57 protein-coding genes, 1 pseudogene and 1 riboswitch (2 of these 59 running past the window's edge) are annotated in these 57,671 nt (G+C 28.4%); of the genes and pseudogenes, 15 read left to right on the top strand and 43 right to left on the bottom strand.

The annotated features are described in order from the left end of the window. The 5 genes in view from D3Z33_RS10200 to trpA are tightly spaced (at most 21 nt apart) and all read left to right on the top strand, a layout consistent with a single transcriptional unit that may run on beyond the window. Positions 1-1,351: the 3' portion of a BglG family transcription antiterminator gene (locus D3Z33_RS10200; RefSeq protein ID WP_160197656.1), read on the top strand. The gene continues 779 nt to the left of window position 1, outside the view; the window shows 1,351 of its 2,130 coding nt (coding positions 780-2,130); its start codon lies beyond the left edge, outside the window; its stop codon occupies positions 1,349-1,351. Next, the gene (locus D3Z33_RS10195; RefSeq protein ID WP_160197655.1) at positions 1,348-1,791 is read left to right on the top strand and encodes a PTS sugar transporter subunit IIA; all 444 of its coding nucleotides are present in this window, start codon (positions 1,348-1,350) and stop codon (positions 1,789-1,791) included. Before D3Z33_RS10200 ends, D3Z33_RS10195 begins: the two co-directional genes overlap by 4 nt. Before the next feature lie 13 nt (positions 1,792-1,804). Continuing rightward, complete coding sequence (locus D3Z33_RS10190; RefSeq protein WP_160197654.1) at positions 1,805-2,086, top strand: PTS sugar transporter subunit IIB; 282 nt, start codon at positions 1,805-1,807, stop codon at positions 2,084-2,086. Positions 2,087-2,107: 21 nt separating this feature from the next. Beyond that, positions 2,108-3,382 (top strand): PTS ascorbate transporter subunit IIC, encoded by a 1,275-nt coding sequence (locus tag D3Z33_RS10185; RefSeq protein WP_160197653.1) that lies wholly within the window; start codon positions 2,108-2,110, stop codon positions 3,380-3,382. Continuing rightward, positions 3,372-4,076 carry a tryptophan synthase subunit alpha gene (trpA, locus tag D3Z33_RS10180; RefSeq protein WP_160197652.1) on the top strand — a complete coding sequence of 235 codons (705 nt, stop codon included), beginning with the start codon at positions 3,372-3,374 and terminating at the stop codon, positions 4,074-4,076. The genes D3Z33_RS10185 and trpA overlap by 11 nt, the downstream gene beginning before the upstream one ends. Positions 4,077-4,171: 95 nt before the next feature. Here trpA and D3Z33_RS10175 read toward each other — a convergent pair whose 3' ends face one another. Both D3Z33_RS10175 and D3Z33_RS17175 read right to left on the bottom strand, forming a co-directional pair. After that, on the bottom strand, positions 4,172-4,738 hold the full coding sequence (locus D3Z33_RS10175; protein ID WP_243153476.1) for a hypothetical protein: 567 nt from the start codon (positions 4,736-4,738) through the stop codon (positions 4,172-4,174). 27 nt (positions 4,739-4,765) lie between these two features. After that, a pseudogene (locus D3Z33_RS17175) lies at positions 4,766-4,981 on the bottom strand (MerR family transcriptional regulator); the annotation flags it as partial. 85 nt (positions 4,982-5,066) lie between these two features. Between D3Z33_RS17175 and D3Z33_RS10170 the strand changes: the two are divergent. Further along, positions 5,067-5,669 carry a flavodoxin family protein gene (locus D3Z33_RS10170; RefSeq protein WP_160197650.1) on the top strand — a complete coding sequence of 201 codons (603 nt, stop codon included), beginning with the start codon at positions 5,067-5,069 and terminating at the stop codon, positions 5,667-5,669. Between the two features lie 150 nt (positions 5,670-5,819). On the opposite strand, the gene D3Z33_RS10165 is transcribed toward D3Z33_RS10170, so the two are convergent. From D3Z33_RS10165 to D3Z33_RS10130, 8 genes are all read right to left on the bottom strand, one after another. Continuing rightward, on the bottom strand, positions 5,820-6,845 hold the full coding sequence (locus D3Z33_RS10165) for a sugar kinase (protein ID WP_160197649.1): 1,026 nt from the start codon (positions 6,843-6,845) through the stop codon (positions 5,820-5,822). 11 nt (positions 6,846-6,856) lie between these two features. After that, positions 6,857-7,501 carry a bifunctional 4-hydroxy-2-oxoglutarate aldolase/2-dehydro-3-deoxy-phosphogluconate aldolase gene (locus tag D3Z33_RS10160; protein WP_160197648.1) on the bottom strand — a complete coding sequence of 215 codons (645 nt, stop codon included), beginning with the start codon at positions 7,499-7,501 and terminating at the stop codon, positions 6,857-6,859. Positions 7,502-7,717: 216 nt separating this feature from the next. Beyond that, positions 7,718-8,479, bottom strand: coding sequence for an IclR family transcriptional regulator (locus tag D3Z33_RS10155; RefSeq protein WP_160197647.1), 762 nt, complete (start codon positions 8,477-8,479; stop codon positions 7,718-7,720). A 77-nt stretch (positions 8,480-8,556) separates the two neighbouring features. Beyond that, positions 8,557-11,271: a bifunctional diguanylate cyclase/phosphodiesterase gene (locus D3Z33_RS10150; RefSeq protein WP_160197646.1), complete on the bottom strand. Its 2,715-nt coding sequence runs from the start codon at positions 11,269-11,271 to the stop codon at positions 8,557-8,559. A 125-nt stretch (positions 11,272-11,396) separates the two neighbouring features. Further along, positions 11,397-11,825 carry a 3-hydroxyacyl-ACP dehydratase FabZ gene (gene fabZ / locus D3Z33_RS10145; RefSeq protein ID WP_160197645.1) on the bottom strand — a complete coding sequence of 143 codons (429 nt, stop codon included), beginning with the start codon at positions 11,823-11,825 and terminating at the stop codon, positions 11,397-11,399. 99 nt (positions 11,826-11,924) lie between these two features. After that, entirely contained in the window at positions 11,925-12,713 is a 789-nt protein-coding gene (locus D3Z33_RS10140; RefSeq protein WP_160197644.1) for a tyrosine-protein phosphatase, read from the bottom strand. Next, entirely contained in the window at positions 12,710-13,396 is a 687-nt protein-coding gene (locus D3Z33_RS10135) for a CpsD/CapB family tyrosine-protein kinase (protein WP_160197643.1), read from the bottom strand. Before D3Z33_RS10135 ends, D3Z33_RS10140 begins: the two co-directional genes overlap by 4 nt. Positions 13,397-13,405: 9 nt before the next feature. Beyond that, positions 13,406-14,086, bottom strand: coding sequence for a YveK family protein (locus D3Z33_RS10130; RefSeq protein WP_201750497.1), 681 nt, complete (start codon positions 14,084-14,086; stop codon positions 13,406-13,408). 151 nt (positions 14,087-14,237) lie between these two features. On the opposite strand from D3Z33_RS10130, the gene D3Z33_RS10125 reads away from it, so the two are divergent. Next, entirely contained in the window at positions 14,238-14,414 is a 177-nt protein-coding gene (locus tag D3Z33_RS10125) for a hypothetical protein (RefSeq protein WP_160197642.1), read from the top strand. Here D3Z33_RS10125 and D3Z33_RS10120 read toward each other — a convergent pair. From D3Z33_RS10120 to D3Z33_RS10020, 21 genes are all read right to left on the bottom strand, one after another. Beyond that, positions 14,411-16,300: a nucleoside-diphosphate sugar epimerase/dehydratase gene (locus tag D3Z33_RS10120; protein WP_160197641.1), complete on the bottom strand. Its 1,890-nt coding sequence runs from the start codon at positions 16,298-16,300 to the stop codon at positions 14,411-14,413. The two genes, D3Z33_RS10125 and D3Z33_RS10120, sit on opposite strands and share 4 nt — an antisense overlap. A 206-nt stretch (positions 16,301-16,506) precedes the next feature. Continuing rightward, positions 16,507-17,517, bottom strand: a complete 1,011-nt coding sequence (locus D3Z33_RS10115) for an SIS domain-containing protein (RefSeq protein ID WP_160197640.1) — start codon at positions 17,515-17,517, stop codon at positions 16,507-16,509. A 28-nt stretch (positions 17,518-17,545) separates the two neighbouring features. Continuing rightward, positions 17,546-18,619: an SIS domain-containing protein gene (locus D3Z33_RS10110; protein ID WP_160197639.1), complete on the bottom strand. Its 1,074-nt coding sequence runs from the start codon at positions 18,617-18,619 to the stop codon at positions 17,546-17,548. A gap of 23 nt (positions 18,620-18,642) precedes the next feature. Further along, on the bottom strand, positions 18,643-19,470 hold the full coding sequence (locus D3Z33_RS10105; protein WP_160197638.1) for a PTS system mannose/fructose/sorbose family transporter subunit IID: 828 nt from the start codon (positions 19,468-19,470) through the stop codon (positions 18,643-18,645). Beyond that, positions 19,457-20,221, bottom strand: coding sequence for a PTS mannose/fructose/sorbose/N-acetylgalactosamine transporter subunit IIC (locus D3Z33_RS10100; protein ID WP_160197637.1), 765 nt, complete (start codon positions 20,219-20,221; stop codon positions 19,457-19,459). Before D3Z33_RS10100 ends, D3Z33_RS10105 begins: the two co-directional genes overlap by 14 nt. Positions 20,222-20,244: 23 nt before the next feature. Then, a complete protein-coding gene (locus D3Z33_RS10095) occupies positions 20,245-20,721 on the bottom strand; it encodes a PTS sugar transporter subunit IIB (RefSeq protein WP_160197636.1) in 477 nt (158 codons plus the stop codon). Between the two features lie 18 nt (positions 20,722-20,739). After that, the gene (locus D3Z33_RS10090) at positions 20,740-21,159 is read right to left on the bottom strand and encodes a PTS sugar transporter subunit IIA (protein WP_160197635.1); all 420 of its coding nucleotides are present in this window, start codon (positions 21,157-21,159) and stop codon (positions 20,740-20,742) included. A 118-nt stretch (positions 21,160-21,277) separates the two neighbouring features. After that, entirely contained in the window at positions 21,278-24,028 is a 2,751-nt protein-coding gene (locus D3Z33_RS10085; RefSeq protein WP_160197634.1) for a sigma 54-interacting transcriptional regulator, read from the bottom strand. A gap of 27 nt (positions 24,029-24,055) precedes the next feature. After that, positions 24,056-24,934, bottom strand: a complete 879-nt coding sequence (locus D3Z33_RS10080) for a LiaF transmembrane domain-containing protein (protein ID WP_160197633.1) — start codon at positions 24,932-24,934, stop codon at positions 24,056-24,058. Between the two features lies 1 nt (position 24,935). Next, entirely contained in the window at positions 24,936-25,343 is a 408-nt protein-coding gene (locus D3Z33_RS10075; RefSeq protein WP_160197632.1) for a PspC domain-containing protein, read from the bottom strand. Positions 25,344-25,563: 220 nt separating this feature from the next. Further along, positions 25,564-26,118, bottom strand: coding sequence for a helix-turn-helix domain-containing protein (locus tag D3Z33_RS10070; RefSeq protein ID WP_160197631.1), 555 nt, complete (start codon positions 26,116-26,118; stop codon positions 25,564-25,566). A gap of 155 nt (positions 26,119-26,273) precedes the next feature. Continuing rightward, positions 26,274-27,239, bottom strand: coding sequence for a sulfite exporter TauE/SafE family protein (locus D3Z33_RS10065; RefSeq protein WP_160197630.1), 966 nt, complete (start codon positions 27,237-27,239; stop codon positions 26,274-26,276). A gap of 54 nt (positions 27,240-27,293) precedes the next feature. Beyond that, complete coding sequence (locus tag D3Z33_RS10060) at positions 27,294-28,298, bottom strand: proline racemase (RefSeq protein WP_160197629.1); 1,005 nt, start codon at positions 28,296-28,298, stop codon at positions 27,294-27,296. Next, complete coding sequence (locus D3Z33_RS10055) at positions 28,298-28,774, bottom strand: glycine/sarcosine/betaine reductase component B subunit (RefSeq protein WP_160197628.1); 477 nt, start codon at positions 28,772-28,774, stop codon at positions 28,298-28,300. The genes D3Z33_RS10060 and D3Z33_RS10055 overlap by 1 nt, the downstream gene beginning before the upstream one ends. Positions 28,775-28,792: 18 nt before the next feature. After that, positions 28,793-29,551 carry a proline reductase cluster protein PrdD gene (gene prdD / locus D3Z33_RS10050; RefSeq protein WP_160197627.1) on the bottom strand — a complete coding sequence of 253 codons (759 nt, stop codon included), beginning with the start codon at positions 29,549-29,551 and terminating at the stop codon, positions 28,793-28,795. A 78-nt stretch (positions 29,552-29,629) separates the two neighbouring features. After that, positions 29,630-30,355 carry a D-proline reductase (dithiol) protein PrdB gene (gene prdB, locus D3Z33_RS10045; RefSeq protein ID WP_160197626.1) on the bottom strand — a complete coding sequence of 242 codons (726 nt, stop codon included), beginning with the start codon at positions 30,353-30,355 and terminating at the stop codon, positions 29,630-29,632. A 27-nt stretch (positions 30,356-30,382) separates the two neighbouring features. Then, a complete protein-coding gene (locus D3Z33_RS10040; protein WP_160197625.1) occupies positions 30,383-30,670 on the bottom strand; it encodes a CBO2463/CBO2479 domain-containing protein in 288 nt (95 codons plus the stop codon). Beyond that, positions 30,663-32,564, bottom strand: coding sequence for a D-proline reductase (dithiol) proprotein PrdA (gene prdA, locus D3Z33_RS10035; protein ID WP_160197624.1), 1,902 nt, complete (start codon positions 32,562-32,564; stop codon positions 30,663-30,665). Before prdA ends, D3Z33_RS10040 begins: the two co-directional genes overlap by 8 nt. A gap of 44 nt (positions 32,565-32,608) precedes the next feature. Then, positions 32,609-33,895, bottom strand: coding sequence for a proline reductase-associated electron transfer protein PrdC (gene prdC / locus D3Z33_RS10030; RefSeq protein WP_201750496.1), 1,287 nt, complete (start codon positions 33,893-33,895; stop codon positions 32,609-32,611). Positions 33,896-34,182: 287 nt separating this feature from the next. Continuing rightward, the gene (gene prdR, locus D3Z33_RS10025) at positions 34,183-35,937 is read right to left on the bottom strand and encodes a sigma-54 dependent transcriptional regulator PrdR (protein WP_160197622.1); all 1,755 of its coding nucleotides are present in this window, start codon (positions 35,935-35,937) and stop codon (positions 34,183-34,185) included. 100 nt (positions 35,938-36,037) lie between these two features. Continuing rightward, the gene (locus D3Z33_RS10020; RefSeq protein ID WP_160197621.1) at positions 36,038-37,432 is read right to left on the bottom strand and encodes a peptide MFS transporter; all 1,395 of its coding nucleotides are present in this window, start codon (positions 37,430-37,432) and stop codon (positions 36,038-36,040) included. A 293-nt stretch (positions 37,433-37,725) separates the two neighbouring features. Here D3Z33_RS10020 and D3Z33_RS10015 point away from each other — a divergent pair, with 293 nt between their 5' ends. Together D3Z33_RS10015 and pepI are read left to right on the top strand one after the other, a co-directional pair. Then, positions 37,726-38,814 carry a M24 family metallopeptidase gene (locus tag D3Z33_RS10015; RefSeq protein ID WP_160197620.1) on the top strand — a complete coding sequence of 363 codons (1,089 nt, stop codon included), beginning with the start codon at positions 37,726-37,728 and terminating at the stop codon, positions 38,812-38,814. Positions 38,815-38,827: 13 nt separating this feature from the next. After that, a complete protein-coding gene (pepI, locus tag D3Z33_RS10010) occupies positions 38,828-39,709 on the top strand; it encodes a proline iminopeptidase (protein ID WP_160197619.1) in 882 nt (293 codons plus the stop codon). A gap of 46 nt (positions 39,710-39,755) precedes the next feature. Here the strand turns inward: pepI and proC are convergent, their stop codons facing one another. The 5 genes from proC to D3Z33_RS09985 all read right to left on the bottom strand — a co-directional run bounded on the left by proC (position 39,756) and on the right by D3Z33_RS09985 (position 46,513). Then, the gene (proC, locus tag D3Z33_RS10005; RefSeq protein ID WP_160197618.1) at positions 39,756-40,559 is read right to left on the bottom strand and encodes a pyrroline-5-carboxylate reductase; all 804 of its coding nucleotides are present in this window, start codon (positions 40,557-40,559) and stop codon (positions 39,756-39,758) included. Positions 40,560-40,587: 28 nt separating this feature from the next. Continuing rightward, positions 40,588-42,948: a trans-4-hydroxy-L-proline dehydratase gene (gene hypD / locus D3Z33_RS10000; protein ID WP_160197617.1), complete on the bottom strand. Its 2,361-nt coding sequence runs from the start codon at positions 42,946-42,948 to the stop codon at positions 40,588-40,590. A 4-nt stretch (positions 42,949-42,952) separates the two neighbouring features. Next, positions 42,953-43,855: a trans-4-hydroxy-L-proline dehydratase activase gene (locus D3Z33_RS09995; protein WP_160197616.1), complete on the bottom strand. Its 903-nt coding sequence runs from the start codon at positions 43,853-43,855 to the stop codon at positions 42,953-42,955. After that, complete coding sequence (locus tag D3Z33_RS09990) at positions 43,848-44,429, bottom strand: helix-turn-helix domain-containing protein (RefSeq protein ID WP_160197615.1); 582 nt, start codon at positions 44,427-44,429, stop codon at positions 43,848-43,850. Before D3Z33_RS09990 ends, D3Z33_RS09995 begins: the two co-directional genes overlap by 8 nt. Before the next feature lie 296 nt (positions 44,430-44,725). Beyond that, entirely contained in the window at positions 44,726-46,513 is a 1,788-nt protein-coding gene (locus D3Z33_RS09985) for an aminopeptidase P family N-terminal domain-containing protein (protein WP_160197683.1), read from the bottom strand. Positions 46,514-46,822: 309 nt separating this feature from the next. Continuing rightward, a riboswitch (TPP riboswitch) is annotated at positions 46,823-46,933 on the top strand. 44 nt (positions 46,934-46,977) lie between these two features. Between D3Z33_RS09985 and D3Z33_RS09980 the strand changes: the two genes are divergently transcribed. From D3Z33_RS09980 to thiD, 6 genes are read left to right on the top strand one after another with little or no spacing between them, the layout of a single operon-like run. Then, positions 46,978-47,583 carry an energy-coupled thiamine transporter ThiT gene (locus tag D3Z33_RS09980; RefSeq protein ID WP_160197614.1) on the top strand — a complete coding sequence of 202 codons (606 nt, stop codon included), beginning with the start codon at positions 46,978-46,980 and terminating at the stop codon, positions 47,581-47,583. Between the two features lie 9 nt (positions 47,584-47,592). Further along, positions 47,593-48,252 carry a thiaminase II gene (gene tenA / locus D3Z33_RS09975; protein ID WP_160197613.1) on the top strand — a complete coding sequence of 220 codons (660 nt, stop codon included), beginning with the start codon at positions 47,593-47,595 and terminating at the stop codon, positions 48,250-48,252. A gap of 30 nt (positions 48,253-48,282) precedes the next feature. Beyond that, a complete protein-coding gene (thiM, locus tag D3Z33_RS09970; RefSeq protein ID WP_160197612.1) occupies positions 48,283-49,107 on the top strand; it encodes a hydroxyethylthiazole kinase in 825 nt (274 codons plus the stop codon). After that, a complete protein-coding gene (gene thiE / locus D3Z33_RS09965; RefSeq protein ID WP_160197611.1) occupies positions 49,094-49,741 on the top strand; it encodes a thiamine phosphate synthase in 648 nt (215 codons plus the stop codon). Before thiM ends, thiE begins: the two co-directional genes overlap by 14 nt. After that, entirely contained in the window at positions 49,731-50,378 is a 648-nt protein-coding gene (locus D3Z33_RS09960) for an HAD family hydrolase (protein ID WP_160197610.1), read from the top strand. The genes thiE and D3Z33_RS09960 overlap by 11 nt, the downstream gene beginning before the upstream one ends. Then, positions 50,375-51,148 (top strand): bifunctional hydroxymethylpyrimidine kinase/phosphomethylpyrimidine kinase, encoded by a 774-nt coding sequence (gene thiD / locus D3Z33_RS09955; RefSeq protein ID WP_160197609.1) that lies wholly within the window; start codon positions 50,375-50,377, stop codon positions 51,146-51,148. Before D3Z33_RS09960 ends, thiD begins: the two co-directional genes overlap by 4 nt. A 113-nt stretch (positions 51,149-51,261) precedes the next feature. Here thiD and D3Z33_RS09950 read toward each other — a convergent pair whose 3' ends face one another. The 7 genes from D3Z33_RS09950 to D3Z33_RS09920 all read right to left on the bottom strand — a co-directional run. Continuing rightward, positions 51,262-52,089 carry a phosphoenolpyruvate hydrolase family protein gene (locus D3Z33_RS09950; RefSeq protein ID WP_201750494.1) on the bottom strand — a complete coding sequence of 276 codons (828 nt, stop codon included), beginning with the start codon at positions 52,087-52,089 and terminating at the stop codon, positions 51,262-51,264. A gap of 28 nt (positions 52,090-52,117) precedes the next feature. After that, positions 52,118-53,338: a Tm-1-like ATP-binding domain-containing protein gene (locus tag D3Z33_RS09945; RefSeq protein WP_160197608.1), complete on the bottom strand. Its 1,221-nt coding sequence runs from the start codon at positions 53,336-53,338 to the stop codon at positions 52,118-52,120. Positions 53,339-53,426: 88 nt separating this feature from the next. Further along, positions 53,427-54,620 carry a phosphoenolpyruvate hydrolase family protein gene (locus D3Z33_RS09940; RefSeq protein WP_243153475.1) on the bottom strand — a complete coding sequence of 398 codons (1,194 nt, stop codon included), beginning with the start codon at positions 54,618-54,620 and terminating at the stop codon, positions 53,427-53,429. Positions 54,621-54,626: 6 nt separating this feature from the next. Further along, a complete protein-coding gene (locus D3Z33_RS09935; RefSeq protein WP_160197607.1) occupies positions 54,627-55,319 on the bottom strand; it encodes a cytidylyltransferase domain-containing protein in 693 nt (230 codons plus the stop codon). Further along, positions 55,320-56,489 carry a UDP-N-acetylglucosamine 2-epimerase gene (neuC, locus tag D3Z33_RS09930; protein WP_160197606.1) on the bottom strand — a complete coding sequence of 390 codons (1,170 nt, stop codon included), beginning with the start codon at positions 56,487-56,489 and terminating at the stop codon, positions 55,320-55,322. Further along, positions 56,486-57,487: an N-acetylneuraminate synthase gene (gene neuB / locus D3Z33_RS09925; RefSeq protein ID WP_160197605.1), complete on the bottom strand. Its 1,002-nt coding sequence runs from the start codon at positions 57,485-57,487 to the stop codon at positions 56,486-56,488. The genes neuC and neuB overlap by 4 nt, the downstream gene beginning before the upstream one ends. 12 nt (positions 57,488-57,499) lie before the next feature. Beyond that, on the bottom strand, positions 57,500-57,671 hold the end of the coding sequence (locus tag D3Z33_RS09920) for an acetyltransferase (RefSeq protein ID WP_160197604.1). The gene runs 500 nt beyond the window's last position; 172 of the gene's 672 nt are visible here — the last part of the coding sequence; the start codon falls outside the window, past its right edge; it ends in the stop codon at positions 57,500-57,502.

Below are 57,671 nucleotides of genomic sequence, written 5' to 3'. Positions count from 1 at the left end.
TATTGTAGCAAGTAAACTATCTCAAAAGCTATCTCAATATTATAATATTGAAATTCCAAAAGAAGAAATAGCATATATTACGCTTCATATTATTGCATCAAAATTAAGTGATGTAGAAGATAATGAAAAATATTTTGAGAAAAATAGTTTATTATCATTAGTAATAGATCAAATGATAGAAAGTGTTGAAACTGAGCTAAATATAGAAATAGAAAATACTAATAGGCTAAAAAGAGATTTATATATACATTTAAATCCAACTATTAATAGACTGATGTTTAATAAACCTCTACAAAATCCATTACTAACAGAAATAAAAAATAAATATAATGATATATTTTTAGCATCTAGCAAAGCTTCAGAATTTTTAGAACAAAATTTTGATATAAAAGTTACTGAGCATGAAATTGCTTATATAACAATGCATTTTGGAGCAGCTATAGAATCACAATCTATACATCCTAAAGAATATACAAAGGTATTATTAGTTTGTGCAAGTGGAATAGGAACTTCAAGATTATTATCTATAAAATTAAAATCTCATTTCAAAAATTTTAAAATAGTAAATATTCTTTCACATGAAAATATCAACAAGTACAAGGATAATATAGATTTTGATTTAATAATATCTACAATCCCAATTGAAAATGTAGATAAACCAGTAGCTCTAGTCAGCCCTTTACTTGATTCAAAAGATATAGATTTACTTTCATCTTATTTGAATTATAAAAGAAGCCATAAATATTTAAGTTATACAAGTAGTTCAATTGTTATTGACCTTATTAATATAATCTCTGAACATTGTGAAATAAAAAATATTCAAGGACTTCAATGGGATATATCAACTTTATTAAATAATGTAAATAGATTTATGGATTCACAAAATTCAAATAGTGAATCACAATTTGAATTACTTCCAAAAAAATTAATCCAAGTAAATATAGAAGCTAAGGATTGGATTAATGCTATAAAAAAAGCATCAATACCATTAATCCATTTCAAATATATAAAAGAAGAATACGTAGATAGTATTATAAAAAGGATAGAAAAATATGGACCATATATGGTAATTGCACCTGGTATTGCAATGCCACATTCAGCACCTGAAGATGGTGCACTAAAAACTGGTTTATCTATAACTAAGTTAAAAACACCAGTTAAGTTTAACCACAAGGTAAATGATCCTATTCATACAATAATTATGCTCAGTGCAACAGATAACTATAATCATATAGAAACTTTAACTAAAATATTAGAAATATTATCTGATAAAGTAAATTCCAATATTTTAGAGAACAGTCAAAGCACTGATATCATATATAAATTATTCAGTAGGGAGGTGAAACAATGATAAAAGATCTTTTTAGCAAAAATACAATTGCAACAAATTTAAATGTAGACACTTGGCAAGATGCAGTAAAAGCTGCTGGAAGTTTGATGCTAGAAGAAGGACTTATTGAAGAACAGTATATAGATTCAATGATAAATAAAGTTAAAGAACTAGGCCCTTATATAGTTATAGCTCCAGGAATTGCAATGCCTCATTCAAGACCTGAAGATGGTGTGAATAAAACAGGTATGTCACTTATAACTTTAGAAAAAGGAATAAATTTTGGACATGAAAAAAATGATCCCGTAACTCTTGTTATAGCTCTAGCAGCTAAAGATAATAAATCTCATATATCATCTTTAGCAGAGTTAATGGATGTATTAGGCAATCAAGAATTGTTAAATAAAATTCTTTCTAGTGATTCATCAGAAGAAATTTATGAACTTTTAAATAAAAATTAAAGGAGAGATAATTATGTTGAAAATATTAACAGTATGTGGAGCAGGTGTAGGAAGTAGTATGATGTTAAAAGTTTATACACAACAAATAATTAAAAATGAAAAATTAGATGCAAAAGTAGATGCAACAGATATAGGATCTATTGACCCTAATTCAGCAGACATTATAGTTACAACATCAGATTTTGCAGATGTATTAAGAAATACTAATGCACAAGTAGTAAAAATAGACAATCTAACAGATAAAGAATATCTAAAAACAGAATTACTAGCAGCAGTTGAAAAAATAAATAACTAAATATAAAAGGAGGAAATAAAAATGAAAGATATGTTTTTATACCTTGTTTCTAATGTATTAAGTGAACCTGCTTTTTTAATAGGGTTAGTTGCATTAATTGGACTATTAGTTCAAAAGAAAAGTTTTAGTGAAATAGTTGCAGGAACAGTAAAAACCATGGTAGGCTTTTTACTTATAACTACTGGAGCTCAAAGTATGGGTATGACTCTACTTCCAATACAACCTATGTTACAAAATATTTTTGGTATGGAAGCAAGTATTGCAGATATAAATAACGCAGTAGGAGCTAGTATGGCAGCATTTGGTGCTTCTGCAACACTTATATTTGCATTTGGATTTTTATTTAATGTACTATTAGCAAGATTTACTCGATTTAAATTTATACATTTATCAGCTCACGTTTCCTTTTTCTATGCGGGACTTATTGCTGCATTGTTATCAGTAGGAACTAATTTATCTACATTATGGGTTGTAATTATAGGTTCAATATTATTAGGATTATATTTGACACTTACATGTGCTTATATTTATCCATTAATGAAAAATATTCCTGGAGCAGAAGGATTCACTATAGGACATTCTAGTTCAATAGGCTGCTTTATATCTGCAAAAGTTGGTAAATTAGTAGGTAATAAAGATAAGAATTTAGAAGATATAAAATTACCTAAGTATTTATCCTTCTTAAGAGAAACTACAATAGCTTTAAGTGTAATAATGACTCTTATATTCCTTATAATATCACTTATAGCTGGTCCAAGCTTTGTAACTGAAAATGTAAGTGAAGGAAAAGATATAGTTGTATTCTCTATATTAAATGGTTTAATGTTTGGATTATGGATTACAGTTATTATAACAGGTGTACGTATGATGCTATCAGAAATAGTACCAGCATTCCATGGTATTTCTGATAAACTAGTTCCAAATGCAGTACCTGGACTTGATATTCCGCTATTATTTCCAAATCATCCTACATCAGTAATTGTTGGATTTATTACAAGTCTTATAGCAAGTTTAATAGGTATGGCTATACTTGGTGCTATTAAATATCCTGTTATTGTATTCCCAGCACTTATTCCTACATTCTTTACTGGTGCTGTAACAGCAATATTTGGTAACTCTACTGGTGGTAGACGTGGAGCTATAATAGGCTCATTTATAAATGGTTTAATACTAATATGGGGACAAGCCCTACTGCTTCCTTATATAGGTGATTATGAACCGCTTATGAGAGTATTATCAGAAACAGACTATACCTTCTTTGGTCCAATAATAGGGTGGATATTAAATGTATTCTAAAAAAAATTTATTAACCCTATACCTTACAGTAGGTTACCCAGATAAAGATACATTTTTTAAGTCTTTAGATATCATGGTAAAAGAAGGTATGGATATTTTAGAATTAGGAATACCAGTAGAAAACCCATCTTTAGATGGTAATACAGTATCAAACACACATAAAGTTTCACTAGAAAAAGGATTCAATGAAAAAGTATTAGATATATATTTAAAGAAAATAAAATCCCTTTATCCTGATCTTCCAATATTAATAATGAGTTATAAAGATGGTATAGAAAAATATAATTTATTAAATAAAACTAATTTATATGATGCAATATTAGCTCCTGATGAGTCATTACAATTAGATAATGTAAAAACTGTTCAGATTTTCAATGAAAAAATGAATAAAGAACAAATAAAGGATAAATTATCTATTACAAATTGCTTTGCATATGTTATGAGCGGAGTAGGAACTACAGGTACTAAAGGAGATCTTCCACAAGGATATATTCAAACAATGAAAAATATAAGGGAAATATCAGATATTCCTATTCAAATTGGATTTGGAATATATAGTGATAATCAAATAAAAGAAGTTCTATCTAAAGGTGCTAATGGTGTAATAATAGGTAGTGAAATAATACGTAAAATAGATGAAGGTTTAGATAGTTTAAGAAAGTATATGAAAAATATATCAAAAGCTAGAGAGTAACTCTCTAGCTTTTGATATATAAATTTAACATAAAATTAGGAGCAAATTAATCTGATACAGAACATATAAGGCTTTTTCTTTTCTGTGTAAAGTCACTAAATATTTTCATTTATCTGAATAGACACTTTGATAATATATTCTTGTGGCGAACAAACTGCCCAATCTCCAATTATAGTTTCAGTATAAAACCATTCATATAAAATAATATTATGCTTCTCCGCATATGAAAGAACTTTTTTATATGTTGTTTGCAAAGTGCTATAATCACCAGTGTGAAACGTCGTAAGATATTTTCCAGAAGGTTTTACTATCATGCTATTATCGCTTTTTAATGTTGTATGAATATAAAATCTAAGTGGTACAATATCTTTTACAGCATTGTCAGTCTTACTAATCATTCCATAAATATTAGGTAATAGCTTTTCTGCTGAAGTTTTAATTAGATTTCCAAACACATAGGTCATTTCAAAATCATTTATATTAAATATTTCGTCTGAACAAAATAAGTATTCCTCTTTTACTGATTCAATCAAAAAATCATTTCCACACAATAAAGCTTGTTCAATATTTCTTCTCTTAGAATGTATTCGTTGTTTTATAATTTTTAAACTGTTAATCTGAATATTTAACAGTTCTTCTTGATTATTATACAATTCGAGCATTTTTTGAGGAGAGCGTTCTGACAGATACCCTTTTATTTCAGTTAAGGACATGCCTATTGTCTTGAGCTGTCTGATTGTAAGGAATGTGTCATATTGAAGAATATTATAATAACGATATCCTTTTTTATCTGTGTAGTGTGGAGAAAATAAGCCAATGTTATAATAGTGAAAAAGGGTATGCTTACTTGTATTACATAACTTTGCAAACTCTCCAGTTGTTAAATACAGTTTATTTTTTTCCATAGTACTAAACTCCTTATTGACTGTTGGGTTACACTACACATTATACTATTATTAGACTCAAATGTCTATGAAAGGAGATTAAGTTATGAAAATAGTTAGCATATCAGGAAGCCCTAGAAAAAATGGAAATACAGCAAATATATTAAATACTATACAAAAATGTATTTCAAAAACCCACGAGATGGATATCTTATATTTAACGGACTACAACATTAATGGTTGTTTAGGTTGTTCTCAATGTCAGAGAATATTTGACAAGATTGGGTGTGTTCAAAAAGATGATACAATTATGTTACTAAACCACTTGATTAAAGCAGATATTATCCTTTATGGAACACCATTATATGGTCATTCTTATTCAGGTCAGCTTAAGGTATTTATGGATAGACATGTTGCTCTTTTTAAGTTTGTTTGTGGAGAAAATAAATCTGTAGATAAAATGAAAGTATTATCTTTTTTAGAAAATAAGCCAGTTGGACTGATTGTTTCTTGTCAAGGTCCCCAAAATAACAATACAGAATTAATTAAAACTCAATTTGAAAAATTTTGCGAGTCATCATTGGCTACATGTTTAGGAAAGTATGTGTTCCCTTTTTGTGATGCCCATTCTAATAATACAGAATATGCAAAGGAAACATTAACAACTATCATTGAAGATATTGAGAAAAATTTTCAGAAAAATAATTAATACCTAATTTACACTTTGTATCACATAATCATTTCAAAACAATTTTTGAGCCCATAATTGGATTTTTATTTACAATTTAATATAAAATTAGGAGCAGATTAATCTGCTCCATATATAATAAGGATATTAAATTGAATGCTTAATTTATATTTATCTTTGTACTCTTCCTGATGCATCTCCACCTACAAGTGTTTCTACTTCGTCTACAGTTACTAGGTTAAAATCACCTGATATAGTATGTTTCATAGAAGATGCTGCTACTGCAAATTCTAAAGCATCTTTAAATTCTTTACCAGTAATTAAACTATAAATAAGTCCACCAGCAAATGAATCTCCTCCACCTACTCTATCAACTATTCTTACATCATATTTTCTTGATCTATAGAACTCTTCTCCATCATATATGAGTGCTGACCATCCATTATCTGATGCAGAATAACTTTCTCTTAAGGTTGAAACCACATATTTAAATCCAAACTTCTCTTTCATTTGCTTAAATATACTTTTGTATCCTTCAAGCTCTAACTCACCTTTTGTTACATCTGTTTCACCTGGTTTAAATCCTAATGTCTTTTCAGCATCCTCTTCATTACCTATACATACATCAACATATTCCATAAGTTTTGTCATAGTTTCTTTTGCTTCTTCTTCTGTCCAAAGTTTTTTACGGTAATTTAAGTCTACACTTACTGTTACATTATGTTTTTTAGCAGCCTTTAATGCAGCTTCTGTAAGTTTAGCTGATTCTTTACTTAATGCAGGTGTTATTCCACTAAAATGGAACCATTCAGCATCTTTAAATATCTCATCAAAATCAAAATCTTCAATTGTAGCTTCTGCTATAGCAGAATTTGCTCTATCATATACTACTTTTGACGGCCTCATAGATGCTCCTGCTTCTAAATAATATATACCAACTCTATCTCCACCACGTGATATATAATCAGTATTTACTCCAAATCTCCTCAAATGATTTACTGCACTTTGTCCAATTGGATTATTTGGTAATTTAGATACAAAATATGGATCTAGTCCATAATTAGCCAGAGATACTGCTACATTTGCTTCTCCTCCACCATACGTTACATCAAAACTTTCTGATTGAACAAATCTTTTATATCCTGGAGTTGATAATCTTAACATTATTTCTCCCATAGTAACTACTTTTTTATTCATAACTTTACCTCCTACTTTCTAGCTTTTTTTACTTCTTCAACAAATTTTCTTGCCGTTTCTGTTACCTTTTCATAATTTCCTGTTTTAGCTCCACCTGTTAATTTGCTTCCAACACCTATAGCTACACATCCATTTTTAATCCACTCACCAGCATTATTTAAATCAACTCCACCAGTTGGCATAAGTACTGCTTGAGGTATAGGTCCTTTTACTGCTTTTATAAAACTTGGTCCAAATGCACTACCTGGGAAAACCTTTATTATATCTGCCCCAGCTTCCATTGCTTTTACCATTTCAGTAATTGTCATGCAACCTGGCATATATGGAACTTGATATCTATTACATAATTTTGCTGTATCCAAATCAAATGATGGGCTAACTATGTATTTTGCTCCAGCAAGTATTGCAATTCTAGCTGTTTCACTATCTAGAACTGTTCCTGCTCCTACTATTAATTCTTCGTTACTAAATTTATTATCTAAGCTTTCTATTACTTTATCTGCACCTGGTACAGTAAAAGTAATTTCTATTGCAGGAATTCCTCCATCAATACAAGCTTTTGCTATTTTTTCTGCTTTTTCAGAGTTTTCAGCTCTAACTACAGCTACAACTCCAACTTCTGAAATTCTATTTAATGTATTATATTTTTCTATCATATCTACACCCCTATCGTTTCACTTTGTAAACCTTAGTTTCATTATACAAAACTTTGTTTTGCATAGCAAAACTCAAAAATATTAGTATTTATTGATTACATTAATTTATATTCTTTTTACTCTCTTTTGCTCTTTTTTACTCTATATTTTAAATTTAAAATCTTAGTAGTTATAAATAATAAAGAGCAAAAGTATCTAATGGGATACTTTTGCTCTTTATTCTCTATAACCTAATTCCTCTGAAATCATTTTAGAATATTTCATTACATCTTGTGCTATTTTTTCTACCTTTTCTCTTGTAACTCTTGAAATAGGTCCTGAAATACTTATAGCTGCAATTGGTTCCTTTTTATGATTAAATATGGGGGCACCTATACATCTTACTCCTAACTCATTTTCCTCATCATCAATAGCATAATATTTTTTTCTTATTGTCTCTAATTCTTCCTTAAATTTATGGTAATCTGTAATAGTTTTTTCAGTATGTTTTTCTATATTACTATTTTCCCATATTTCATCTGATTTTTGTTCAGGTAAGAAAGCCATAATAGCTTTACCTACAGATGTAGAATATGCAGGACTTCTTTTACCAATATTTGAATGCATTCTTATTGTATTATAAGACTCTACTTTATCTATGTAGATTATATCTTGATTTTCTAAAAGTACTAAATGTACTACCTCATTTACTTGTTCCATAAGTTGCTCAATAAAAGGTCTTGCAACACTTAAAATATCTATATTTTCTACAGCTTTATTTCCTAATTCAAATAATTTAAATGTAATTTTATATTTATTATTATTTTTATCTTGCTTTACATATCCTTTATATATAAGTGTTGATAACAATCTGTATACTGTGCTTTTATGTAAATCAATCTTTGTACTTATTTCTGTAAGACCCAGCCCTCCTTCATAATCAGATAAAACTTCAAGTATAGATAAAGCTCTATCTATTGATTGTACTATGTTTTTCATTTTTATTCTCTCCTTAAACTTTAGTTCTAAAATTTATAATATCACAAAAGAATAAAATTAACACTAAATTTAATTAATCAAGTTAGAGGTAAATACTCTAAAAACTCATCTTTTGCAAGGGGCTTACTATAGTAATATCCTTGAATCAAATAACAACCTTTTCTTTTCAAATATTCTATTTGTTCTTCTGTCTCTACACCTTCTGCTATTACATCTAATTTTAACTTATATGAAATATTAGTAATTATATCTGCTATTTCTCCATCATCATTATTAGGATAGTCTTTTATAAAAGTCCTGTCTATTTTTAATTTGTTAATATTTAATTGCTTTATATAAGATAGAGAAGAATAACCAGTTCCAAAATCATCAATTGCTATTGTAAATCCTAATTTTCTAAGTTCATTTAATTTTTCATTTACTTGTTTTAAGCCTGATAGCAATAGGGATTCTGTAATTTCCAATTCAAAATAACTTGTATTAATCTTATTTTTTTCTATAGATTCTTTGATTCTTCTTAAGAAATTTTCATCATTAAATTGCATTGCTGAAATATTAATTGAAATTCTAAAATTTTTCCCTATTTTCTCTTTCAATGACTCATAATCCTTAAACACTCTTTCTATTACCCAATATCCTATTTCAACAATTTGACCAGTTCTTTCAGCTATTGGTATAAATACTGCTGGAGAAATAGGTCCTAACTTTTTAGTATTCCATCTTAAAAGTGCTTCAGCTCCTATAACATCACCTGTTTTAGAGTTCACTTGTGGTTGATAATTAATACTAAATTCTCCATATATTATAGCTTTATTTAACATTAATTTTATATCATATTCATTTTGGATATCTTCCTTAAGTTCCTTATCAAAATATAAATAATATTTTCCTTGAGTTTCAATTGCTTTGTCTAAAGCTATATTAGAATTTATTATAAGCTCATTTGCATTTTTACCATCATTAGGGTAACAAGATATTCCTACTTTTAAATCGAAATATAACTCTTTTTCTTTTACAAAGTAAGATAATTTACTTATACTTATAAGTTTTTTTATGAAATTATCAATTTCTTCCTTTGACTTTAATGAAGATATTCCAATAACAAATTTATTTTTAGATATATGTGCGATAAAATCTTTTTTATCTAATATAGTATTTATTCTCTTTATTAATATATCTAAAATATACTTTAAATTATCCTCTGAATTTAATACTATGCTATTATAATTTTCAATAGAAAAGTATATAACAAAAAATTTATCCTTATTCCTATAAATACTACTATCTATCAATTTGAATAATAAATTTTCATTTGGTAAATTTGTATCTATATTATAATCTTTCAATTTATCTATATATTCTTGTTCTTTTTTTAATTCAGTTAAATCTGTAAAAATACCTATATATTTCAAATCATCTTTTTTAAATTTATTCTTTATTTTATATATAGATAGATCTTTAGGATAAAGTATTCCATCTTTTCTTTTATCCCACAATTCACCTCTCCAATAATTTTTTCTATTTATACTTTTCCACATATCTTTATAAAACTCATTGGTTTGGCTACCTGATTTAAAATTACCAGGAGTAAATCCAATCACTTCTTCTTTGCTATAACCTGTTATTTTTTCATATGATTTATTTACATATGTAATTGTATTATTACTATCAGTTATTATTACCGCATCATTTGTATTCTTAGCAATATATTCAGTTATATTTAACTGTTCTTTATTTTTCTTAGAAAAATAAACTAATGTTATTATGAACAAAAATAATACTATTAAAAGAATCATCATCCATATTTGACCACTATTCATTCCAAATATAATATTATCCTTTACTATATTAAAATCATTTATATTAAATGATGAAATAGCTATCCAATAATTTTCATTAGTATTTTTATTCATTGATGAAAATTTATCTAGTTTCATAAAATAATAAACCATATCATCAGTTTCATATATACCTTCATCTTTTGAATTTATTTGATTCCACAAAGCCAAATTCTGAGTTGATAAATTATATTGTTTTCTAGTATCATACATAAATCCAAAAGTTTTATTATTATCTTTATTATGTAAGTAATATCCCTCTGAATTTAAAAGTGAATAATCCACAAAACTAAATTGTTTCTGATCAAAATACTTTTCAAATACATCTATTATTTCTCTTGCATCATAACTTATAACTAGAATCCCTTTATATTTGCCATCATTAGTAAATACAGGTGTAGATATTCTTATTAATGGTGTATAGGGTATTTGTAATTTCTCACCTTTCATTTTTAAATCCATTTTTGAAATATATATTTCACCATCTCTAAGATTTTTAGTATTTATATAGTAGTAACTATTAATTTTATTCTCTAACTTATCTTTTTCTATTAGTTTTGATTTATTATTTTCATTATCAACTCTTATAATTTCATCGCCTGTATCATTTAAAAATCTTATTTTTTCTATTTTATTTTTATTATTAGTTGCCCTTATGAACATCTTCTCTACAATATCTAAATTTTTAATATCATCATTTATGTAAGTATGTATTTCATCAGAGTTTTTGATCAACATCAAATCTTCATGCATTTCACTAAACATATCATTTATAAAAAAATTCATTATATTTGATTTTTGTATCTGTTCATTTATTATATATTGCTTTGTGTCTTCTGAACTTTTATTTTCATTATAATTAATCATAAAAATAAAAATAATTATTACAGGTATAGTTATAACTAGATATCTTTTAATGATATTTTTAAAATCATCGAAATTAATGACATCCATAAAGTCCCCCCTTTACTACTTATAATTTTCTGTCGATATATATCACAATTTGTATTCTCCCCATACTAAATATATCATATAATTAATATTAAAAAAAGACAGAACAAAGTCTGTCTTTTTAAATATTAATTATCAATTATTCCAAACATTAATGTTCCTTTACAAGCTATCTCTCCCTCTACCTTTGCTACAGCATTCGCTTTGCCTATTCCTCTTTTCATAGTAATCAGTTCCACTTCCATTTTTAAAGTATCTCCTGGTCTAACTTGTCTTTTAAATCTAATCTTATCTATACCAGTAAAAACTGCCAACTTATCTTTATTCTCTTTAAGGGTCATGACAGCAACTGCTCCTACTTGTGCCATAGCTTCGACTATTAAAACCCCTGGCATAAGTGGATTATTTGGAAAATGCCCCTGAAAAAAAGGTTCATTTATTGTTACATTTTTTATACCTATAGCTTTTTTTCCTTCTTCTAATTCTACTATCTTATCCACAAGTAAAAAAGGATATCTATGAGGAATTATTTTTTGTATTTCCATATTATCTAACATATTATCACTCCATATTAAGACTTGGTACTAATAATAGTTTATATCATTATATTACTAAAAACAACCGTTATTTATTCCATATCTTGAGGTTTAAGGATATTATTTTTTAAACATATTTTTAAGTATACTCTTAAAACCTTTTTTTTCTTTATATTCCATTGTCTCATTAGCTTCTATCTCTATATTATTAACTATCTTCATAGGATTATTCTCTATTAAATCTATTACCTTTTCTTTAGGTAATATTTTATTTAATACTTTTATTGCCTGTTTTGCTCTAGGTGGTCTTCTATTTAAAGAATGGGAATCAGTTCCTACAAAATGAATCATATTATGACTTACTAATATCTTTGAAGTCTTAGCAATATTTTCACCATAATATCCTATTAGTGAGCCTAAATTAACCTGCATAAGAGCACCTAATTCTATAAACCTTCTAAGTATATTAGGATTTTCCTTAACCTCTCTGTATCTTTCAGGATGAGCAATTATAGGGGTGATTCCCTTTAGTTTTAATTCATATATTATATCTTCTAAATATATAGGAATTTGAGCCATAGGCAGTTCCATAAGTAAATAGCTACTATTGCCTAATAGTGATATTTTTTCATCTTCAATTAAATCTATTATATTTGGTGATATATATACTTCATGACCAAGTAAGACTTTTATATCAATATTTCTTTGTGAAATCTCTTTGTTTAATTTATCTAATATTTCTTTATTGGATTTCTTATCATTATATCCTTCATTCTCAATATAATGAGATGTTGCAAATATATACTTTATACCTTCTTCAGCTGCTATTTTTGCCATTTCTATAGAAGTTTCCATGTCTTTTGCACCATCATCCACAAATGGAAGTATATGACTATGAATATCTATCATTTTGAATCTCCATAATATGATTGATAACTATATGCAGCATATCTACCTTCGTTCATAGGAATTTTATTTAATACTACTCCTAATATATTCCCTCCTACTTTAGTTATAAGCTCTTTTGCATGCTTTGATGCTTCAATATGAGCTTGTCCTGAACCGCAAACCAGTATTACGCCACCAACATATGTAGATATTATAGAAGCATCTGTTACTACTCCTACAGGAGGTGCATCTATTATAACCATATCATATATATTTTCCATAGATTCTATAAATTCTTTCATTCTATTTGAACCTAAAAGTTCAGAGGGATTTGGTGGTATAGGTCCAGATGGTAATACATCCAATTTAAAATCTTTTATATGAGTTGAAGCTAAGTCTTGTTCCATTCCTTCAGCTATTATATTTGTAACTCCTGCCCTATTTGATGTAGCAAAGTATTTATGCATTTGAGGCTTTCTAAAATCACAATCTATTAAAAGTATAGCTTTATTATCTTGAGCCATAGATACAGCTAAATTTACAGCTGTAGTACTTTTTCCTTCACCAGGTCCTGCACTTGTAACTACAATTGATTTTAATTTTTTATCAAAATTTGAAAACTGTATATTTGTTCTAAGCGTCCTATATGCCTCTGCTATAGGAGATTTTGGATCATAATGTGTTACTATTTTATATCTACTCATTTTTGCCTCCTATTTATCCGCTGTTTTTGGTATCATTCCTATAACAGGAAGACCAAGATGCTTTTCTACATCATTTGGTGTTTTTATAGTATTATCTAGATATTCTAAAATAAATATAATAAATACAGAAATCATTATTCCAAGTACAGCTGCTATTGCTATATTTAACATAGGCTTTGGACTTACTGGTCCTTCTGGTACAAGAGCCTTATCTATAACTTGAACATTATCAATCTTCATTTTTTCTTTAACTTCTTCCATGAAAACTTCTGCTGTTTTATTTGCTATTATAGCAGTTTCTTCAGGATCTTTATGACTTACTACTATTTTTATAATTTCAGTATCATTTACAAGACTTACATTCACTTTTTCACTAAAAGCTCCATGACTCATATCTAAATCCAAATCTTCTATAACCTTTTGTCCAACTGCTCTACTCTTTGCTAACTCACCATAAGTAGACACAAGCTGCTTGTTTAAAAGCACATCATTATATTCTATTCCTTGATTCATTCCTGAATATTCTTTAGATTTTCCTACCATAAGTGTAGTATAGGTTTCATATTCACTAGGTAATATAAAAAAGCTTATAATGGCACTTGCTATTATACTTATAAGTGTTATTAAAACTATAAGCCATTTCTTTTTCCATACAATAAAAAACAGTTCCCTTAATTCAATTTCTTCCATCTATTTACCTCCATACATTTTGTCCCTTTTTATTCTCACACTAATTATATAATTAACTAAAATCATATTCAATTACATATTGAATATTATGACCTTGGACCTATTTAATTTCATCTTTATTGTTGATAGTATTTTATCTGAGGTGAAAAAATTGTCAAATATAAAATCTACTCTTAAAAAGATACATAAAAGAAAAAAAAGAAACGGATATTATGAAGCTTCTGATATTCTAACAAACGAAGAAAAAACAAATCTTATCATAATATCATCTATTTTAATAGTACCAATAATTATTGGTATAACGCTAATTGCACTTTCTTCGTTCTAATTTAAAGAAAGTGCCGTTTTCTTTAATCCTTTAAACTCTCTTACATTATTTATTTCTTCTGGCTTTTTATAAGTAGGAACAAGTTCTGCTACTGCTTTTTTTACATCAGATTCAGTTCCATTATGCATTATATCTTCAAGTTTATCTAATTTCTTTATTAATATATTATAATCAGTAAAAAGAGGTCTTCCAACATGAATTTTATTATGTTCTGTAGATGTTAGCCCTTCTTCATCCATAAGTAATTCTTCAAATAATTTTTCACCAGGACGAAGACCCACTACATCAATCTCAATATCTTTACCTACTTCAAGTCCAGATAAAGTTATCAAATCTTTTGCTAAATCCATAATTTTAACAGGTTCCCCCATATCAAGTACAAATATTTCTCCACCTTTTGCCATAGCACCAGCTTGAAGCACCAATTGACTTGCTTCTGGTATAGTCATAAAATATCTTATAACATCCTTATGCGTTACAGTTACAGGTCCACCTTCTGCAATTTGTCTTTTAAAAAGTGGTATAACACTACCATTACTTCCAAGAACATTACCAAATCTTACAGCTACAAATTCAGTTTTACTCTTTTTATTAATAGCTTGAACTATCATTTCACAAAGTCTTTTTGTAGCTCCCATTATATTTGTAGGATTTACTGCTTTATCAGTAGAAATCATTACAAATTTTTCTATACCAAATTTAGATGCCGCCTTTGCAATATTAAAAGTTCCAAAAACATTGTTTTTTACAGCTTCATGAGGATTATCTTCCATTAATGGTACATGCTTATGAGCTGCTGCATGAAAAATTACATTAGGTTTTATATTATTTATTATATTATCTATTTTATTGCTATCACGAACTGAAGCTATTTTTACATTTAAATTTAAACTACTACCATACTTTCTTTTAAGTTCATTCTGAAGATCATATACATTATTTTCATATATATCTAATATTATAAGCTCTTGTGGATCATATTTTGCAATTTGTCTACATAATTCTGAACCAATAGATCCACCGCCACCAGTTATAAGTACTTTTTTTCCTTTTATGTACTGATTTATCTTTTCAGCGTCAAGCTTAACCTCATCACGTCCAAGTAAATCTTCAATCTGCACTTCTCTTAGTTGTTTTACACTTACTTTACCATCAATAAGTTCAAAAATCCCTGGCAAAGTTTTTACCTTACATTTTGTTGTTTTACATTCTTCTATAATACTTTTAATTTGTGATTTAGTTGATGAAGGAATAGCTATAACTATTTCATCAATATTATTTTTTAGAGCCTCTGATTTTATATCGTACCTTTGACCTTTAACAGGTACACCATGAATTTTTCTACCTTTCTTTGATTTATTATCATCAATCAAAACAACTGGATCACTCATAAGTTCCCTGTGGTTTTTAAATTCTTTTATAACCATAGCTCCTGCATCTCCTGCACCTACTACCATTATGCGTTTTCTCTTTTCTCCATTAAATAACCTTTCATTTTTTATCTTCCTAAGTAACCTATAGCTAAACCTTACTCCGCCTATGTACATAATATCTAATATTAAAACTAGCAAGTAAATACTCCTTGGAAAATGAATATCAACTATATATAAATAACTAATCATACCTGTATTGGCAAGAAATACTCCCATAACAACTTGAACAAGCTCATCAATACTTGCATATCTCCAAAGACTACTATATATTCCGAAATATCCAAAAATAAGAATTTTAATTAAAGTTATAGCAAATATATTGTCTAAATATATATTCATAATATTCAAAGGTATATTTGCATCAAATCTTAAATAGAATGAAACTAAAAATGCAGTACTTATAAGAATAATATCTACAAAAAGTAATAAAGCTATTCTTCTTCTCTTTTCCAACTTACCCCTTCTTCCATAGTTAAAGTATTTAATCATTACATAATATTTTACATTAATTTTCCATCCTATTCAAGATAAACCGCATATTTTCTACATTATTCCCTAGAACAATATATGATATTTTTAGACAGTTTTCGACAAATAATTTTGATTAAAATAAGGGTATAAACTAAATAAAACCTTAGTTTATACCCTTATTTTATAATCTAATAATCAAATTGACGATAATATCTTCTAATATCAAGATCATGTCCTGTATGTTTTTCATAGTGACGAGCTAACCTATCTACTAATAATGCAGTTGAAATTGTTGGAGCTAATATCCATCTAAATTCATCATCAATACCTTTTAATTCATAATCTTTTGTATCTATTACAACTAATTTATCCGTATATTGCCTACAGAACCTTTCTACTCTATCATCTATTTTTCTACGATAACCTTCACCTTTAACAAGAAATACCGGAACGCCTTTTTCCACTAATTCAAGTGTTCCATGGAAGAATTCAGATGAAGATACAGACTTAGTTCTTACCCATTGCATCTCTTCTAATATACACATAGAGAAAAGATATACTTCTCCCCACATTTCTCCATCTCCTACCCAAATATTATAAGGTTCATCGTGATACTTTTCAGCTATTTCATCTGCTATAGGATCAAATTTTTGTTTTGCCTCTAATAGGTTTTTAGGTAAACCTTCTAATTGTGTTGCAAATTTTTCATAATTAGGAAATTCATTTCTATTAGCTAGTAATTTAAATATAAGCATAAATAATTGCATATATTCAAATTCCACACCATTTAAAGCTTTATTTGGTATAGCCCATTTACTAAGGCTTTCTAAAGGGGCTCCAGGAGTTCCTACTAATGAAACTACACGATATCCATTTTTATTACACCATTTAGCAGCTTCTAAAGTTTCTTTTGTATCTCCTGATTTAGAAGCCATTATAACTATAGAGTCTTTACTTAATTGTTTATGACCAGTCAAAACTACTTCAGCAGCTTGCTCAGAATAAACAGGTATATCTGTAATTTGCTTCAAGATTTCCTGAATAGGCCACATAATAGCAATTGAACCACCTACGGATATAAAAAATATGTTTTTATATCCTTCATCAGATATTTCATCTGCTACTTTTTCAATTATATCTCTTGTTTCATATGTTAATTTAGCATTTTTTAGATAAGTTTCTTTGTTGAATTTTAACATTTATGTCCTCCTATTTTTTAAAAATTAATTAAATTTTACTTTTTAAAATATTATCAAAATCTTCAAAAATCTTTTTACTTAAGTCTATTCCTCTACCTTCACTAATTCTATAAGATAGAACTTGAAATACGATTACTAATAAAAGCGGACTTTTATATTCATCTATATCCATATCTAATGAAATATATTTTCCATATTGATTAACTTTAGTACTTATTTCATAACAATAATTAGTATAATCTGAAAAATATTTTTTGAGTTTTTCTGCTCTCTGAGAATGATTATTTTCTGAATAGATAAAGAATATTCCATAATTATTATCTACTTCCAAATATGGACCATGCATAAATGCTTCTAACTCAAATCCTTGTGTAGGCACTCTCACTGTTTCAGCAAATTTTGTTTCAGCTTCTTTTGCAACACCAAATGTAGGTCCATAACCAATAATTGAAAATCTTGGTATTTTATTAAGCTCATTTTTATATTTATTATAGAAGTATTCAGTTTTTTCAATGATCAGTGGCATTTTATTTATTAAGTTGTTAAACTCTCTAATTTCTTTTTTTTCTTCTGAAGCTGATAATTTATTTAAGCCTTTAGCTGCAGAAATTCCCATTAACATCAAAGTTAATACAGTAGAAGTAAATCCTTTAGTTACAAAACCAACTTTTTCTATTCCACAACCTATATCAATAATTACATCTGAATATTCCGTTATTTTACTATTAATATCTGAGGTAACAGATACTGTAGTAATGTTTTCATAATTATAGTGAACTTTTTTTAATGCTTCTATAGTAGATGCACTTTTGCCACTTTGAGATATTGCTAATACCATATCAATATCTTTATCTAATTCTTCATAGTTTATAAAAGTAAAAGGCTCAATTATATCTATGGTAATACCTGATATTTTTTGTATATAATATTTTGAACTTAATACTGCATTTAAGCTTGAGCCTGTAGCTATAATAAGCCATTTTTTATTGCCTTTTTCTTTTACTATTCTTTCAAAATCAATATTATTTTCTATATATTTATTAAGAATATCATTACATATTGATTCTTGTTCATTAATATAAGTCATCATTGTTTCTTTCATATACATCTCCTATCTAAAATAGATTATGCGAAAATACCAATCCAAGAACCTAATATACCAAATATAGCAATACCTAACAGTATAGTAGTTGCCTTAACTTCTTTTCCAAGTAACCAGTATATTACCCCAAATGCTCCTAAAGGTAATAATTTTGGCATAATTCCATCAAGTATCTCCTGAATTGATGTTGCAGAATCACCACTCCCAATAGTTGCTGGTATTGTAATATCAATAAGTGCAGCACTCATTCCGCCTATTACCATAAGTCCTAATATTGCTGCACCCAGTGTCAATTTTGACATAGTACCTTTAGCTTGAAGCTTTTGTAAAAATCCAGTACCCATCTTATAGCCTGCTCCTGTAAGAAAATATCTTATAGCAATATGTGGAATATTGAATACTAATATAAATAATATAGGTCCTAATATGTTTCCTTTAAGTGCAAGTGAAGTTCCTATACCTGTTGCAATAAGTCTTAATGTACCCCAGAAAAATGAATCTCCAATTCCAGCTAAAGGCCCCATTAAAGATGCTTTTACAGTGTTAATTGATTCTGAATCAAAATTTTCATCTTCAGAATTCTGCTCTTCCATAGCAGTAGATATTCCAAGCATCATAGTTACAATATGTGGCGTTGTATTGAAAAATTCTAAATGTCTTTTTAATGCAGCAGATAAATCTTCTTTTTTCTTATATAATTTTTCTAATATAGGAATTAAAGCATAAGTATAAGCTAAATTCATTTGTCTTTCATAATTCCATGAAAATTCCATTAGAAAAGAACGCCAAAAGACCTTATTTAAATCTTTTTTTGTTATTTTAACATTATTTTCATTATTAGAAGTCTTCATCATCTACACCTCCATCATATGCTGCTACTTGTGGTTTTGACGTAATATTCACTATTATATATGCTAGAATTCCACCTATCAGTGCTATACCAGTAATTGATATATCCAAATAAGCTACTATTAAAAATCCTAAAAAGAAATATGGTGCCACTTGCTTATTAATTATAAGTCTAGCAAGCATTGCAAAACCTAATGCAGGTATTAAACCTGTTGCCACTTGAAGTCCAGTTTGAATAGGTGCTGGTATAGCATCTAAAACTTGTTTAATTGCATCACTTCCTGTATAGTATGAGATTGTAACTATTAAACCTAACATCAATGAAAGTCCAAAACCACCCAGTAAATGCATCCTCCCAACAGCCTTGGCGTTGCCTTCTTCAGCATATTTATCTGCTTTATGAGCAATTATAGGTAAAACAAACCCCAAATATATATTTTTCAAAACTAATACAAGAGTAGCTATTGGCAATCCTAATAATAATGCTGTTTCTGCACCTCCACCCGAAGATATAGCAAATGCTGTCCCCAATATTCCTCCAGTAACAACATCTGGTGGAATAGCAGCTCCTACTGAAAACGAACCAATAAAAGCAAGCTCTAATGTAGCTCCTAATATAATTCCTGCTTTAACATCTCCCATCACAAGTCCAGTAAACAAACCTGTAACAATAGGTCTTGATATTAAGCTTGTTCCTAATGCATATTCACTTTGTGCTATAAAAGCAACTAGCCCTAATAATAATGCTGTCATAACATTTAACCTCCTATACTTAATTATATTTTTATTACATTACTAGCATTAACTTTTTTATCACTTGGTACTTGACGTATCTCTACTTCTACTCCTTTTTCAAGTATTCTCTTAATAGATTTTTCTTCTTGAGGTAATAAATTTATAGCTTTAGATATATTTCTTGTACCTTCTCTTGCCTTTATTCCACCTAGATTAACTTGTTTTATCTTATGGCATTCAGAAATTAATTTCTCTGCATCTGCTACAGATTCTACTACTATAAATAACTTATATTTATCAGTTACTCCACTTTTAATAGCTTTTATAGAATCTTCAATATTTTTGATTACAAGCTTTACTCCTTGAGGCTTTGCAAGTTTAATTGTAGTTTTTCTTAACTCATTATTAGGAACATCATCATTAGCAATTAGAATACTATCTACGCCTAAAGATTGAGTCCATGAAAATGCAACTTGTCCATGTAAAAGTCTATGATCTACACGTAATAATTTAATCACTCAAAATTTCCCCCTTTCTTAAAATTCTTCGTCTACTACTTCTTTATTAATAATACTATTACAATACAATATTAACTTTTTAGAATTTTCTAATGATTTTTTTATTAAATCTTCAGTACTAATTTCACAATCATCTGAAGTTAATAATTCGATTACCAATGGTAAATTAAGTCCTGACACTAAATGGACCCTATGGTCATTTAGTAATTTCATACACTCATTATTCACACTTCCTCCAAATATATCACTAATAATAATTAATTCATCATTTTTTCCTATATTTAAAACCATATTCCTTAATTGTATATTTAAATCATCTTCTTCATTTTTATAAGCACTAATTGTAGATATTTTATATTGTTTTCCTATAATCATTTCTACAGAATCTAGTATGCCTTCAGACAACTTACCATGGGATGCTAATAAATATCGTCTCATATCTAACCTCCTTACCATCATCTTTTTCTTATTATTATATAAAGCAAAAAACATGCCATAAATATAGCATGTTCTATTAAGATTAAGTATTTAGTTGAATTTTAGCCATTATATATGTCTATGAAATTATATAATCATATATATATCCAATTTCTGCAATATTAATTTTGACATTATAAACTGATTCTATGACACTAAATGCCTCTTTTATATTTTTTATAGTATTTTTTTGACACTCTTTAAATTTTTCAATGTCATTATATGAATCAATCGGACTTTGTCTTATTAATCTTTCAACAAGACAACTAGTATGAATATATAAGGCCACTTTTTTGTCATTAGTAAGACGTGTATTCATTAAAAGTTCTAGTCTACTAACAAACTCTTCTACATAATTTAAAATTTTATCTGTATCTAATATTGTTATTGTTTTTATAACTTGCTCTAGTGAAAAGTTCTTTAAAAGATTATTATTAATTTCTTTTATTTTTAAATTATCTAAAAGAGAGCCAAAAATTCTTCTTATTTTTTTTTCTCCTTGTCCTGATATTAAATCTTCTAATGGAATATAATCAACTTCTTTGATGCCTGGATCATTAGTTCCTATTATATTGATAACATCATACATATGGAATATAGGATCATTAAATCCGAATTCCTTTAATTTATTATAATCATATGATAAAATTTTTATATCTAAATCCGAAGGTATACTATTGACAAGTAACTTTTGTATCTGAATAGCAGTTCCCATACCACTTAAACAAGTTGTAATTATTGCTCTTTGTTTTATTTTTTTAGGGTATATAATTCTGTAATCAGTCTTATTGGCTATTTTAATTTTTTCTACTATCTCCTCTAAAAATTCTCCTTTTATAATATTGTCACCTATTATTAATGCCATCTGTGTTGAAACATTATTTATAATTGCTATTGGACCGCTATTCCCCTTAGTTAATTTAGAATATACATCTCTGAGAGAACCCATATCTACTAAGATAATAAGTCCCTTTGAAACATCTGTATATTCTATATATTCTAACACGCGTTTAATAATTTCATCTACAGATATATCTAAAGGCATATCAAAAGCTTCAAAAATATTTCTCTTCATCAATCTATTAGCAACATTTGCAATACTACTTGCAGTAGCATATCCATGAGCTAAAATAATTGCTCTTACTTGTTCTTTATCTACAGGCTCAATAGATAAACTTCTAAGATAAAAAGTCAATATAATCTCATCCATATCATCCATGTAAACATCTAATTTATTGGCTAATAATTTAATAAATTGTTTAACTAAAGATTGCTCTTTACTATAATTTTGTGATATGAATTTATATATTCCCTTTATAATTTTAAATTCTAAATCTGACCATTCAAAAATAGAGTTACCTTTATAAAAAAGAAGATGAGCTATTGCATAAACACTATTTCCATTAAATTTAATATTATTAGTATATTCTAAACGATGTATAATTTCTTGAATATTTACAGTTATTAATTTTAACATGGCACTAGTATTTTTTTCTGTATTAAATAAAAAATTATCAAATAATATAACAATCTCATTAAATATATCTTGTTCTAATTTTTGACACCCATATTTATTTTTGTTATTTTTTATAAATAAATCTATAATATTTTTATAAGTTTTTCTTATATATTCTGACTCAGTTACATAAGATTTAAATATTTTTTTTAATTTGGAGTTTGGATAAATGGTGATTTGCTTATTTTGTTTGAATTTATTTTCAATATTTTTAGTGCTTTCTTTTAAAATTTTCTCAGGTAAATTATACAAACATATATTTACATAATTTAAATCAGTATTTTTTGAAAAAGATGAAGCTACTAAATATTTAATTGTATTTTTTAGATCTCCTAAATTACCATTATATTTATAATTATAAAGCAAATCTAATGCTTTACTACTTATTTTAATAGGTAAATTTATTTTAATTGATTCATCAATTAAAAATTTATATATAAACTCTTTTTTTTCTCTTTCTCCTCTATCTTCTAAATTTGGAATATTGATTTGTATAGGAATACGTCTTAAAAATGTTTTTAAAAAATTTTCTTCTAATTCTAAAGTTGTTGCAAATATTATCCTAACATTTGCACTATGCCATCCGTCATATTCACCCATCCTTCTAAAAACACCTTGGTCAAGAAAAGTAAATAATTTTTCTTGACCTTCCTCATTCAAACGATGTACTTCATCTAAAAACAATATACCATTATCTGCAGCATCTATCATTCCCTTAGTAGTTTTATCAGCACCAGTAAATGAACCTTTTACATAACCAAATAAATTACTAGATAATAACTCAGGATTATTTGCATATTGAGCACAGTTAAAACTTATAAATGGAGAATTTTTACTTAGTATCTTGTTTTCAACACTATATTCATAAATTAATTTTGCAGTATAGCTTTTACCTACACCTGTAGGACCACATAATATTAAAGGTAATCCTCCCGGATAAAATACAGAAGATTTAATTTGTTCTATGGATTTTTTTAAACTACCATTGTAGCCAATTATATCTTCTAAAACTCCAGTCTTAAACTCAACTTTTTTTCTGATATCATTTAATTCATTTAGATCCCGGAATTCACCTTTTGATACTAAAAAAAAACTTTCCTCAAAAACTTTTTTATTTAAAAAATATACGGGTCTAGTATTTATCTTTATTGCCTTTTCTTCTTTAACCAATTGATTGAGATAATGACTTACAGTATTTCGTTTCATCTCAAAAACATTTGCCATAAATTTTGTTGTTAAAGATTTAGGTGGAGCTAAAAAATCAAAATCAATGGTTTGTTCTTGTAAATACAAATTTAATTTATCTTTTAGCATATTCTATCACCCTTGCAAGTTATATTCTTAATATCTATTAATCTTGAAACTTCCAACTCCCATATCTACTTTAACATCAAACTTAGTTTCTTTTTCAGCATAATCTTGAGATACTAATATATCATCTGCATTTTGAACTAAATTTAAATCATCTATGTTAGTAGAGTTTAAAGCTCCATCCATTTCTATTTTAAGTCCTGCATCTTCAGGTATATTTAATACTATTTTTGAAGCTCCTGATTCTATATTAATATAAGTTGTATTATTTAAAGAACCTAATTTAGCATCTATTTTTCCAGCACCCATGTCTAAATCTAAATTTTGTACCTTTACATTCTCTAAATTTAGTTCTCCATTAGAAGCACCAGTATCAATATCTATAGACCATATGATGTTATTATTAATATTAACATTTAATTTGTTATCATCAGAAAAACTATGACTTAGGTCATTTGATATAGTTAATATTTGACTACTGTTATTTAGACTTTCCTTAATTTGATAGTTTTTATTAGATTTAATATAAGCTAGGTTATTTTCATTATCTTTTGAAACTACATCATATTTAGTAGCTCCTAAATCTAAATTTAATTTTCCTTTTATAGTATCCTCATTCATTTCTACTACTTCTTCTTCAACATACCTACTTTTTTCATAACTCGAATCATTTATGTAAAAACTATATCCAATTACTATTACAATGAATAAAATCCATAATATTGTCTTTAAAGTATTATTTTTTATGCTTATATTTATCCCAATTATAATTAATATAAGAGGCCAAAGATTAAAAAAGCTTCTCATTATATCAAATACACTAAAATTTATAATCTCCATATTCCCAAGTATCCAAAGAGTACCTAAAGCTATAAATATAAGTCCTAAACTTAAATTTCTGCCTTTCATATTAACCCTTCTTTCCTTTAAATATTAAAAATATACCTAAACCTACAAGTATAAGTGGCCAGATATATTCGAAATCAAATATATAGAAAAATCTTCTGAAAAATAGAAATATACCTACTCCAATAAGTATAAGTCCTAAGGTTCTTTTACTATTACTATTGTCTTTTCTATTGTAATTTGGATGTTCTCCTTCTACATAATTACTGTTACTATACCCTGTTACTTCTCTATCACGAGGTAATATAATAGCAGCTATAATATATAGAAAAACACCAGTGCCACCAATAAAAATAGTAAGCGCCCAGACTAAACGTACAATAGATGAATCAATTTCAAAATAATCAGCAATTCCTCCACATACTCCATCAATTATCTTATCTGTACTTGATTTATAAAGTTTCTTTTCCATATTCTACACCCCTTTCATGAAATTATATGTAATCTTTGTATTTATTATATCATAATAATACCCAGAAATTTATTTCCCAATATACAATTGATAAATTAAAATTATAATCCATTATATAATTTTAATAATTGAAAATCATAAAAAAAGCTTAATATATTTTTAGTTAGATTTTCAATTATTAATTTATTAAAACTTGGCTCAGTAATTATAATTAAGTTTTTTAATTATCTTCATCATTAGTAGTAATGACTAAGATTTTGACAACTTTATTAGTATAATTACCCAAATTATGTAGCTTTCTCGAACTATAATGTGCACTATCACCAGGATAAAGTTGAAATTTCTTTGAATCTAGCAAAAGAGTAAGAGTGCCCTCTAATACATAAATAAACTCTTCTCCTTTATGACTATGTTCTTTTATATCTTCTTTATTTTCTATAGGTAATATATCTACTTTTTTAGGTAATATTTTTTTATCATCTGAAACATTACTTAAATTATATTTAATAAACTTATTGCTAATAATCTTATCTACTTCTTGTTCGAAACTTTTTAATATACATGATTCCTTCACTTTTGGTTTAACTATAAAATGAGAAATATCTACTTCCAAAGCCTTTGATATATCTTCTAAAGAATCTAGTGCTATAGAAGTTAATCCTCTTTCAAATTGAGATAAAAACCCTATAGATAAATTTGTTTTTTCACTTAATTCTTGTAATGTCATATTATTTGATTTTCTGAGTTTCTTTATGTTTTTGCCTATATGAGTCAATTATATCACCTCCTTTAAATCCCAATAAATACATATTTAAATTATATTATTCATTTATATTTTTGTCTACTAAATATCAATTTTATCTAAAAAAAACATTTAATAAACAATTGTTTATTAAATGTTTTTTTAGATAATTTAAATTACCTTATTATTTATTCTAACTCTAGATTAACATTTTTTTCTTTACTTTTAAATGCTGCTATTAACATCGTAATTGAAGTATATAATATAACTGCTATTACTAAATAAGTTAATATAGTAAGTGGTAAAGATTTAACTATATAAGCTGCAATAAATACTCCCATTAAACCACCAATAGTAATTCCTATAGCAGCTCTTCTATTATATGCTCCTTCTTTAACAAATTTCATAGAAGCAACAGGCATTAAGAATGAACAAGAACCCATCATTATTGGAAAAGCAACTCTTGGAGACATTCCTAATAAATATACAAGTGCCATACATGGTGCATATAATCCTATACCTGCAGTCATAAGAGCTCCTAATATAAAGTTAACAAATACCGCTATTACTAGTTTTATTCCTGTAACTCCAATTGGAACACCTAATATTTTTCCATCTATATTCATAGATTCATATATTAAATTATTTTTTACTCCATCAAAAGACTCATTTAATGCTGAACCACCCCCTGGCATCCAGCCAAGCTGACCTGCTGCCATTAAAAATGCTGTTATAAGTAATGCAACTCCCATTACAATTTGAACATTTTTCTCTGGAAGTTTTGATACTACTCCAGCTCCAACCCATGCACCTATTGTTGCTGCTGAAAGCATTGAAATTAAAGTTATTATATCCACATTAATAACAGTAATAAATATAAATGCTTCTGCAATAACTGGTAATGTACAAGATACATTTAATGTTCCAGGAATTACTCTATCTTTAACTTGTTTAAAACCTCTTAATAATGCTGTTGTTGGTGCGAAGGATCCTATTCCTAATGTATCTAAAAAGTTAGTTAAAAATCCAATTCCAAAGACCTTTGTCCAAGAATTATCCTCAAGTTGACCTTTATGAGTTGCAATATCTTTCACAAATATAACTGAAAACCATGCTGCAAATGCCCCTAATGCTCCTAAAATAGCTGTAACCATCCTATACCTCCTATTTTTAATCTTTGTTAATTTTACTACAAATAATGCAGGAATTTAGATGTTGAATCCATGCTTCACAGGGTCTTTATCATCTATTACATATTGATTAAATCCTGTAATATATGCTGCACCAGTTATTTCTGGTATTATAGCATTAAACTTTCCCACTTTAGTTTCCTTTAATACTTTTCCTTTAAACAAAGTGCCTGTAATACTTTCGTATACAAATTCTTCTCCTTCTTGAAGTTCACCTTTTGAATATAAAGTAGCTATTTTAGCACAGGTGCCTGTCCCACAGGGTGACCTATCTAATTGCCCTTGACCAAATACTACTACATTTTTATAATCAGCTTCTGGATGAGTAGGCTCATCATATATTTCAACTAGATCTACTGTATTTATATGGTTTAATTCTGGATGAATAATTTCTAAGTTCTCATTAATTGCATCTCTTATTTTTAAACCATATTTTAATAATTTATCACTGTTTTTAATATCTACCTTTAATCCTATTTCCTTAGCATGTACTATAGCAAAGAAGCTACCACCAAATGATATATCTAATTTAATTTTTCCTAATTCAGGAACATCTACTGTGATATCTTTTTTATAGTGAAAAGCTGGTACATTTACTATGGAAACCTCTTTAACCTTTTGATTTTCTATCTTTACTTCTCCTTTTACTATTCCTGCAGGAGTATCTAATGTGACCTTTGTAACAGGCTCTTTCATTTCAACTATTCCAGTTTCTACAGCTACCGTCATAGCTCCTATTGAACCATGTCCACACATGTTTAAATATCCTCCACCATCCATAAATACTATGCCAAAATCAGCTTCATCATTTACAGAAGCAGTTAATATTGAACCAAACATATTAGCATGTCCTCTAGGCTCTAACATTAGAGATGTTCTTAAATAATCTAATCTATTTTGTAAAAATTCTTTTTTTTCTGCCATTGTCTTTCCTAATATAGTAGGAATTCCACCTATTACTATTCTTGTAGGTTCCCCCATAGTGTGAGAATCTACTGCATTTATACTTCTTGAAAAATTCATTATTTCGCCCCTTCTTTCTTTTTCATCTTTAATTTTAGAAAAGCTAAAGCTTTTTTTGAGTCAAAATAATTTGCATTATTCTCGCCTACTACTTCCGTCTCTACACCTTGTTTTGATTTATTAAAATCTACAATTGTATCCATATATTTATTTGATACGACAAATTTAGCTTGAGTCCCTATGAAACTTAGACCTACCACAGGAATATCTCTTTTTCCTATTTCTTCTATGGTATTTGCATAATCTACATGGGAATTACCCCAAGCATCTACAGATATTATAGCTCCATCTGCTCTCATTGCTTCGATCCATTGTGCTGCTCTTTTTCCTACAAAATATTTACTTTTATTATCTTGTGGTGTTCCTACCATCATTATCCCTAATAAATCTATATCTTCATCCTTTGATACTACATCTAATAAAGGATCCCTAAAATGATGTAATGTGGTTTCCTTAGTAGAAGGACCTATTCCCATTTTTATCACCTTTTCCTTTTAAGTCATTGCCCTCAGAGCACCGTCTCTGTACTCATTTGGGGATAATATTATTGGTATATTTTCCATATCTATAATAGATTTCCCACCTACAAGACCATTTGGTTCTTCTGATAAAATATTATTATCGCTCATAGCACCTTGCCCAGCAATTTGTTTTATTATTAACACTTTTTTCTTTCCTTTTTTTACTTTATCGTGAAATTCATGTGAATAATCTGCGTCTCTTCCATTTTTCACTTTTAATATTTCTCTAAAAACTTGAATGAAATTATCACAAACTTTATGAGCTGTCAATGGAAGCTTTCTTTCAAATGGTATACCACCTTTTAATATAATATCCAAGTGAATTATATAATCCTCTTTAGACGGAGTCCCTGCTTTATTAAATATCATTTGTTCATTTAGTATTCCTTCAGATGACCCAAATTCAGCTATTTGTTTCCCTTCTGTATCTATTCCTGTAAGCATTATATAAACTCCTGTTAAAGTATGTGTTACACCTTCACCAATCTCACCTAACACCTTTGTAGAAATAGGGATAATGTCCATTATACTATTTACAAATTTGTCATATTTATCAGGATGTATTATATCGATTCTAATTTCTTCAATTAAATCTTCATTTTGTTCCAACTCTAACAATGTAGATTTATTTATAGTTAATGTGTTATCTTTTATCGAATTTCTTTCTCCAAATTCTAATTTTCGAATGTGAAAACTTTTTATGACTAACCTTCTCATTATTTTTTCAGTCATCTCCCTCTCCTTTTCCTTTTTTAGATTATTAGGAGAATCTTTATATAATCTATCCCCTAAAGTAAGAAGACAGATATTTTATACTTCTGCTATATATTCATAAGGAAGTTTTACTATTCTTCCAGGAGTTTGTATTTCTTTTAGTTGAGCTAAAGAATCTCTCACTATATTTATTTGCATATCTGGATTATTTGGCTCTCCAGCGTTCGCTCCCATTGGTACGAGTGGAGCAACAACTCTAGGTGCACCATTTTGACGTACTACTGGAGGAAGTGCTGCAATTATTATTGTTGGTATTCCAGCTTCCTCAATCGCTCTCTGCACAATCACGGCAGAGCGGTGGCAAGTACCTCAGCCAGCTGTTAGTAAAACAGCATCTACTTCAGCATCTTTTAATTGTTGAGCTATTTCAGGTCCTGTTTTTTCTGTGAAGAAAGTAACATCTCCCCCTCCACCCATGAAACCAAAGTTTACAGGTGAAAAGTCCTTAATATATCCTTCTTCTTTTAATTCTTTCATTCTATCTATAGGGAACATACAGTTAATATCCTTATTAACATCTCCATTATCATATCCACCATGGGATACCATTAAATCTTTACTATCTGCATCTCCTGGTATAACTCTAAATGAAGTATCTCCAGCTAAATTAAATCTTTTATCAGCTTTTAAATGTACACCTGCTGCTGTAACTAAAGCAACTGTCATTTCACTTAGTGGTTTTTCTACTGGAGTCCATACCACTGGAGGTGTAATAGGTACAAATATTTCTGATTGCAATCCTTTTACAACTGTTAAATCCATTATCTTTTCCTCCTTATATTCTTAAAATTATTTATTTTTATTTCTTTCATCAGCTTTTCTTCTAGCTTCCATCTGTCTTTTAGCACTTTCAGTATAAGTTTCATCAATTTCTTTACTTATTACCTCTGGATATGTCATCATAAATCCAACCTGATGTCCTACTTCAAGTTCATCATTACTAATAACCATCCTTCTAGGAACTTTTAATTGACCAAGTCTTCCTTTAAAATCAATTATTACTGCTGCATCAGTTACTTCTACTATTATTCCTTCATAATAACTTTCTGTAGAAATATACTTCAATTTATTAGTCATTTTCTACCTCGTAAATTTCTTGTCTTTTTTTACTCTTTGTAAGAGATTGTTCATTATCTTCTAATTCAATCTTTCTTCCTGTTTGTTCTTCTATTAATTCTACATTGTTTAATTTTACATTAGCATTCCATTTTCTTTCAGCATCCTTAATTTCTTCTCCAGCTATTTTAGCCTTAAGCATTGCTACAGCTCTTATAGCATCTTCAGGAGCGAGACAGTTATTAGAAAGAATTTCATTTTCTATACCTTGACTTGATTTGTTGTTATCAATCATAGCATTCATATATTCATTACCTACAACAAGTTGTCCTTGTACTGCTGAGTAAGTTACACCAACTACTGGTACTCCCCTCATACCAACTTGTTCAATATGACTTGCAAAGTCAACATGGTTATTTCCAAATCCTTCTGTAGTTATAATTGCTCCATCTAAATCCATTGCTTCTATAGTCATACCTAAAAATTTAGATACATAGAATTTTTCTGAATTAGCTTGAGGAGATCCTACAAATATTACTCCAGCCAAATCAATTTCATCGTCATTCATTGCTTCAAGTACTAGGGGCTCTCTGAAGTAATGTCTTGAAGTTTCCTTAGATGCTGGTCCTATACAAGTTAAAGCGTGAATACAACCATCTAATACTTGAAGAGGTGAAGTAACTACCGGAACGTTGCCAAGGTCAACATTTGCTTTAGCACCTATTGTTCCAACGGGCTCAGTAGGCATAATGTAATTATCATGCATAGCACCTTGTCCCATTATTTCTTTAATAATAACTACTTTCTTTCTCCCAGATTTACGCCTTTGAACGAATTCTTCCCTATCTACTACTAAACTTTCATTAGCATTTTTTAATGACTCTCTTATTTCTTGAGTTATAACGTCAGTAGCACGGTGAGCAGCCATAGGTCCTGGTCTTTCCATACCTCTTCCTGATTTTATTGTAACTTCAGTTTTTATGAATATTTCGCCTTTTTCAGGAGATCCTGGTCTTCCCCACATAATATTTCTATCTAAAGCACCTTCTGATGAACCAAATTCTCCAATTTGTACTCCATCTTCATCAGTACCAGTTACTACAACTACAACTCCATCTAATATTCTAGTAACACCTTCTCCAATTTCTCCTTCTTCCTTAGTAGCTATTGGTTGGATATCCATTATAGTTTCACTATATTCACCATACCTATCTGGAGTTATAATTTCTAATTTTATATCTATAACTAATTCCTCACTGTCTAAAGCATCCTTTAATACATCATCTCTTATATAGAGCGTAGTTCCATCTATTCTTGTTTCTCTTCCTAAATCAACTTTTTCTATTTTAAAATGCTTCCTTACAAGTTTTCTTAGGATTTTTTCGCTTTGTTCTTCCTTTTCTTCCTGTTCTTCTCTCTTTTCTACTTCAGAAGTAGTAATATTAGAATTAGATACTTGATTTGTTCCTTCTGTTAAATTTCCTGCTATTGATAAAGGAATTTCAAGGTTTATATCCCTACCTTCACCTATGTGAATTTTTACAGTTCCTCCAGAGAATTGTTTTACGGGATTTACTTCCTTAACAGGTTCAATTGATTTCATTTCTTTGTTTTCTTGTTTCTTAACCTCTTCTTCCTCAACTTCTTCTTTTCCATCCATTGAAATAACTCCCTCTAATAAATCTTTTGTTAATGGAGTTAAAGCATCAACAGTTTCTTTTAATTTAGTACCTAAAACTTCTCCAATTTTTAAACTATTATCTGGAATTTCTAATAAACCTGAATCTTCTAAATCTGGAATCAAACTAGGATCTTCTAAATTGGAAGGTTCAATTATAGTTCCAGCTTCAAATCTGCAACAAGTTATTGCTAAATCATTGGCATGTTCTTGTGCAGTCTCTTTAGTAATTGACATTTAAACACCCTTTCTTTTACAATCATACCTATATAATGCTTTTATTACTTAATAGTTCTTCTATACAATTTATGTCCTGTTGCCCTTAAAACATGATCTGTGCTATGATACACTCGAACTCCTAACCTAGGAGCTACTTTCATTATAGTGTTAGTTCAGTCCTCACAGCTTCCAGTAATTATAGCTTCTGCACCTTGTTTCTTTAAATATAATACTTTTTCTGCTTGTCCTGGGCATATTCCTGGTAAATCACATCTATATCTACCATTTATTTCAACCATTCTATTACATTTAGTAGAAGCAATAATTTTACCATTCATACCTTCAACTATTTCAGAAAGTCTATCAAGTTGAGCTCCACACTCACATTCTATGACACCTATTTTTCTTTTTTCTTCTGGGAAAGGCATTGCCACTAACATTCCACCTAAAACCTTAGTTATAGGTGAATTTTCTTCCCCACGTTTACCTGTAAATGGTCCACCAATAACTATTTCTCCTTCAGGTTTAATGTATCCACCGTATTGGTTAATATAGTGAATTACTGGCATTCCTATAGGTACATCTAATATCGCTTTACCACCTATAGCATTTTTAACCCTACCACCTACTGTTATATCTTTAGTTATAACAGGTTTTCTATCTTCTATAGCATGAACAACATTTTTTAATGTTTCAATGTTTGTTACTATTGCATTAATTGCTAAAGGTAGTTTTCCAGGCTGCAATTCCACTCCTAATAATTCTCTTATTATAACTCTCTCATCCCCTGCAGGATACATATCAGGTAAATGCTTTATTTCAATGTTTCTTTCATTTTTGCAAACGTTTGCTATTGCAATAAGTGCTTTTTTATTTTTAGGCTTAATTGCAATATATCCCTTAGATGCATTAGATATTTCCATTGCATATTTTATTCCTCTAATTAATAATTCAGGATCTTCTTCAATCACCTTAATGTTATGCTTCAAGTCAGGTTCACATTCAGCAGCATTTGCAATAACAAATCCCCCTTCTAAATCTACATTGAATTTAATATGAGATGGGAACCCTGCTCCTCCTGCACCTACAATACCTGCTTCCTTAATTGCTTCAATATTACTATCTGTCATTTTGATTTTCACATATTCTTCAGGTTGATTTTTATCTGCATCTATTACTATACTTTCATTTGTTATTTTTATAACTTTACCATATACACTGGAATGTATATTTGCTCCTAAACCGTTAGGTTTAGCTATTAATTGACCTTTTTTTAATTTCTGACCCTCTTCAACTATCGGATTACATGGTGCTCCAACATGTTGTCTTAATAGTATTTCTATATTCATTTTGTCACCCCCTTACAATTTAAATACTGTTAAACTATTAACTTATATTTGTTTTTTATACTACACTCTTTAATATTTGCAAAACACATGCCAAAATTCACAAATAAAAAACAAAGTATAAATGGCTTGTTTTAGTGTTTTTCGGCAGGGATTTTTTAGGTTAATAAAAAACAAATTTTAATATTGTCAATTAACTGACTAATCTAAAAATAATTTCTCTTCTTTCTTTACCTAAATACTAGTATTTAATATGCATATATAAAAATAGTCAATTTTTAGACATATGTCTAAAAATTGACTATTTCATAGCTATCTAATTTATAGTGCAATGTACTTCTTGGAATATTTAATAATTTTGCTGCCTTTGCCTTATTTCCCTTTGTATTTTTCAAAGCTTCTATTATTATTTTTTTTTCTAAATTAGATATAGATTTATTTAAATCAAATGTACTTTCAGTTTTTATAAAATCATGTTCCTTTTCCTTTACAAATTTTAAGATATGTGATGGTAACCTATCTTTATTTATTACATTATCTGTACATAATACTAAAGTATGTTCAACTACATTTCTTAATTCTCTAATATTTCCATTCCAGTTATATTTCTTAAAAATATCTAAAACTTCAGGGGATATTTTTGGAACATCTCTATTATTTTTTTCAGCTAATTCATTTAAAAAATGATAAGTTAAAAGTACAATATCATTTTCCCTTTCTCTTAAAGGAGGTAACTTAATTTCTATTACATTTAATCTATAAAAAAGATCTTTTCTAAACTTACCTTCATCTACCATTTCAGCTAAATTTGCATTTGTTGCAGAAATTATCCTCACCTTAGAATTAATAACCTCAGTACCTCCAACTCTAGTAAATGTATTATCCTGAAGTACTCTTAAAAGTTTTGCCTGCATATATAATGGGAGTTCTGCTATTTCATCTAAAAATAAAGTTCCATTATTAGCCAATTCAAAAAATCCTACTTTTCCCTTTTTATTAGCTCCAGTAAATGCACCTTCATCATATCCAAAAAACTCCGATTCAAATAATTCATTAGGTATGGCACTACAGTTTACAGGTATAAATGATCCTTTACCCCCACTATAATCATGTATATTTTTAGCAAATAATTCTTTACCAGTACCACTTTCACCACTAATTAATACAGATATATCACTTTTTGAAACTTGCTTTGCAATTTTAATTTTTTCTATTATCTTAGTACTTCTCCCAATTATATTATCAAAGTAATTATTTTTTAATTTCTTAAATTCTCCTTCTAAAAACTTTAAATTACTATTAGCTTTTTCTAACTTCTTTGATAAACTAGTAACCTCAGTAACATCTCTGTCTGTAGTTAAAACTCCTTCAAATTTCCCATTTATATATATAGGTAAAGCATTTATAATTACTTTATAATTTTTTTTAGGTGAATGATAAACATTAGTTATTCTTTCTTTACTTTCTAATACTTTTGAATTTATAGAATCTGGAAAAAAATCTTTTATATTTTTACCCACTATATCTTTTTGGGGTATATCATATAATTCTGCTGCATTTTTATTCCAAATAATCACTTTTCCTTTTGTATCTATTAAACATAATGCTTCATGTATACTTTCTACTATATGATTCAATGTTTTACTTATTCTTTCTAAATCCATATAAAAGTAGTCTCTTATTTCCGCTTGTCTTATTACTCCTATTAAATTTCCTTTTTCTAATACAGGTAATCTACCAATGTTATTTTCAATCATAATACTTCGACATTGGTATAATGTCTTATTTTTATCCACACTAATCATATTAGTTCTAATATATTTTTTAAGAAGTATTTCTTGATTTATTTCATCATAGATATTTGCCACATCTGATAATGTTATTACCCCCTTAACATTATGGTTTAAATCTTCTATAAATACATCTTGAATATTATTTTTTAGCATTAATTTTATCGCTTCATTTACTGTATTTCTAATATTTAAAACAATATAATCTTTATTCATTACTTTCTTAACTAATATTTCATTATAATCAAAAAGCATAATTACTCACCTTCAGTATTTTTTTATTTAATTCTATTTATATATAGCATGAATAATAATTATTAAAAACAAATCCACAGTTTAAACTGTGGATTTGTTTTTAAACGCTAAAATCATTAGGTGGATTTTCTACAGCGGTATTCACATTATATTCTTCTTTTTCATCTTCAACTACTAATCCTTTTAGTTTACCATCTATAGCCCAAAGGATTATCCCTGACAATATTGCAATAGCTGCTATTGTAAGATATGCATTTACAAATTTAAATTTTAATGTAAATTCATATAACCAACCATACGATTTACCTGCAAAAAATACAGCTAATGTCCAAACAGCCATCATAGCCGATAATAATCTAGGTGGTGAGAATTTACTAATAAATGAGTTCCCAAGAGGTGAGAATAACATTTCACCCAAGGATAAAACTATACCAAAGGCAATAATCCAACCTAAATTAGCAAGACCACTCCCCCTTGCAATATCTGCTCCTGCAAATATTACATAAGATATACCTAATGTTATCATTCCTAAGGATGTTTTTTTAAACATACTAAGGTCACCTTGAGGTCTTTTAGCTAATCTAACCCATAAGCCACCAAGAAGTGGACCTAATGAAATACACATAAATGCATTTAATGAGTCAAACCAAGATGTTGGCACGGCAAAGTTACCTATTGTCCAATCTGCAAGACCAGCTTCTCCCCCCCAGTAATAATATACTGGCATATATGCTAAATACCAAAATACCCAAAATATAACTGAGAAGAAAGATACTAATACAATAGCTGCAACTCTTTTCTTTTCAATAGTTGTAAGAGGTCTTTTTTCTTCTTTTTTTTCTATAGTTTCTTGAACTTTTTCTTCTTCATGTTCATTAACCTTAAATGGTTTTTTACCTGCTTCTCCTAAGAATCTCCATCCAAAAATAAAACCTATAGCTCCAATAAACATAATAATTCCACAAACTGTAAAACTGAATGAATATCCTTGGGCTTTAGTAATTAAACCAATAATTGTAGTACCAATAAATGAACCAAAATTAACAAATGAGTACTGAGTAGAAAATGCACCATCCAATTGATCCTTATCCTTAAAAAGTCTACCTGTAATAGCATTTGTTTGTGGCTTAAATAACCCAGTCCCAATAGATACCATAACAATCATCATATTAACCATAAGTGCACTTGTAGCATTAGCTCCTACTAAGTAGCCTGATCCCATTAAAATCATACCGATAGGTACTAAGTATCTTGCTCCTACAAACCTATCTGATATAACAGAACCGAAAAGCGGTGCAAGATAAGTAAATGCTACTAAATTAGCTGACATTTTAGCCCCATCTGCAGGTGTAAGTCCTAGTCCTCCATCTGCAAGACTAGCAACAACGAATACTGCTAATAACCATTTTGCTGAATAGAATGCAAATCTTTCAAATGTGAAAGCAAGTGAGCATACGTAAAAGCCTAATGGTCTTTTTTGTTTAACGTTTTCCATCTTCATACCTCCTACCTTTTTGATTTGTTATTTGTTTAACCTCTCCATTTATTACCTTAACATATTTTTCTTGTGTTTACAATTATTTTTTTCATTTTTATAAAAAAATATTTTAATCATGAAATAATTGCTTTATTTAATATAATTTTTATTCTAACTATGAAATTTTATAGACTTTTATTCATTATGTGCACTTGACTTAAAACATGTATGTTGATATATTATTATCATGATCCAATAATATTTAATTAACAAAATTAAATTACAAATAAATTCTAAGGGGGTTTTTTCATATGAATGAAAGTAGAGTAAATAGAGTTTTAAAATCAATGGAGGAAAATGGTATACCACAAGTTATCATTTCAGATCCAAATGCTATTTTTTATTTAACAGGTAAATGGATTATTCCAGGAGAAAGGTTATTAGCATTATACCTAAACACTAACGGAAATCATAAGATCGTTATCAATGAGTTGTTCCCTCAAGAAGAAGATCTTGGTGTTGATATATTATGGTATAATGATATCCAAGATGGTGTTGAAATATTATCTAAATATGTAGAAGATGGTGAAATAATAGGAATAGATAAAACTTGGCCATCTAAATTCTTATTAAGATTACAAGAACTTTTAACTAATAGTAAATTTGTAAATGGTTCTCACATAGTTGATCATGTAAGAATGATTAAAGACGAAGAAGAAAAAGAACTGTTAAGAGAATCTTCAAGAATTAATGACAAAGTAATGGAAGAATTAATTCCATGGGCAGGAAAAGGCTTGACTGAAAAAGAATTAAATGCTAAAGTACGTGAAATTTATAAGAGTCATGGTATTGAAGAAGTTTCTTTTGATCCAATTACAGCATATGCTAAAGGCGCAGCTGACCCTCATCATGTAACTGATGATACAAAAGGAAAATATGGAGATTGTGTCATTCTAGATATTGGTGGATTTTATAAAAACTATGCATCTGATATGACCAGAACAGTATTTTTAGGAGAAGTATCTGAAAGACAAAAGGAAATTTACAATATAGTATTAGAAGCTAATTTAAGAGGAATTGCAGCAGCAAAGCCAGGAAATAGAATGTGTGATGTAGACTTAGCTGCAAGAAACTATATTGAAGAAAAAGGTTATGGAAAATACTTTACACATAGAACAGGTCACTCTACTGGACTTGAAGACCATGAATTTGGTGATGTATCTTCTGTAAATAAAGATATAATAAAGCCAGGCCAATGTTTTTCTGTGGAACCAGGGATTTATCTCCCAGAAGAAGGAATTGGAGTTCGTATTGAAGATCTTGTTATAACAACTGAAGATGGTTGTGAAGTTTTAAATAAATTTACAAAAGATATAATTGTAGTACCTGAATCTAGATAAAAAGGAGATTTTTATGAAAGTTACTGAAGGTTATATGCCATTTGGAGAATATAAAACATATTATCGCATAGTTGGGGAAAATAAAGATAATAAAAAACCACTATTACTATTACATGGTGGACCAGGTTCAACACATAATTATTTTGAAGTCCTGGATGATATAGCAAATGATGGAAGACAGGTTGTTATGTATGATCAAATAGGTTGTGGAAAGTCTTCTATACCAGATCAACCTGAATTGTGGAATGCAAATACTTGGACTGAAGAATTAATTGAACTACGAAAACATTTAAATTTAGATGAAGTTCATATATTAGGACAATCTTGGGGTGGAATGCTTGCAATTTATTATGCCTGTGAATATAAACCTCAAGGTATAAAATCTTATATATTATCTAGCACTTTACCTTCTTCTGAATTATGGGAAAGGGAACAACGTAGAAGGATTAAATTCATGTCACACAAACATCAAGAAGCCATAAGAAATTCAGAAGAAACTGGAAACTATTCTACTGAAGAATATAAAGAAGCAGAAGCAGAATTTATGCTAAATTATTGTGCAGGAACAGTAGATGAAAATTCTCCAGAATGTTTGAGAAGAGAAAAAAAAGCTGGAACACAGTCATACCTTATGGCATGGGGACAAAATGAATTTAGTCCATCTGGCACTTTAAAAAATTTTAATTATATGAATGAAATTGAAGATATTAAAGAGCCAACACTTATCACAAATGGACAAAAAGATTTATGTTCTCCATTTATTGCAAAAACAATGTATGACAAAATCCCAAATTCTAAATGGGAACTATTTGAATATAGTCGTCATATGCCTTTCGTTGAAGAAAATAAAAAATATATAAAGATACTAAAAGATTGGTTAAATAAAAATGACTAAAAAAGATGTTGGTGAATATTCACCAACATCTTTTTTAGTCATTTTTCTAAGATAACTCTCTAGATTTTTTTACACATTCTCTAACAGCCTCCATAACAGCACTTCTAAAACCCTTATCCTCTAAAGTCTTTACTGCTTCTATAGTTGTACCACCTGGAGAACAAACCATATCTTTTAATTCTCCGGGATGCTTGCCTGTAGTAAGAACCATTTGTGCTGCACCTAAAACAGCCTGTGCTGCCATTTTATATACTTTATCACGTGGCATCCCTTCAAGAACAGCCCCATCAGCTATTGCTTCTATAAACATATATACATATGCTGGTGAAGAACCACTTGTTCCAGTTACTACATCCATTAATTTTTCATCAACTAATTCTACTTCTCCAAAACTTTCAAATATATTGATAATTTGTTCTAACTCAACCTCTGATACTTTATTATTACTTGAAATAGCCGACATACCCTTTCCAACTAATGCTGGAGTATTGGGCATAACTCTAACTATTTTCACATCTTTATTAAAATTTTCTTCAATTTGTTCTATAGATTTTCCAGCAGCTATAGAAACTATAATAGCATCTTCTTTTATTTTATCTTTAATTTCTTTAATTACTATATCACATATATGTGGCTTAACAGCTAAGACTATTATCTGTGAATGCTTAATAAGAACATTATTATCTTTTGTAGTTTTAACTCCATAATTTTCTTCTATTGTGTTTAACAAATCAGTATTTAAATCTGACACCATTATATTTTCTGGAGCAAATATTTTGCTTTCAAGGATACCTCCAATCATCGCTTTCCCCATGTTTCCTCCACCTATAAATCCTAAAGTGTTTTTCATTTAAACTCTCCTTTCTTAATAATTAAAATTATATTGCTTGTTCCGTTCTAGCTATTATTTCATCTTGCAATTCTTTATTTAGATTTGAAAAATAGTCGCTATATCCTGCAACTCTAACTATAAGATTTTTATAATCTTCAGGATTTTTTTGAGCCTTTAATAGAGTTTCTTTATTAAATACATTAAATTGTATATGATGTCCATCAAGCTTGAAGTACACTCTAACTAAATTAGATAATTTATCTAACCCTTCTTCACCTTCTATTGCTGAAGGTGCAACTTTCTGATTTAAAAGAGTACCTCCTGTAATTAAGTGATCCATTTTAGATGCAGACTTTATTACACTAGTAGGTCCATATTTGTCTGCTCCTTTAGAAGGTGAAATACCATCAGCTAGAGCTTCTTTTGATTTTTTACCACTTGGTAATGCTCCTATAACTGAACCAAAATATATATGGCATGTTGTGGGTAACATATTTATTCTATGTTCCCCTCCTTTTATATTAGGCCTTCCAGTTACAGTTTCATAATAAGTTTTAAATACACTTGTCATTATTTCGTCAGCATAATCATCATCATTCCCATATTTGGGAGATTTGTTCTTTAATAAATTAAGTATCATCTCATGACCTTTAAAATTATCTTTCATAGCTATTAAAAGTTCATTCATAGTAAAATTATTTTTATCAAAAATATGGTATTTAATCGCAGCAAGACTATCTGTTATATCTCCTATACCTACTCCTTGGATATAAGTAACATTATATCTTGCTCCTCCAGCATTATAATCTTTACCTTTTTTTATACAATCATCTATAATTACTGATAAAAAAGGAACTGGCATTTTTTCAGCATATAATTTTTCTATTACTCTATTTCCTCTTACCTTTATATCAATAAAGTGATTCATTTGTTTTTTTAATGCCTCAAATAGTTCTTCATAATTATTAAAATCACCAGGATGTCCTGTTTCCAATCCAAGTTTTTTTCCACTCATAGGATCTACGCCATTGTTAAGTGTTATTTCAAGCACTTTTGGAATGTTAAAATAGCCAGTTAAAATAAAGGCTTCTTTACCAAATGCTCCAGTTTCAATACAACCACTAGTTCCACCACATCTAGCATCTACTATATCTTTTCCTGCATTTAACATTTCTTGTATTACAGCATCAGTATTAAACAAAGATGGCTGTCCCCATCCTTTTCTTACAATGCTAAGAGCTTTTTTCAAAAACTTTTGAGGAGTTTTTTTACTTATTTGAACATTTGAACTAGGTTGTAATAGTCTCATTTGGTCAATAACATCTAACACTAAATAACTTACATCATTTACTCCATCAGAACCATCTGCTCTAAGTCCTCCACTATTTATATTAGCAAAATCAGTATATGTTGCACTTTCCTTTAAAGTTATTCCTACTTTTGGCGGAGCAGGTTGGTTGTTAAATTTAACCCAAAGACATTGCAAAAATTCTTCTGCTTCTTCTCTCCTTAAAGAACCTTCTTCCATTTCTTTTTGATAAAATGGATTTAAATGTTGATCTAATCTACCTGGATTAAAGGAGTCCCAAGGGTTTAATTCTGTTATAACACATAAGTGTACAAACCAATACATTTGAAGAGCCTCTCTAAAAGTTCTTGGAGCATAAGCTGGAACATGACTACATACTTCTGCTATATCTAATAATTCTTTTTTTCTTTTTTGATCCTTTTCTTTTTTTGCCATTTCTATAGCAAGTTCAGAATATCTTTTCCCAAGGATCATTATTGCATCGCATGCTATACTCATACCTTCAAGTTGCATTTTTTTATTAAGAGCTTCATCATCATTGTTATAATCTAGATTATTAATTTCATTTTCAATATCTTGTTTAAAATCTAAAAATCCTTTTTTATATATTTTATCATCAGCAACTGTATGACCTGGACCTCTTTGTTCTTGAAATTCTGTAAAAATACCGTTTTCATAACAGTCTTTCCATTTCTCTGTCATATTTTCTAATATATGATATCTCATAGATCTTTTTTCCCAATAAGGAATAATGTCTTCTTTCTGTATGTCCTTAGATTCTTGGCTAACTTTAAATGATATTTTTTCTCTATCATTCATTATTTGTAAATCTTCAATAGTATGACAACATAATTCTGGATACGTAGGGGTTGCAGCTGGAGCTTCTCCTCTTTCTCCTACAATTAGTTCACCTTCATTAATACATAATTTCTTTTTTGACATAAATTCCTTAAGTACTAAAGCTCTTAAAACAGGTATTGAAACTGATCCTTCATATTTCTTATAAACCTCATTTACAATCTGAGCTCTTTCCATTGAAATATATGGAACAGCCTCTAAACTTTCTTCTCTTAATTTTTTAACTCTTTCTGACATCATATACTTATCCTCCTATCTTTATTTTTGTATTTAATTGCTGAAACTTTAATAATAGAACATCTATATTTTTTTTAGATGGTTTTTCATTTCCACTAAGTTTATATTCCTTAAATATTCTTTCATACTTTTCCATTCCCATTTTGTGATATGGAAGTAAATTAATTTGTTCTAAATTAATTTCTCTTAAAAATTCTATAGTTTCATCAATATTTTTTTCATCATTATTTATACCTTTTATAATGGGGATCCTCGCAAATATATTTGCATTCAACTCAGATAACTTTATTAAATTTTCTTTTATCAATTCATTTGAAACACCAATATATTTTTTATGCATATTATCATCTAGATGTTTTATATCATAGAGAAATAAATCTGTGTAATCTAAAATTCTTTCGAAATTTTTAAAATCACTATAGCCACTAGTATCAACAGTAGTATGTATATCTTGTTCTTTGCATAATCTTAGCATTTCTTCTAAGAAATCAATTTGTAAAAGAGGTTCTCCTCCAGAAAATGTTACTCCACCACCAGATTCTTCATAAAAAATTTCATCTTTTTTTATTTCCTTTAAAAGTTCTTTTGCTGAAAACTCTTTTCCAACTAAATTTCTTGCTTCATTTATACAAAAATCGGTACACTTACCACATAATATACATTTAGAATCTTCAGTAGTAGCAACGCCATTATTTATATTTATGGCACCTTGTTCACATTTATCTTTACAATTACCACATCCGACACATCTATCATTAAAAAACATTAATTCAAAATTAAAATTTTGGCTTTCAGGATTGTGACACCACCAGCAACTTAAAGGACAGCCTTTTAAGAAAATAGTAGTTCTAATTCCAGGCCCATCATGAACAGAATATTTTTGAATATTCATAACTATACCTTTATTCATTCTCTTGAATCACCTCACTTTCAGAAAAATGATTTGGTGTACTAACAACTATAAGTTTTACCATTTTACTAGTATAATTTGCCCAATTATGCATTTTTTTAGAATTATAATGTGCACTATCTCCAGGATAAAGGTCATATCTTTTAGAATCTAAAAAGAGAGTAAGTGTTCCTTCAAGAACATAGATAAACTCTTCACCCTTGTGACTGTACTCAGTTATATTTTCATCTTTTCCCATTGGTAAAATATTTATCTTTCTTGGTAAAAAAGTCTTTTTATTTAAATTGTTACTTAAATTATAATGTACAAATTTATTATTTATAACTTCGTATACCTCTTGTTCAAAACTCTTTAATATATATTCCTTTTTTGTTTTAGGTTTTAAAATAAAATGTGACAACTCTATATTCAAAGCTTTCGCTATTAATTCTAATGAATCTACAGCTATGGTAGATAAACCCCTTTCAAATTGGGATAAAAATCCTATTGATAATCCTGTCTTTTCACTTAAATCTTTTAATGTCATATTATTTGATTTTCTTAACTCTTTAATTTCACTACCTATATCAATCATATTTATTACCTCTCTTCATAATACGATTATTTATTTCATTTAAATGAAATAAATAATCGTGATCATCTTGTTATTTTATTATAATACTCATTTCTTGCTTTGTCTAGTGATTGTCAACATCTTTAATTTAAAGGTTTTATGATTTTTCAATTCAAATACTCTAAAATTGATGTTTAAATATTTAAATCAATATAAATAAATCTATATTTCAAAATATGAATTTATTTATATATATATGAAATAATTAAATAAAAAAGCACTTCAAAAATAAAATGTTTTTTGAAGTGCTTTTTTATTTATATTTTTCTAGTATATCTTTCAAGCCATTTTGTTTCTTCACTATTTAAATATGGTGATATCTTTTTAAATACTAATTTATGGTAGTCATTTAATAATTTTTTATCTTCTTCACTCATAATCTCTGGAATTATTGCATCTAAATCCATAGGTATATAAGTAATTGGCTCAAATTTCATAAATTCACCATATTCATTTTTTTCGTCCATTTTAACTAATATCTCATTTTCTAATCGAATACCATAAGAACCTTCAATATAAATTCCAGGTTCATTTGTAATAATCATATTTTCTTCAAATGGATGAGATTCATAATCCCTTGCTTGCCAACGGAATCCTGTAGGACCTTCATGAATATTAAGCAAATAACCTATTCCATGGCCTGTCCCATGATTAAAATTAAGTCCTCTATCCCAAAAAGGTTTTCTTGCAACATAATCTAAATTCATACCAGTAACCCCTTTAAGAAACTTAGCACTTGTTAAATTCATATTACTTATTACAACTAAAGTGAAGTGTTCTTTCATTTCTTTTGTTAATTTACCTATTGCATAGGTTCTAGTAATATCAGTAGAGCCTTCATAATAACTGCCTCCTGTATCAGTTAAATAAAAGTTTCCTTCTTTAATTTCTACATCAGTTTCAGGAGATGATTCATAATGAACAATAGCTGCATGTTCTCCATAAGAAGATATTGGAGCAAAACTTGGTCCTATAAAATTTCCCTGTTCTTTTCTAAATTCATATAATTTGTCACAAGCACTTATTTCAGTAATATTTAAGTCTTTAGCATTTTCCTTTAACCATTTCATGAACTTTATATGTGCTATACTATCTTTAATTTGGGCTTCTCTCATATTTTTAACTTCTGTATCATTTTTTATAGCCTTAAATAATATTTGAGGGTTTCTTTTCTCAACTATTTTATTCTCTTTTGGTATATTATTATATAAAGCATAATTTACTTTATCTGGATCTAATAAAATTACTTCATCTTTTTTAGTTCTCATAATATCTTCATAGATGTCATTATAAGAATGTAATACAACTTTATTCAAAGACAATTTTTCTTTTATATTATCACTTAACTTGGATTCATCTATATATAAACCCACCTTATCCATTCTTATAATAATATAAGATAATACTAGAGGAAAATATTTAATATCATTACCACGTATATTTAATGTCCAACAAATATCATCTAATGTAGTTAGTACATGAATATTTGCATTGTTTTCATTCATAACTTTTCTAATACGATTTAACTTACTTTCCACACTTTCTCCAGCATATTTAATATCTAAATCAAATACCTTTCCTGTATTTAAAGTCGGTCTATCTTCCCAAATTTCATCTATCAAATCATATTTATATACTATTTTTCCATTTTTATTTTTAACTATTTTTTCATATAATTGTCCTTCTTTCATAGCAACTACTCTACCATCAAATCCCAATATCCCATTTTCAGGTAATGCTTGATCTAAATATTCTTCTATTGTAGGATAATTAGGTTCCCCCATCTTCATAAGTTTAACAGAAGTTCCTTCTAATTCATTTTTAGCTTGTATAAAGTATCTTCCATCTGTCCAAAGGTAAGCCTCATTCATTGTAATTACAGCGGTACCTGCTGACCCCGAAAAACCTGTAATAAATTTTCTTGCTTTAAAATACTCTCCAACGTATTCTGTTTGGTGAAAATCAGATGTGGGAACTATATATACATCCATTTTCTTTTCATTCATTAACTTACGTAATACTTTTATTCTTTCCTGAATCATTATTACATTACCTCCTTATTTTCAATTTAACGAAATATCTTTAGTTTAAATATATCTAATTAATAGAAATTATTCAAGTTATATATTAAAAATATAAAATATGTATTAGTTAAATTTAAATAATGAAAATAAGATTAATGTAAATTACAAAAATATAATATAAAAAAATAAAAGAAATAATACCTCAATCTCTATTTTAGAAGATGTCCAACTTTTTTAAGTATCATTCTATTACTTGACAATGATAAACTACTAACATATAGTAAAAATAAGAGGAAAGACTTTATTACTCTTTATTTCCTGTGAATTAAATTAAATATATAGGGGAGCTTGTGCAATCAGGCTGAGAATAAATCTAAGCGATGAAAACCCTTAAACCTGATCTGGATAATGCCAGCGTAGGAACATTTTTATGAATATTTTAAGCATGTTCTAGATCATAGAACATGCTTTTTTTATGAAAGAAGGTGATAACTATAAATATAGCAATTGTTTGGGCCATAATTTTAACAATGGGACTTCTTATCATAAGTATCAAAAAATTAAAAAGATTTAGATTTAATATAAAATCTCTTACAAGAATTGGAATTATAGCCGCTATTTCTATTGTACTTTATATGATAAAAATAGTACCATTTCCACAAGGTGGGGGGTTTAGCTTGCTATCTGTTCTCCCAATAATGATACTTTCATCTATATTTGGGATTAAAGAAGGCATTATATGCGGGATTATTGTTGGTGCTCTAAAATCAGTTATTCAACCACCCTTTTATCCTCTACAATTACCTTTAGACTATTTTGGAGGAATGATAGTAATTGCTTTTACACCTATATTTGGAACTAAAACTAAATCAAGATTAATTTTTGGAGCAACATTAGCAGGAACATTATCCATATTATTCAGTGTGCTATCAGGCGTCATTTTCTTTGGTCAGTTTGCTCCTGAAGAAATGAATACATGGATCTATTCTATAACATATAACTTATTGGGATATGGAATAGAAGTTTTACTAAGTATTATTGTGTTAGCTATTATACCATTAAGACACTTAAGCAAAACTATAAAAAATTGAGGTGAATATATGAGTTTTTCAGAAAAAGTTATAAATGATCCAAGAGTTAAAAAATATTATAATGATTATATAAAACATCCGTTTATACAAGATTTAAGAGATGGAAAATTAGACAGAAAAAAATTTGAAAATTATTTAATTCAGGATTCTTTATATTTAAAAGAATATGGAAAAGTTTATGCGCATGTATTTTTAAAAATAAATTCTATAAAGGATTTACAGTTTTTACATACTTGCATAGGTGTGGTAGTTGCAGACGAAACAAATATGCATACTAAGTATCTTAAAGATTATAATCTTGACGTATATAAAGTAGATGATATGGAAGTAAAACCTGCAAATAGAAACTATCTTGATTATATGCTAAGTTTCACAGAAAAAGGAGATATAAAGGAAATATTCATGTCTGCACTCCCTTGCACATTAACTTATGAATATATTGGTAAAACATTAAAAACTCAAAGTAAAAAAAATATAGCAAATAACTATTATGGACCATGGATTGAAGAATATGCAGGAGAAGAATTTCAAAAATTTAGCCTGAATTCATGTAAGTTTTTAGATAAAATTTGTGCAAACATTGATGAAGAAGAGGAAGAAAAATTAATAAAAATTTTTCTTAAAGCATGTGAACATGAAATGAAATTTTGGGATATGAGCTATAAATAATATAAAAACCAATTCAATGGAGGAATTAAAATGTTTAAAGAAATTTATGAAAATGTACAACATACAACACCATTAGTTCATTCTATTACAAATTATGTAACAGTAAATGATTGTGCAAATATTGTATTAGCTGCTGGAGGTTCTCCTATTATGGCAGATGGTATTGAAGAAGTAGCAGAAATAAACTCTATCTGTGACGCTTTAGTTATTAATATAGGAACTCTAAATGAAAGAGTTATAGAATCAATGATAAAAGCTGGTAAAAAAGCTAATGAAATTGGAAATCCAGTTATATTAGATCCTGTAGCTGTAGGAGCATCTCAATTTAGAAATGAAGTAACTTTTAAGTTGTTAAAAGAAATACAGTTTTCTGTTATTAGAGGAAATGCTTCTGAGATAAAAACTATTTATGAAGGAAGTGGCACTACTAGTGGTGTAGATGCAAATGAAGAAGATAAAGTAGAAGAAAAAAGCTTAGACAATATGATTACACTTTGCAAAAATTTAAGTAAAGAAACTGGTGCAATAATTGTATTAACAGGAGCAATTGATATTGTAGCAAGTGAGAAAAATGCAAATATTATATATAATGGACATTCTTTAATGTCTAAAGTTACAGGTACAGGTTGTATGCTTACAAATGTAATTGGTACATATTGTGGTGCAAATAAGAATAATATTCTTGATTCAACTTCTATAGCTGTAGCTCATATGGGTCTTGCTGGAGAAGTAGCTTTTAAAAAACTACAAAAAGCAGATGGTGGTACTTCTAGTTATAGGATGTTTTTAATTGATGAAATAAGTAAAATGAATTATAAAAAATTAAAGGAAGGTGCAAATATTGAAAATAGATAAAAAGTCTATGCTTTTATATGTAGTAACAGATAGAACATGGCTAGGAGAAAATTCTCTTATAGAACAAGTAGAAGATACTTTGAAAGCAGGAGCAACATTTATACAATTACGAGAAAAAGACTTCCCCTTTGAAGATTTTTTAAAAGAAGCAAAAGAAATAAAAAATATAACAGATAGATACAAAGTTCCCTTTGTTATAAATGACAATGTAGATATTGCAATGAAATGTGGTGCAGATGGAGTTCATGTAGGACAAGGTGATATGAATGCTAAAAATGCAAGAAATATAATAGGAGAAGATAAAATTCTTGGAGTATCTGCAAGCACAGTAGAACAAGCAAAAATAGCAGAAGAAAATGGAGCAGATTATATAGGGGTTGGCTCTGCTTTTAAAACAAATACTAAATCAGATGTAAATGTAATATCTATGGATACTTTAAAAGATATTTGTAATTCTGTTTCAATACCAGTAGTAGCAATAGGAGGCATAAATGAAGAAAATATATTTAATTTGAAAAATACTGATATTGATGGAATCTGCGTTATATCTGCAATATTTTCAAAAGAAAATATTTATGATGCTACTAAAAAGTTATATGATTTAGCTTCTAAGATGGTGAATTATGAAGTATAAAGCAGCTATATTTGATTTAGATGGAACTCTTTTAAATTCAATGGATAGTTGGGATAATGCTGGAAAAACATTTTTGGAAAACCACAATATAGTACCACCTGATAATTTGAATAAAATTATAAAAGAAATGAGTTTTAATGAGTCTGCAAATTACTTTAAGAATTCATTTGGAATTAAATTATCTACAGAAGAAATAATTAAATATATTAATAAAATAGTAAAAAATAAATATGTATATGAAATAGAATTAAAACCTTATATAAAAGAATATATCTATAAACTTAGATCAAAAGGCATAAAAATGTGCATAGCAACTGAATTAGATAAAACACTTTCAAAAAAAGCACTTGAAAGATTAGAGATCTTAGATTATTTTGAATTTATTATTACTTCAAATGAAATCTCTGCTGGAAAATCTAAACCAGATATTTATATAAAATCAATGCAAAAATTAGGTCTTTCTAAAGAAGATATTATTGTGTTCGAAGATTCTCTTTACTCAATAAAGACAGCTAAAAATGAAGGGTTTGATGTTGTAGGAGTTTATGATAAATCATCAAAGAAAGACTTACAAAAAATAAAAAAACTAAGTAATTATTTTATATATTCTTTTAAAGAAATGGAGGAATTATTTTGAAAAAAATTTTAACTATTGCAGGGTCAGATTGTAGCGGAGGCGCAGGTATACAAGCAGATATAAAAACTATTACAACTCACAAAATGTATGCTATGAGCGCCATTACAGCTTTAACTGCCCAAAATACTACTGGAGTTTATGATGTATCTGAAATAAGTCCTGAGTTTGTATCTAAACAATTAGATTGTATTTTTGAAGATATTTTCCCAGATGCAATAAAAATTGGAATGGTATCTTCTAAAGAAATAATAGAAGTAATTTCTAATAAACTTAAAGAATATAAATGTAAAAATATAGTAGTAGACCCTGTCATGTTTTCTACAAGCGGACATGAATTAATGAGTAAAGATGCAATGAATACTTTAGAAACTAAATTATTACCTGTTGCTGATATAATTACACCCAATATTTTTGAAGCAGAAAGTATATGTGGCTTTAATATTAAAAATAAAGAAGATATGATAAAAGCAGCCAAAGAAATTTCAAATTCTTTAAAATGTCATATTTTAATTAAAGGTGGGCATCTTTCTGATAGTGCTGATGATTTGCTTTTCTATGAGAAAAAACCAATATGGTTTAATGGTAAGCGAATTGATAATCCAAACACTCATGGTACAGGATGTACATTATCATCTGCAATAGCATGTAATCTTGGAAAAGGATTAAGTATGGAAAAAAGTATATATAATTCTAAGAAATATATAACCAGTGCACTAAAATCAGGACTTGATATAGGAAAAGGTAGTGGACCTTTAAATCATTGTGTTTAAAAGATTAATATGAGGATTAAAAAATCCCTCTATTTAGTATTAACTAAATAGAGGGATTTTTTAATCCTCATATTCAATTAGATTGCATCAATATTCACTATATAAGTTATCTTTTATTTTTTAATTTTTTTAAATTGTTCTGTTTGTTCTTTTATACCTTTTTCAGCTGCAAATCTTTCAATGCTTGATGCTCCAAAGAATCCATGTACTCCTTTAGTATTTTCTAAAACATATTTTGCATCTTCTGGTTCAGCAATAGGTCCACCATGACAAATAACTAAAACATCAGGATTAACTTCCTTAGCAGCATCTGCAATCTCTTGTACTCTTTTACTACTTTCATCAAGGGTCAATGCAGTTTGAGCTCCAATACTTCCTTTAGTTGTTAATCCCATATGAGCTACAATAATATCTGCTCCTGCTTCTGCCATTTTTCTTGCTTGATCTGTATCAAATACATAAGGGGTAGTTAATAATCCTAATTCATGAGCTTTTCTTATCATATCTACTTCTAAATCATAGCCCATACCTGTTTCTTCTAAATTTTTTCTAAATACACCATCTATTAATCCAACTGTAGGGAAGTTCTGTACCCCTGAAAATCCTTGATCTTTTAACTGTTTCAAGAAAACATCCATTACTCTAAATGGATCTGTACCATTTACTCCTGCTAAAACAGGTGTATCTTTTACAACTGGTAATACTTCTGATCCCATTTCTACAACAATCTCATTGGCATCACCATATGCTAAAAGCCCTGCAAGAGAACCACGACCTGCCATTCTATATCTTCCTGAGTTATAAATAATTAGCATATCTGCACCACCTGCTTCACTACTTTTAGCAGTTATACCTGTGCCAGCACCTACTCCTACTAAAATTTCACCATCTTCAACTCTTTGTCTAAATTTTGAAATAATTTCTTCTCTTTTTATACTCATTATTTATTCACCTTTCTGTAATTTAATATTAATTATTATTTTTTCTATTCATCATATCGATTAATTCTTGCGCCGCAGTTTCTGCAAAATTCTTATTATTTATTACTGTATCTACATCAATTATTTTTACTATATCACTATTTAAATTCTTTTTAATACTATCAAATAATATTTTATCTTCTTCAGAACCATAAAAAACTTCTCCCTCTTTATCTATACCAGAAAGACCTTTATTTGGAATCATTAAAACTGTATCCTGTGTAGCAAGATTCAATTTTTCTGCTATTTTTTCTCCCAATAATTTATTTTCTTCCTTATTAGTTCTCATAAGTGTTACAGAAGGATTATGCTTATAGAATTTTCTTCCCTTATACTTACTAGGTACAGTATCAAAAGAACCGAAATTGACCATGTCAAGTGCTCCTAAAGATACTACTTGAGGTACTTTATTAAGTGCAGCTGCTTCTAATCTATTTGGTCCTGCATTCAATACACCACCAAACAATTCATCACACCATTCAGTTGTAGTTAAATCTAATACTCCCTCTATATATCCGTTGTCAATTAAACTTTCCATTGTCTTTCCACCTACACCAGTTGCATGGAATATAAGGACTTCATACCCTCTTTTCTCTAAATACTCTGTAGCATAGTTTACAGCTGGAGTAGTAAGACCAAACATAGTTGCTGCTACTAAAGGTTTTTTATGTTCTATCTTTTTACTTTCAAATTTCAACATTCCAGCAATAGCATGAGCTGCATTTTGGAAAATCTGTGTAGATACTCTATTTAATCCTGCCACATCTACAACAGATGGCATCATTATTAAATCACTAGTTCCAATATAAAATGAAGTATCACCTGCTGCTACTGTAGATACCATTATCTTCGGAACACCAATAGGAAGAGCTCTCATACCAGGAGTTACTATGGAAGTTCCTCCAGTTCCTCCAAAAGATATAATTCCATCAAATTTTCCTTCATTATATAGTCTAGGAATTATTTTTTCTATAGATTTAGATAGAACTTCAGTGGCATATCCTCTATCATGTTTTTTTGCAATATCTGATATATTTTCTCCTACTTCTGCCACTACTTCTTGATTAGTAACATCTACTTTAAATTCAGATTCAAATACACCAGTATTAATGGTTAAAGTTTTTAATCCAAGTTCTTCTACTATTTCTTTAACATAAGATAGTTCCTTACCCTTAGTGTCAAAAGTACCTACAATTGCTAACGTTTTCATTGAATTACCTCCTACATTTTATTTGAAAATTCTAACTATCTATATTATAAATTATTCCTTTTAAAAAATACATGTTTTAATATGATCATTAATTGTGTTTATATGATATAAAATAGTTTTTAGGAGAAATATTTTTTCTTTTTTTAAATAACTTACTAAAATGAACATAATTAAAATATCCTACTTTAATCGCTCCTTCTCTCATAGAAAGATTAGGATATTTTATCATTATGTCTATAAATTTGTCTAATCGATAACTGATTAAATACTCTTTGAAACTTATATTTTTTTCTTTTTTGAATAATCTACTTAAATATTCACTGGATACATGCAAAATTTCTGATAAGTCCTTAAGAGATATTGATTCAGAATAGTGAAATTCTATATACTTTAATATGAATTTTACATAGTCCTTAGGACTATCAATACTTCTATTTAATTGTTCTAAAATAGGATCCTCAATAGAACTCATATATTTGAATTCTATAGTGGTTTTATGAATAGCTTCTTCTGAAGGAATTCTTTCAAATGTAGAACCTCCAATATATCCATCACAGGAAGTATTATTATATATAAATTGAATATCCGATTTATTCTGAATAGGTCCTCCATAGACCATTTTTAATATAGAAGTAGTTTTCTTTTCAACTAGATTAAAGATATTATTTACAAGTTCTTTAGATTTTGATAATGACAATACTTTACTTGCTCCTAAATCCCCACCTTTAGTTAATCCAAGGTGTACACAAATAACGTCTGCGCCAGCATCAACCATTTCTTCAGCTTGATATTCATTAAATACAAAAGCTACTGTAAATAATCCCATTTCATGGGCTATTTTAATAGCTTCTACTTCTTCATCATAAGAAATTCCATCTTCTTTTAAATGATTATAAAATTTTCCATCAAATAAACCTACTGTCGGATAGTTATTAATTCCTGCAAACCCTTTATCTTTGATTAAATTAATATAAGATCTTAAATCTATTGTAGGGTCTGTTGCATTTAATCCAAATAAAACTGGTATGTTTTTTACTCTAGGAAGAATTTCTTTTAAAGAAAAATCCATTACAAATTGATTGCTATTAGCATTTGACAAATATCCCCCTAGAGAGCCTAACCCCATTTGACGAAATTTACCTGAATTCAATGATAATAAAAAATCTGCTCCACCTTCTGAAGCACTTCTTGCAGATATGCCAGCTCCTACAGCAACTCCTAATATATATCTCCCTCGCTTAATTTCACTATTTAATTTATTCATTACTTTTTTAGATTTCAACTTATATCACCTTAATCTATCCTTCATTAATGCATCTGCAATAATAAAATCCATTCTAGTATCAATATCAATTGAATTTTCTCTTGACATAATCGTTGCAAAACTACTATCCTTATAAATATTATTATTACTCATTAAATAGTTTGTTCTCACAATATATAATGCACCATTAATTCGATAATATGTTGGTAAGTCTTGTCTAATTGAATTAATAATATCTTGTTTAACGAAACTAACCATAGAATTATCTTCTGGCAAAGTGTTTGACCAAAGTGGAGAATGATCGGTTTCACAAACAGAAACAATACTATTTGCAAATTTTTGTTTCATTTTATTATATCCAGCGATTATATCATCTGCTGTTCTCAATGGAGATGTAGGTTGCAATAAAGCTATTGTATCAAACTCTTTTACATTTTCTTTATACTTATTTATAGCCTCTCTTACAACATCCCATGATGAAGCTGTATCCGTTGATAGTTCATCACTTCGTAAAAAAGGGACGTTTGCACCCCAAACCTGAGCAATTTTTGCATATTTTTCTGAATCTGTTGATACAAATATTTCATTAAATAAACCTGATTTTTTTGCTGCTTCAATTGTATAAGCTATAAGAGGTTTTCCATTTAATAATTTAATATTCTTATCTTTAAGGCCTTTTGAACCACTTCTAGCTGGAATTATTGCAAGATTTTTCATTTATTCCACCTCACAATCATAAAACTTCTTTTTCAAATTAATTTTATCATTAATAACAAAATTCTTAATTATTTCTACAATTTTTGATGACGTATTTCCATCTCCATATGGATTTATTGTATTTTTTGCTTTAATTTTAAACTCTTGAGTCAATGCTAAATCTATGGCATTTTTAATATCATCTTTATATGGTTTACAATTAATTACACTATCTGATTGAATTCTCCCTTTTTGTCTATCTCCAATATTTATTGTAGGTACACCAAAGCTAGGTGCTTCAACTAATCCACTTGAAGAATTTCCAATTACCATGCTACAATATTTTAAAGCACTAAGATATCTAATCATTCCTAAAGATGCAAAGGCAATAGCATTATCATTATTGTATACAAAATCATCAATCATTTTATTAATAACACGTCCATTTGAATCAGCATTTGCCTTGGTAAAAATAAATTTTATATCTTCATATAATCTACAAGCACTTAAAAGTTCTTTTATTTGTTCTTTAGAATTATCCCCTTCTAAAGTTACAGGGTGAAATGTAACAATTGCATAGGGTTTTTCTAACATAAACTCAATTGATTTTTCAACTTCTGACTTATTCATAAGCTTTTGGTTTAGTACATTCTCAATACCAATAGCACCTATACTAAAAACACGTTCTGGGTTTTCTCCTAATTGAATTACACGTTTTCTATATTTTTCTGTACTTGTAAAATGTAAATAACTTAACTTTGTGATAGCATGACGAATAGATTCATCTATAGCTCCTTCTGTAGTTTCTCCCCCATATAAGTGAGCAATTGGAATTCTTTGATTCATTGCTACTGTAGATACAGCAAATGTTTCATATCTATCTCCTAGAACAATCAACATATCTGGATTCAGTTTTTCAAAGTAATCTGCAAAACTAATCATAGCAATTCCCATTGATTTTGAAATAGAAGAGGGTGTATCTGAACTCAGTAATATTTCAATTTTTTCATCAATTACTATTCCATCCTGTTCAATTTCTTTGTATGTTAATCCAAATTCAGATGAAAGATGTGCACCTGTAGCAACAACTCGAACATCAAATTCTTCAATTAAGTTCAATTTTTCTATTATTGGTTTTAGTAATCCATATTCTGCTCTTGTAGCTGTAACTATACTAATAATTTTTTTCATAATTCTATCAACTCATCTTCTTTAAAATCTTTTACTGCCTTTTTCCCAATTACTTGATACCAATTCATTGGACTAATACCATTTCCAGGTCTCTTAACAGTTAAATTTTTTTCTGTTAATACTTCACCTTTTTCTATATTTACTTTTGCTATGATACTCTTTCTTGCAATTGACATGTTTTTTCTCTCTGATTCAGCAATTCTTTTTTCCCCATCACCTAGTGCAACTTCAATATTTCTAATCCCATCTACCATAGCTTTTAATTCATTTGGTTCTAAACTTGCCTTATGATCAGGACCTTCCATCATTCTATCTAATGTAAAATGTTTTTCTATAACAGTAGCCCCTAATGAAACTGCAGCTATTGGAACTTCAATTCCTTTAGTATGATCAGAATAACCTACAGGCAATTCAAACTCATTCTTAATAGTATTCATAGCTTTTAAGTTAACATCACTAAAAGGTGTTGGGTATTCTGTTGTACAGTGAAGTATTGTAATTTCTTGTGAACCATTTTCTTTTAAAATTAAAATTGCAGATTCAATATCCTCCATAGTACTCATACCCGTTGATAGAATGATAGGTTTTTCTAACTTAGCAATTTTAATTAAATAAGGTAAGTTTGTAATATCTCCAGATGGTACTTTCCATCTTTTCATATTCAGCCCACTTAAAAAGTCTATGCTATCAAAATCAAATGCAGTAGAAAGAAATTCAATATTTTTTTGCTTACAATATTCGTTAAGTTCAATAAATTCATCAAATGATAATTCAAGTTTTTTTACCATATCAAGTTGAGTTTCTTTTGATGAAGTATTTTTATTTTGATATTCAGCTTTTGGAGCATTTATAGAAACAACCTTTTCAGATATAAAAGTCTGGAATTTTATAGCATCTACTCCTGCATCTTTTGCTACATCTACTAATCTTTTTGCTATATTAATATCACCATTATGATTTACTCCTGCTTCAGCAATAATAAAAACTTTTTTATTCATTTACAAACACCTCTACTTAATAAGTTTTGCTGGAACCCCTACTACTGTACTGTTCTCTTCAACGTCTCTAACAACTACAGCTCCAGATCCTATAATTGAATTATCATTAACTGTAAGTTCTTGTAGTATCTTGGCCCCTGTTCCAATTAAACAACCATTTTTAATAATTATATTCCCTGATATT

Source organism: Senegalia massiliensis (assembly GCF_009911265.1).
Lineage (GTDB): Bacteria > Bacillota > Clostridia > Tissierellales > SIT17 > Anaeromonas > Anaeromonas massiliensis_A.
Note: the sequence above shows the minus strand (reverse complement) of the source record. Positions and strands in the feature narration are given on the sequence as shown.

What these genes read in the sequence shown, in the direction of transcription:
- D3Z33_RS10195 (WP_160197655.1), top strand. Translation starts at nt 1,348, where the DNA reads ATGATAAAAGATCTTTTTAGCAAAAATACAATTGCAACAAATTTAAAT.
- D3Z33_RS10190 (WP_160197654.1), top strand. Translation starts at nt 1,805, where the DNA reads ATGTTGAAAATATTAACAGTATGTGGAGCAGGTGTAGGAAGTAGTATG.
- D3Z33_RS10185 (WP_160197653.1), top strand. Translation starts at nt 2,108, where the DNA reads ATGAAAGATATGTTTTTATACCTTGTTTCTAATGTATTAAGTGAACCT.
- trpA (WP_160197652.1), top strand. Translation starts at nt 3,372, where the DNA reads ATGTATTCTAAAAAAAATTTATTAACCCTATACCTTACAGTAGGTTAC.
- D3Z33_RS10175 (WP_243153476.1), bottom strand. Translation starts at nt 4,738, where the DNA reads ATGCTCGAATTGTATAATAATCAAGAAGAACTGTTAAATATTCAGATT.
- D3Z33_RS10170 (WP_160197650.1), top strand. Translation starts at nt 5,067, where the DNA reads ATGAAAATAGTTAGCATATCAGGAAGCCCTAGAAAAAATGGAAATACA.
- D3Z33_RS10165 (WP_160197649.1), bottom strand. Translation starts at nt 6,845, where the DNA reads ATGAATAAAAAAGTAGTTACTATGGGAGAAATAATGTTAAGATTATCA.
- D3Z33_RS10160 (WP_160197648.1), bottom strand. Translation starts at nt 7,501, where the DNA reads ATGATAGAAAAATATAATACATTAAATAGAATTTCAGAAGTTGGAGTT.
- D3Z33_RS10155 (WP_160197647.1), bottom strand. Translation starts at nt 8,479, where the DNA reads ATGAAAAACATAGTACAATCAATAGATAGAGCTTTATCTATACTTGAA.
- D3Z33_RS10150 (WP_160197646.1), bottom strand. Translation starts at nt 11,271, where the DNA reads ATGGATGTCATTAATTTCGATGATTTTAAAAATATCATTAAAAGATAT.
- fabZ (WP_160197645.1), bottom strand. Translation starts at nt 11,825, where the DNA reads ATGTTAGATAATATGGAAATACAAAAAATAATTCCTCATAGATATCCT.
- D3Z33_RS10140 (WP_160197644.1), bottom strand. Translation starts at nt 12,713, where the DNA reads ATGATAGATATTCATAGTCATATACTTCCATTTGTGGATGATGGTGCA.
- D3Z33_RS10135 (WP_160197643.1), bottom strand. Translation starts at nt 13,396, where the DNA reads ATGAGTAGATATAAAATAGTAACACATTATGATCCAAAATCTCCTATA.
- D3Z33_RS10130 (WP_201750497.1), bottom strand. Translation starts at nt 14,086, where the DNA reads ATGGAAGAAATTGAATTAAGGGAACTGTTTTTTATTGTATGGAAAAAG.
- D3Z33_RS10115 (WP_160197640.1), bottom strand. Translation starts at nt 17,517, where the DNA reads ATGTTAAAATTCAACAAAGAAACTTATCTAAAAAATGCTAAATTAACA.
- D3Z33_RS10110 (WP_160197639.1), bottom strand. Translation starts at nt 18,619, where the DNA reads ATGAAAGAAACAATGATGACTTATATTAATGAACAAGAATCAATATGT.
- D3Z33_RS10105 (WP_160197638.1), bottom strand. Translation starts at nt 19,470, where the DNA reads ATGAAGACTTCTAATAATGAAAATAATGTTAAAATAACAAAAAAAGAT.
- D3Z33_RS10100 (WP_160197637.1), bottom strand. Translation starts at nt 20,221, where the DNA reads ATGACAGCATTATTATTAGGGCTAGTTGCTTTTATAGCACAAAGTGAA.
- D3Z33_RS10090 (WP_160197635.1), bottom strand. Translation starts at nt 21,159, where the DNA reads ATGAGACGATATTTATTAGCATCCCATGGTAAGTTGTCTGAAGGCATA.
- D3Z33_RS10085 (WP_160197634.1), bottom strand. Translation starts at nt 24,028, where the DNA reads ATGCTAAAAGATAAATTAAATTTGTATTTACAAGAACAAACCATTGAT.
- D3Z33_RS10080 (WP_160197633.1), bottom strand. Translation starts at nt 24,934, where the DNA reads ATGAAAGGCAGAAATTTAAGTTTAGGACTTATATTTATAGCTTTAGGT.
- D3Z33_RS10075 (WP_160197632.1), bottom strand. Translation starts at nt 25,343, where the DNA reads ATGGAAAAGAAACTTTATAAATCAAGTACAGATAAGATAATTGATGGA.
- D3Z33_RS10065 (WP_160197630.1), bottom strand. Translation starts at nt 27,239, where the DNA reads ATGGTTACAGCTATTTTAGGAGCATTAGGGGCATTTGCAGCATGGTTT.
- D3Z33_RS10060 (WP_160197629.1), bottom strand. Translation starts at nt 28,298, where the DNA reads ATGAATTTTTCAAGAAGTATAAATGCAGTAGATTCTCACACTATGGGG.
- D3Z33_RS10055 (WP_160197628.1), bottom strand. Translation starts at nt 28,774, where the DNA reads ATGGGAATAGGTCCTTCTACTAAGGAAACCACATTACATCATTTTAGG.
- prdD (WP_160197627.1), bottom strand. Translation starts at nt 29,551, where the DNA reads ATGACTGAAAAAATAATGAGAAGGTTAGTCATAAAAAGTTTTCACATT.
- D3Z33_RS10040 (WP_160197625.1), bottom strand. Translation starts at nt 30,670, where the DNA reads ATGACTAATAAATTGAAGTATATTTCTACAGAAAGTTATTATGAAGGA.
- prdA (WP_160197624.1), bottom strand. Translation starts at nt 32,564, where the DNA reads ATGTCAATTACTAAAGAGACTGCACAAGAACATGCCAATGATTTAGCA.
- prdR (WP_160197622.1), bottom strand. Translation starts at nt 35,937, where the DNA reads ATGCTTTTTGATTATAATGAAATATTAGTTAAGAAAGTAATGAATAAA.
- D3Z33_RS10020 (WP_160197621.1), bottom strand. Translation starts at nt 37,432, where the DNA reads ATGGAAAACGTTAAACAAAAAAGACCATTAGGCTTTTACGTATGCTCA.
- D3Z33_RS10015 (WP_160197620.1), top strand. Translation starts at nt 37,726, where the DNA reads ATGAATGAAAGTAGAGTAAATAGAGTTTTAAAATCAATGGAGGAAAAT.
- pepI (WP_160197619.1), top strand. Translation starts at nt 38,828, where the DNA reads ATGAAAGTTACTGAAGGTTATATGCCATTTGGAGAATATAAAACATAT.
- proC (WP_160197618.1), bottom strand. Translation starts at nt 40,559, where the DNA reads ATGAAAAACACTTTAGGATTTATAGGTGGAGGAAACATGGGGAAAGCG.
- hypD (WP_160197617.1), bottom strand. Translation starts at nt 42,948, where the DNA reads ATGATGTCAGAAAGAGTTAAAAAATTAAGAGAAGAAAGTTTAGAGGCT.
- D3Z33_RS09995 (WP_160197616.1), bottom strand. Translation starts at nt 43,855, where the DNA reads ATGAATAAAGGTATAGTTATGAATATTCAAAAATATTCTGTTCATGAT.
- D3Z33_RS09990 (WP_160197615.1), bottom strand. Translation starts at nt 44,429, where the DNA reads ATGATTGATATAGGTAGTGAAATTAAAGAGTTAAGAAAATCAAATAAT.
- tenA (WP_160197613.1), top strand. Translation starts at nt 47,593, where the DNA reads ATGAGTTTTTCAGAAAAAGTTATAAATGATCCAAGAGTTAAAAAATAT.
- thiM (WP_160197612.1), top strand. Translation starts at nt 48,283, where the DNA reads ATGTTTAAAGAAATTTATGAAAATGTACAACATACAACACCATTAGTT.
- D3Z33_RS09960 (WP_160197610.1), top strand. Translation starts at nt 49,731, where the DNA reads ATGAAGTATAAAGCAGCTATATTTGATTTAGATGGAACTCTTTTAAAT.
- D3Z33_RS09950 (WP_201750494.1), bottom strand. Translation starts at nt 52,089, where the DNA reads ATGAGTATAAAAAGAGAAGAAATTATTTCAAAATTTAGACAAAGAGTT.
- D3Z33_RS09945 (WP_160197608.1), bottom strand. Translation starts at nt 53,338, where the DNA reads ATGAAAACGTTAGCAATTGTAGGTACTTTTGACACTAAGGGTAAGGAA.
- D3Z33_RS09935 (WP_160197607.1), bottom strand. Translation starts at nt 55,319, where the DNA reads ATGAAAAATCTTGCAATAATTCCAGCTAGAAGTGGTTCAAAAGGCCTT.
- neuC (WP_160197606.1), bottom strand. Translation starts at nt 56,489, where the DNA reads ATGAAAAAAATTATTAGTATAGTTACAGCTACAAGAGCAGAATATGGA.
- neuB (WP_160197605.1), bottom strand. Translation starts at nt 57,487, where the DNA reads ATGAATAAAAAAGTTTTTATTATTGCTGAAGCAGGAGTAAATCATAAT.